This window comes from Streptomyces sp. cmx-18-6 (genome assembly GCF_046548915.1).
Classification (GTDB): Bacteria; Actinomycetota; Actinomycetes; order Streptomycetales; family Streptomycetaceae; genus Streptomyces.
On the sequence record NZ_JAEBEP010000004.1, the window covers coordinates 511,720 to 569,390 of the forward strand.

The following is a 57,671-nucleotide window of genomic DNA, read 5'->3' on the forward strand; positions in this document are numbered from 1 at the left end:
CGTTGAGGCTCGTCCTGGCCGTCCGCAGCAGGGCGGGCAGGGCGTCCCAGTCGACGGATTCCAGGTCGACCGGCTTGTCCCCGGACATGAGCGTGCCGCCCATGTCGTCGTTCTTCGCCCGCCCGTCCCGGTAGCTGAACCGGTCGTAGAGGCGGGAGTTGGACTTCAGCGGCGCCTGGGCGGAGGCGTGCTCGCCGTAGAGGGTGAAGTCGGTGACCTTCGTCCCGCCCATCAGCGGCTTCAGCGCCGCGATGGCCTGCCGTGCGCCTTCGGGGGTGAGGAGGTCGGTGGCCCCGGCGGGCTTCTCGTCGTCCACGACCGGCTGTCCGAGGCTCGGGGCGGGGTCGGAGGCGGATGGCGTCGTGCCCCGGCTGTTCGCGGGGGCGCTCGCCGTGGTGTCGGGGCGGTTGCCGCCCTTCGCTGCGTCGTTGCCATCGGCTCCGAAGCGCGACGGGTCCACCATCCAGAGGATCACGCCCGTCAGCACCGCCGCCGAGACGACGGACGAGGCGGTGACGAGTATCCGGGCGCGAGTCCGGGTCTGCGTCCGGGTCTGGGTCCGGCGCGGGTCGCGGCGGCCGTGTTCGTCGCCGGGGAGCGGGACGGGGAACGGCTGTGGAGGGCCGAAGCCCGTGGGCACCCGGTCCGCCGGGGTCAGGGTCGGCGGGTGGGGAGTGGGGTCAGAGGGCGCGGTTCCGGAGGGGATGCGGGGGTCGCGGACGGGCGGGGCTTCGTGTGCGCCTCGCGTGCCGTCCGTGCCCCACGTGCCGTGTGCGCTCCGCGTGCCCTGTGCGCCTCGCGAGCCGTCCGTCCCCCGCGTGCCGTCCGTGCCCCGCGCCGCTTCGGTCAGCATGCGGTCGAGGGTCCCGGCGTCCGGGCGGGACGGGATGTCCCTGGTGAGGAGCGCGGTCAGGACGGGGGCCAGCTGCCCTGCCCGTACCGGCGGGGGGATCTCCTCGTCGAGCACCGCGGCCAGGGTGGCGAGGGTGGTGGCCCTGCGCAGGGGGTGGCGGCCCTCGACCGCGACGTACAGCATCATGCCGAGCGACCAGAGGTCGGACGACGGGTCGCCCTCGGTGCCCCGGATGCGCTCGGGGGCTATGTAGTCGGGCGAGCCGATGAGCGCGCCCGTCATCGTGAGGCTGGTCGACTCGCGGATCGCGGCGATGCCGAAGTCGGTGAGGACCGGGCGGCCGTCCGTGCGCAGCAGGACGTTGGCGGGTTTGACGTCGCGGTGCTGGATGCCGCAGGCGTGGGCGGCGCGGAGAGCGGAGAGGATGCCGCGCCCCAGTTCGGCGGCCTCGGCGGGGTCCATGGGGCCGGCGGCGAGCCGGTCGTGGAGGGAGGAGCCGGCCACCAGCTCCATGACGATCCAGGGGTAGCCGTCCTCGCCGGGGTCGACGATGTGGTGGACGGTGACCACGTTGGGGTGGTCGAGGCGGGCCAGGGCGCGGGCCTCGCGCAGCACCCGGGCGCGCAGGGTGCGGGCGCCCTCCGGGTCGTACTCCGCGAGCGCCGGGTCCGGGGGCCGTACTTCCTTGAGGGCGACGTCCCGGTGCAGCGCCTCGTCGCGGGCCCGCCAGACCATGCCCATGCCACCGCTGCCGAGCCGCTCCACCAGCGTGAAGCGGCCGTCGATCACCCGTCCCGATGGGGCCTTAGCGCTCATGCGCCGTAGCGTACGGGTGGCCTACGACAGGCGGGAGCCGGGGGCGGGGGCGTTGCCACGGGTCAGGCCGAGGCTCGCTTGCGGGGGGAGGCCGTGGTCTTCTTGCTCCGGCCGCCGGACGACGACGTCTGCTTCTTCGCGGAGGACGTGGACGCTGGGGAAGAGGCGTGGGAAGAGGACGTCGACTTGGCCGCTGTCTTCTTCTGCGCCGTCTTCTTGGCCGTGGACGCCGTCGACTTCTTCGTACCGGTGGATTTGGGCGTGGACGTGGACGCGGACTTCTGCGGCGCGGACTTGTGTGCCGTCGACTTCTGCGCCGTGGACTTCTTTTGGGTCGCCCGCGTCGTCCGGGTCGCCTTCTTCGCCGTCCTCCCGGACGTCGTCTTCTTTATGGGGTGGACGTCCGCCAGGTCGCCGTCGCCCTCTCCCCGGGCCCCGCCCCCGTCCTCGCTCTCCTCTCCCTCCCCATCCCCCTCCCCCCGGGACTTCTTCGCCGCGCGGACGCTGTTCTCCAGGGCCGCGATCAGGTCGATGACCTTGCCGCCGCCGGAGTCCTCGGACCGGGTCGGCTCCACCGCCTCGCCGGACGCCTTCGCCGCGATGAGCTCCTCCACCGCCTCCCGGTAGTCGTCGTGGAGGCTGTCCATGTCGACCTCGCCGAGGGTGTCCATCAGGGCGTCCGCCAGGTCGAGTTCGGCGTCGCGGACCGTGACGTCGCCGTCCGGGGCGACGCCCTCCGGAGCCCGGATCTCGTCCGGCCACAGAAGGCCGTGCATGGCGATCACGTCGTCGACGACCCGCAGCATGCCGAGCCGTTCACGGCCGCGCAGGGCGTACTTGGCGACGGCGACCTTGTTGCTGCGCTTGAGGGCCTCGCGCAGCAGGGTGTACGGCTTGGCGGCCGGGACCCCGTTGGCGGAGAGGTAGTACGCCGCGTCCATCTGGAGCGGGTCGATCTCGTCGGCGGGCACGAAGGCGACGATCTCGATGGTCTTGGCGGTGGGCAGCGGCAGCTGGGCCAGGTCCTCGTCCGTGATCGGGATCATCGTGCCGTCCGCGTCCTCGTACGCCTTGCCGATATCGCCGCCGGCCACCTCTTCCTCATCCAGCTCACAGACCTTGCGGTACCGGATCCGGCCACCGTCGGCCAGATGGATCTGCCGGAAGTGGATCGCATGGTTCTCGGTGGCGTTGACCAGCTTGATCGGGATGCTGACCAGCCCGAAGGAGATCGCGCCGTTCCATATGGACCTCACCGTTCACCCCTTTTGACGCCAAGGACGTTAAGAACGCTTGGGTAGGTTTTCGGATGATTCGTGTGACTCTTATCGTATGACGCCGATCACGGAGGTGGAGGGGCGGCGCCTCTCGCTCAGCAATCTCGACAAGCTGCTGTATCCGGCCACCGGCACGACCAAGGGCGAGGTGCTGCACTACTACGCGGCCACGGCGGCGGGCGTGATCCTGCCGCATCTGCGCGGCCGTCCGGTCTCGTTCCTGCGGTATCCGGACGGGCCCGATGGGCAGCTCTTCTTCACCAAGAATCCGCCTCCCGGTACGCCCGACTGGGTGCGCACCACCCCCGTGCCGCGCGGCGAGGACCCGGCCGCCCGCCAGGTGATGGTCCAGGATCTGGCCTCCCTGATGTGGGCGGCCAACCTGGTGGTGGAGTTCCACACCCCGCAGTGGCGGGCCGAGACGCCCGAGAGAGCCGACCGGATGGTCTTCGACCTGGACCCCGGCTCCCCCGCCACGATCGTGGAGTGCTGCTCGGTCGCGCTCTGGCTGCGGGAGCGTCTGGCCTCGGACGGGCTGTTCGCGTACGGGAAGACGTCCGGGTCCAAGGGGCTGCATCTGCTGGTACCGGTGGAGCCGACGCCGGCCGCCGAGGTGTCCGCGTACGCGAAGCGGCTCGCCATGGAGGCGGAGAGCGCGCTGCCGGCCCTGGTCCTGCACCGGATGAAGCGGGCCCTGCGGCCGGGGAAGGTCTTCGTCGACTTCAGCCAGAACTCCGCGTCGAAGACCACCGCCACCCCCTACACCCTGCGGGCGAGGGCCGAGCCCACGGTGTCCGCCCCCGTCACCTGGGACGAGATCGCGGACTGCCGGACGCCGAAGGCGCTGGTGTTCCGGGCGGACGGCATGGCCGCGCGACTGGAGCGTCACGGCGATCTGCTCGGCCCGCTGCTCGACCCGGAACAGGCCCGTCCGCTGCCCGCCGGCCCGGGAGCGGGCGCGTAGCAGGACCGTTTCGCCCCGGCTTTCACCGGTGTCCCACAGGGGCCCTCGCACCCAGCTCGTCATGGCCAGGTCATGACCTGGTTACGGCCTGAGGAAAGGCCACAAGTGGCGGGTGGATTGTCGGATGCGTGGTGCACACTCTGCGCAGGCGCTTTCTTCGGGACGCGCCGCAGGGGCGTGGAGAACAGACGTGCCGGGCGTGAGTGCCGCTCGGGGCGTCGCCGTGACGTGGGGAGGGGATGGCGTGTTCTCGGGGATCGATGAGGTCGACTGGGCGTCGATGGAGCATGCCTACGGGCCCGCCGACGACGTGCCGGTGCTCCTTCGGGGGCTCGCCTCCGCCGATCCGGCGGAACGGGAGAGCGCGCTCGACGGCATGTACGGCGCCGTGCACCACCAGGGAGACGTGTACGCCTGCACCCTCGCGTGCATCCCCTTCCTCTTCGAGCTCGTCGTGGACCCGGCCGTCCAGGACCGGGGCAGCGTCGTCGAACTGCTCACCAGCATCGGCGGCTTCGATCTGGACGAGGACGACGAGGCGGAGATCGACGAGGACGAGATCGAGGGCGCCGCGAACTACGCGATGGCGGCGGCGGCCGTCACCGCCGGGGCCGGGGTGTTCTTCGAGCTGATCGCCGACGAGGACCGCGGGGTGCGGCTGGCGGCTCCGCTGGCGCTCGCCACGTTGCACCGGCAGCCCGTCCGGGTGCTGGAGCAGTTGCGGGAGCGGCTGCCGGTGGAGCCCGACGAGGAGGTGCGGCTCGCGCTCGTGGAGGCGGCCGGGCGCGTCGCCCTGCGGCACCGCCCGCTGGCCGGGCGGGTGGCGGACTGGCTGAGGCTGCTGGTGGACCGGGCCCACACGCCCGGACTGCGGCTCGCCGCCCTGGCCCAGCTGGCGCGCTGTTCGCCCGACGCGCTGCCCGGCGATGTGGTGCCGGTCGTGTCGGAGCTGCTGCACGAGCTGCGTACGGGCCCGGACACCCCGCCGGACCACGGGAACGAGCAGGGGAGCGACCAGGATCAGGAGCAGGAGCGCGAGAAGGACTGCGGGCCGGAGGCGGAGTGCGAGGCCGAGCCCGGCGGGTGCGGGGACGCCTCCGGGGCCGAGCAGGTCGCCGCGCCGACCCTGGTGGGGCAGTTGCGCGCCCTGTCCGCCCAGGAGAACGCCGGGCGCGGGGCCCCCTGGACCGCCGATCTGCTGCGCACCCTGCACGTCGGCCTGGACGACCGGGTGGGCGACCGCACGGCTCTCCTCATCGACCAGTTGCGCAGCCCCGACCGCTGGCAGCGCGTCGACGCCGTCCGGATGAGCGGCGGGCTGATGCGGGCCTGGCGCGGTTCGTACGGGGAGCTGGTGGCGCTCGTCGGCGATCAGCTCGCCGACCCGGAGTCCCGGCTGGCCGATGCCGCCTCGCACGTACTGGAGGAGCTGTTCTCGCTGGCCGCCCCCGCCGCGGACGCCCTGGCCGCCCGCCTGGCGGGCGATCCCGGCGGCTGGGTGAAGGAGTGGGCCAGCGGCCCGCCCGGACTCGGCTCCACGGTGAAGGCGCTGGCCCGGCTCGGCGACGCCCGTGCGCTGCCCGCCCTGGCGGCGGCCCTGGAGCTGCCGGAGGTGCCGCACGACCTGGGCGCGGCGGTCGTCGAGCTCGGGCCGGCCGCCCGACCCCTCGCCGGTGCGCTGCGGCGCAGGCTCGCCGGGGTGGCGCTGGACGAGGGGGCGTACGACCGGGCGAGCCCGCTGCTGGCCGGGCTGACGGGCCTGCGCGCGGGCGAGGCGACGCCGGAGGTGCTGCGGGTGCTGCGCGGCGCGCCGGAGTACCGGGGCGAGTGGCTGCGTACGGCGGCGCTGCGCGCGCTCGGGGCGTTCGGGCCCGCGGCGGAGGCCGCCGTGCCGGAGCTGCGGGCGCTGCTCCGCCGGCCCGGCTCGGCCACGGAGGCGGCCGAGGCGCTGTGGGCGGTCTCCGGGGACACGGACGCGGTGCTGCCCGTGCTGATGGAGGGCATCGGCTCCGACCAGGTGCACGACCGGCGGGCCGCCGCTGCGGCCCTGGGGGCGCTCGGGCCGTACGCCGCGGTGGCGGTCCCCCGTCTGCGCGGGCTGCTGGACCACGATGAGCTGTGGTTGCGGGTGGACGCCGCGATCGCGCTCCGGGAGGTGTCCGGCCGGCCGGAGGAGCCCATCGAGGTGCTGCTCGCCGCCTGGGACAAGAACCGTCATGTACGCGTCCGGGTGGCAGAATGCCTGGCGCGGATGGGACCGGTCGACGCGGGGTCGGCGGCGGCACAGGTGCTGCGGGCCGAGCTCTCCTCCGTACGCCGTCACAACGCGATGGACGGCGGGTACGGAAGCCATGACACGTACGAGGACGAAAGGCTCCTGACGCTGTGCCGCCAGGCACTCCGGGGGGCGGGGAAAGGGACCACGACATGATCATTTTCGGCACCAAGGGCTATCTGCACCAACTGGCCGTCCTGACGCTGGTGTGCGGCTGGTGCGGCAACCCGGCGGCGCACACCCTGCGCAAGCGGGTCACGAAGTTCACGCTGTTCTTCGTGCCGCTGTTCCCGTTCTCGTCGAAGTACGCCACGCAGTGCACGTTCTGCGGCGGGGAGCAGCAGGTCTCCAAGGAGCAGGCCGACCAGTTGCTCGCCCAGCACGCGGCGGGGCCGGACGGCGGTCTCGGCCAGGGCCCGGGGCAGGGTCAGCAGGCCGGGTTCACGCAGCCGGGGCAGAACCCCTACCAGCGCTGACGGCGTACGGGCGGGCCGGCGGGCGGCGGCACGGGCGGCCGGTCGCGTAAGGGTACGAAGTGGGCATTGCGCACGGTCCTGCGCTTAGGGTGTAGGCCCCTGTCGTCTACGAGGAGGGCGAGCCGTGCGCCCGGACCGCGCCCGTACCGCCCGGCTTGCCGTCGCCGCGCTCGCCGTGCCCGCCCTGCTCGCCGGGCTGTCCGGCTGCGGCTCGGCCGGGGGCCTGGAGAGCGCCGGCCGGGCCCCTTCGGCGGTCGAGCCCGCCCGTCTGTGGCCGGATCTGCCGCCCGCCTCAGCCGCCCCGTACGACTACGGGGAGGGCGAGACGGCCCGCATCCCCGGCATCAGGGCGCCCGGCGGCGATGTGCGCCGGCTGGACCCGGTGGCGGTGGTGCAGGCCGGGCTGAAGGCCAGGACCGACCGGGACAGCGGGCTGGACGAACTGCCCGACGCGACCGTGCGGCAGATCCGCGCGTGCCGGACGGCCCCGGACGACTGCCCGGTCCTGGACCCGTACTACTACGACCTGACCGGCGACGGCAGGGACGAACTGGTGGTCGGCATCCGCATGTCCGGCCGTCAGCTCGCCGTGCGCGCGTATCTGGCGGACCAGGGCGGCGAGCTGACCCGGATCATGTCCGCGTCGGACGCCGTGATCAGCGTGGAGCTGGCGGGCCGGGACCTGATCATGCGGGCCCCGTCCGCGATCTCCGGGTACGAGTACCGCACCGCGTGGTCCTGGGACGACCGGCAGCGCGCGATGCTGCCGACCCGGGACGAGATCCTGCGGGCGCCGGGGCGCGGCAAGGACGCGGACCGCCGGGACCCGAGCCCATCGGGGTCCGGTTCCGCTTCGGGCTCCCCGTCCGGGTCCGAGGCTGCTCCGGGCTCCCTGTCCGGGTCCGAGGCCGCTCCGGGCTCCCCCTCGACTTCCGGCGGCGCCCCCTCGGCGGAGCGCCCGTGAGACGGCGCGGATTCCGCTCCCCCGCCTGGACCGCGACCCTCACCTGGAAGTCCGCGGTCTTCCTCACCGTCATGTGCTGCACCCTGGCCGCCCTGCTCGGCGTCCTCGTGCACACGGCGGTCACCCGGCAGACGGTCTCCCACGCCCGCGAGAAGGCGCTGGCCCGGCTGGAGGTGGTCACCGACGCCTACGAGGCCGGGGAGCCGCTGCCGAGGGGTTCCGGCATCAACCCGCCGGGGCTGCCCGCCTCGCTGCGCGCCCTGGCGGCGGACGGCGAGCGGGGCACGATGGTCGCGGACGGACCCCGGCGGCCGGACGACCCGTACGGGCGGGGCGGCCCCGCCATGTGGGCGGCCGGCCCGGCGGACGGGCGGGCGCTGGCCACCTGGACGGACTACAGCCACGGCGCTGACACCATCGGCGGCCTGGACCGGGCGATCATCGGCTCCTCGCTGCTGGCCATCGCCGCCACGCTCGTCGTCGGCCTCTTCGCCGTGGGCCGGGTCACGCGCAGGCTGCACCAGACGGCCCGGGTGGCCCGCCGGATCAGCGCGGGCGACCTCGACGCCCGGGTCGGCGACCCCCGTACGGCACGTCCCGTGCGCGGCCAGGACGAGGTGGCGATCGTGGCGGGCGCGCTGGACACCATGGCCTCCACCCTCCAGCGCAAGCTCCAGACGGAGCAGCGGTTCACCGCCGATGTGGCGCACGAGCTGCGCACCCCGCTGACCGGCCTCTCGGCAGCGGCCGAGCTGCTGCCGCCGGGGCGGCCGTCGGAGCTGGTGCGGGACCGGGTGCGGGCGATGCGCGCGCTGACCGAGGACCTGCTGGAGATCTCGCGTCTGGACGCCCGTACGGAGCACGTCGACCTCGCCGTGCACGAACTCGCCCCGCTGGTGGAACGGGTGGTGCGGGCCTCCGGCACGGACACCGAGGTCCGGGTCTCGGATCCGGCCCGGGTCGAGACGGACCGGCGGCGGCTGGAGCGGGTGATCGGCAACCTGGTGGCCAACGCCCACCGGCACGGCTCCCCTCCGGTGGTGCTGAGCGTGGACGGCGCGGTGGTCTCCGTACGCGATCACGGGGCGGGCTTTCCGGCGTACCTCCTGGACACCGGCCCGCAGCGGTTCCGCACGGACGGCGCAGGCAAGGGCCACGGACTCGGGCTGACCATCGCGGTGGGCCAGGCGGCGGTGATCGGGGCCCGGCTGGAGTTCGCCAATCCCCCGGACGGCGGGGCGCTGGCCCGGCTGACGCTGCCGGAGTACGTACGCCTCGACGACGGGGAGTCCGGCGGGGACGCGGGCGGCCGGGGGGCCGGGACGGGAGATCCGGCCGCACCTCACCGACAGTGACGCGTTGCGGACCCTCCGTACCCGACCTAGCGTGAGTCGCGAGCCCAGGGCCGTGTCCCCATGGCCCTCTCTCACCCATGGCACCTTCCTTCCCCACGGCATTCCCTTCCCCTGGAGGCAGCATGTCCCCCCTCTCCCGCCCCTCGCGGTTCCGCCGGATCGGTCTCTGCGTCGCCACCGGCGCGCTCGCGGCGGTCACGGCCGCCGCCCCCGCCCTGGCGGCGGACCCCGAGCCCACCGGGCAGCGCACGGAGGCCACGGCCCCGAAGCCGTCGTCCGACGAGCTCTCCGCGTCGGCCCTCCAGCGCGAGTACGAGGCGCAGCAGAAGAAGGAGGCCCGCGAGGCGGCGAAGGCCCAGAACCAGGGCCGCGAGCAGGCACAGGGCCAGGAGCAGGGCCAGGGCCAGGCGAAGCCGAAGGCCCCGAAGCGCGACTACAAGGGCCGGGTCGTCGCCAAGCCGCACCTGCTGCTGCGCGACCGGCCGTACCGCAGCAGCCGGGTCGTGGGCTCGGTCAAGTACGGCACCGTGGTCTCCATCTTCTGCAAGACCAAGGGCGACAACATCGACGGCAACAACCGCTGGTACCTCCTCTCGGACGGCACCTGGGCGTGGGGCTCGGCCCGCTACATCGAGAACATCGGCGCGGCCCCGCACTGGTGCTGACCCCGCCCGAACCCGTTGACGCAACCCCGTTGACGTAAGCGTTGACACAACCGTCCGCCCGAGGAGCCCGGCCCCAAGCCATGGACTCCCCGGGCGGACGTGTGCCGCCCGGGTCCTCCCCGCACCGGGCCGCCACGACGGACGCGCCAGGAGACAGCGGCGGCGGACGCGCTATGACATAAGGGAAATACGGCGCGCCTCTTGCTACGTTGCGGTCCATGACCGCAACGACGGCGGACGCTCCCCCGCCCGAGCTCCGCCTGCCCAAACGGCGGGGGGTCGAGCTCTCGCTCCTCATCGGGGCCGTCATCGTCTCCGTCTACGGATACGCGGCTGTCGGCTTCGCCCGCAACGGGGCCGTGCCCCCCGACGTCGCCGGTTACGGAGCCGGGCTCGGCATGCTCGCGCTGCTCGCCCACCTCGCGGTCCGCTTCCGGGCCCCGTACGCCGATCCGCTGCTGCTGCCGATCGCCGTCCTGCTCAACGGCCTCGGCCTGGTGCTGATCTACCGGCTCGACCTGGAGACCCCGCGCGACCAGGCCGCGCCCACCCAGCTGATCTGGTCCACGCTCGGGGTCGCCCTGTTCACCGTGGTCGTCGTGCTGCTGCGCGATCACCGGGTGCTCCAGCGCTACGCCTACCTCTCGGTCGCCACCGCGCTCGTCCTGATGATCGTGCCGATCTTCTTCCCGGCGGTGAACGGTGCGAAGATCTGGATCCGGATCGGCGGACTCTCCTTCCAGCCGGGCGAGTTCGCCAAGATCCTGCTCGCGGTCTTCTTCGCCGCCTATCTCGCCGCCAACCGCAACGCGCTCGCGTACACCGGCCGCACCATCTGGAAGCTGCAACTGCCCACCGGCCGGGTGCTCGGCCCGATCGTGGCGATCTGGCTGCTCAGCGTCGGCGTGCTGGTGCTGGAGCGGGACCTCGGCACCTCGCTGCTCTTCTTCGGGCTCTTCGTCATCATGCTGTACGTGGCGACCGGCCGGACCGGCTGGATCGCGGTCGGGCTGCTGCTCGCGGCGGTGGGGGCGTTCGTCGTCGGCTCGTTCGAGCCGCATGTGCACAGCCGGGTGCAGGACTGGCTGGACCCGTTCGCCTCGATCGACGCCGGGCGCGGTCCCGGCCAGCTCGCCCAGTCGCTCTTCGCGTTCGCGGCCGGCGGCATGCTCGGGACCGGGCTCGGGGCCGGGCACTCCATCCTCATCGGCTTCGCCGCCAAGTCCGACTTCATCCTGGCGACGGCGGGCGAGGAGCTGGGCCTCAGCGGCCTCACCGCGATCTTCCTCCTGTACGCGCTCCTCGTGGCGCGCGGCTACCGGGCCGGGCTCGCCCTGCGCGACCCGTTCGGGCGGCTGCTGGCCATCGGCCTCGCCTCGATCCTGGCCCTCCAGGTGTTCGTGATCGCGGGCGGGGTGATGGGGCTGATCCCGCTGACCGGGATGGCGATGCCGTTCCTGGCGCAGGGCGGTTCCTCCGTCGTCACCAACTGGATCATCGTGGCGCTGCTGATCCGGGTCAGCGACCTCGCGCGCAGACCCGAGCCCGAACAGGTGGAGACCGGGGTCATCGCGAGCGCCGTAGGCCCCGGGGACACCGTGGACCCCCGGGAGGAGGACCGGTGATCCGCTACATCCGGCGCGCCGCCGCCCTCTGTCTGCTGCTGCTCGTGGCGCTGCTCGTCAACGCGGCCCGCGTCCAGCTCCTCGAGGCCGACGAGCTGAACGACAACCCGGCCAACCGCCGTAACACCATCGCCCGTTACGACCAGCCGCGCGGGAACATCCTGGTCGGCGACCGGGCCGTGACCGGCAACGACGAGACCGGCGAGCAGCTCAGCTTCGAGCGCACCTATCTGCACGGCCCGCTGTACGCGCCGGTGACCGGGTACGCCTCGCAGACGTACGGCACCACGCTTCTGGAGAACGCCGAGGACGACGTCCTTTCCGGTACGGACTCCCTGCTGGCCCCGCTCCCCTTCTGGAACGAGTTCACCCGGGGCCGGCAGCCGGGCGGCGACGTCGTCACGACCGTCAAGGAGTCGATGCAGCGCGCCGCGTACGACGGGCTGAGCGGCCGGCGGGGCGCGGTCGCCGCCCTGGAGCCGTCGACGGGCCGGATCCTGGCGCTGGTCTCGACCCCGTCGTACGACCCCGAGCGGCTGTCCGGGACCGGTTCGGCGGTCACCGACGCGTGGTCCCGGCTGAACGCGGCCAAGAGCCTGCCGATGCTCAACCGGGCCATCCGGCAGACGTATCCGCCGGGCTCCACGTTCAAGATCGTGACGGCCGCGGCGGCCCTGGACGCCCGGGTGGTGACCGACCCGGACGCGCCGACCGACACCCCGTCGCCGTACGTCCTGCCGGGCACGAGCACCACCCTGCCCGACGAGGCGCGCGGCTGCGAGAAGGCGTCGCTGGCCGACGCGATCCGCGTTTCCTGCAACACGGTGATGGCCCATCTGGGCGTGGAGGTCGGGCTGGAGGGGATGGCGGAGGCGGCGGGGAAGTTCGGCTTCAACGACACCGGGCTGCGCATCCCGTCCGGGGTGGCGAAGAGCAACTTCGACACCGATATGAGCGACGACCAGCTCGCCCAGTCCTCGATCGGCCAGTTCGACACGACCGCCACCCCGCTCCAGATGGCGATGGTCGCGGCGGCGGTGGCCAACGGCGGCGACCTCCGGTACCCGTATCTGGTCGAGCGGGTGACCACCCACGACGGGGACACGGTCCAGCAGCAGGGGCCGCGCTCCTACGAACGGGCGATGAGCCCGTCGACGGCGGTGCAGCTCCAGCGGATGATGGTCGACGTGGTGGAGAACGGCACCGGGTCGAACGCGGCGATCGACGGGGTGAGGGTCGGCGGCAAGACCGGCACCGCTCAGCACGGCGTCGACAACTCCGGCCTGCCGTATGCCTGGTTCATCTCCTGGGCCCAGCCCTCGGACTCCGGCCGCCCGGCCGTCGCGGTCGCCGTGGTGGTGGAGGACGCCTCGGCGGACCGGGACGACATCAGCGGCGGCGGCAGCGCGGCCCCGATCGCCCGGGCGGTGATGGAGGCGGCGCTGGAGGGGTGACGCTCGCCGTCCCGGGGGCCGCGGAGGGTGCCGCAGGTGGCCTGGGGGGAGACTGGGGCCATGACACGGACGCCTTCCGCCGTGGCGCGGGCCCTGGAGCGGATCGGCCGGCTGGACCCGGCGCTCAACGCCTTCATCGAGGTCTGGCCCGACGAGGCTCTCGCACGCGAGCCGGCCGCTCGGCAACTCCCGCTGCGGGGGCTGCCGTTCGCGGTGAAGGGCTCGGCCGGCATCCGCTCGTACGCGGCCCGCAGGCTCATCGCCGCCGGTGGCGTCCCGGTCGGCGCGACCTCCGTACCCGGCCCCGGCACGGTCTGGCAGACCTGGGGGCGGGGAGCGCACGGCCGTACGGTGAACCCGTGGCGGGCGGACCGGACGCCGGGCGGTTCGTCGGCGGGTTCGGCGGTCGCGGTGGCGGCGGGGATGGTGGAGCTGGCGACGGGCAGCGACGGGGCGGGGTCGGTCCGCATCCCGGCCGCCTGGTGCGGGGTCTTCGGGCTGAAGACGACGAACGGGCTGCTCCCCTCCCCCGACCGCTCGGGGCTCGCGGCGGCCGGGGTGCTGGCCCGCTCGGCGGCCGGTGCGGAGCGGTATCTGCGTCAGGTGCTGCCACCGCTGACGGGCCTGGCGACGCCGGTGCCACCGCTGACGGATCTGCCGACGCGCCTGCCGCTGCCGACGCCGTTGCCCGTCGTGTTCAGCCCCGACCTCGGGTACGCGGAGGTGGACCCGGAGGTGGCCGGCGTGGTCCGTGCGGCGGTGGACCGGCTCGTCGCGGCGGGCGTCGTCCGCCTGGTGGAGCGCGACTGCGCACTGCTCGACCCGGGGCGGGCCTGGCAGGCGATACGGGGCGGGTCGCCCACGGACCCGGAGGCGGTGGCGGTCCGGCGGGCGAACGACGAACGGCTGGATGACCTCTTCGCCGCCGCGCCCTTGTTGCTGACCCCGACCACGCCGAACCGGCCGCACGGCCACGAAGGCCCGGGTGAGCTCTACTCCACCGCGCTGACCTGGGCGTTCAACGTGAGCGGTCACCCGGCGGCGAGCCTGCCCGCCGGGTTCACCGGTGACGGCTGCCCGGTCGGGCTGCACCTGGTGGCGGCGCGCGGGGCGGATCTCCCGCTGCTCGGCATGGCCCGCGCGGTGGAGAGCGCTCTGCCCGCGGCCAAGGAGCCTCCGGTCGGGGGGTGAGGGCGGCCCGGCCCGCTTGCCCCGCGCCGGGTCGGCGAGCCGGTCAGCCGATCGGTTGGCGTACCTCGCCGCGCACCTTGGCGGTGTCCTCCGCGACCTTCGCCAGGTCGATGTCGGTGGCGTCCTTGAGCACGTACCCGGGACGGAACAGCGCGATCATCGCGGCCGTGTTGCTGTCGGCCCAGGCGCACATCGGCATGTTGACGAGGCCGCCGACGTCCTTCGACTGCACGACCTGGCACTCGATCGTGACGTCGTACCCGTCCGGGGTGAACTTCTTGACGGGCACGACCACCTTCGAGTCGCCCTCGTCCGCCGCGCCCTTCAGCATCATGCCGCGCATCAGCGACGGACTGGCCAGCCGCCCGTGTATCCCGGAAAGGACGAGGGCGTCGCCCTTGGTCGAGGAGTAGTGCGCGACGACCGCCTTGCCGTCCCGGACACTGGGGTCGGGGGTGTCCTCGATCTCCTTGCCCTCGGTGTCCGACATGTCCTGCTCCAAGGTGAACTCGTCGCCCAGCGGCTTCTTCACCACGACGAGCTTGTACTCGGCCTTGGGGAACGCCAGGTCGGCCCCCTTGTCGGCGAGCTGGGAGACTCCGTACACGACGCCTGTCGCGACGAGCACCGCACAGGCGACGATGCCGACGATCAGCCCGGTCCGCTTCTTGCGCGGCGGCTGCGGCCCCTGCGGCGGCCAGCCGGCCGCACCCGGGCCGCCGCCCGGCGCTCCGGGCCCGCCCCATCCGCCCTGGTGGGGCGGGGGCGGGGCCTGCTGCGGGTAGCCGTAGGGCTGTTGCTGCGGCACGGAACCCTGGACGGGCGGCGGGCCGTAAGGATTCGGTGACGGCGGGGGCGGGGGCGGAGTCGATCCGTACGGGCCCTGCGGCGGGTGTGGCGGGGTGGTCATGGGGTCACGGTACGACACGTTTGCGAACGGGATTTCGATGAGGGCGATATCGGTATCAGGTCGAGAGAATCGGCCCGCCGCGCTCCCGGGAGAGGGAGGGGCCACCGCTCTCCGGAGGCGTCGCCGGACCCCGTGGCGTACATCCATTATCGGCCCGGGGACCGTCGGATTCCATCGTTCCCGAGGACGATCTTGAGCCGGTTTCGGCGGCCTACCGTGGAGCACATGACAGCCCTTCATGTACGCGATCACGGCGGCGACGGCCCGCCCCTCCTTCTCCTGCACGGCGCGGGCCGCTCGTCGGCCGACTGGGCCGACGCCGCACCGCACCTGGCGCGGGGCCACCGGGTGCTCGCGGTGGACCTGCCGGGCCACGGCCGCAGCGCTCCCGCCTCCCCCTGGGACTTCGCGACGGTCTGCGCCGACCTGGACGACACCCTCGCGGCGACGGGCGGAGCCGGGGCGGGGGAAGTGGTCGTGGCGGGGCACTCGTTGGGTGGCATGGTCGCCGCGGAGTACGCCGCGACACGTCCGGAGCGGGTGGCCGCGGTGGTGAACCTGGACGGTTTCGGGTGGGGTCGGCCCGACCAGTACGTGGGCCTGGCCGAGGAGGAGGTCGCCCGCAGGCTCGCGGAGATCGGTGCGATGTCCCGGGCCTCGGCGGGGGCCCGGATGCCCGCCGGCTATGTGACGGGACAAGTGGCCTACAGCGTCGGCCTCGGCGTCCCGGAGGCCAGGGCGGAGGCGGCCTGCCGGGCGAGCGCACGTGAACTCCCGGACGGCGGTTGGCAGTTGCTGCCCGAGCGGCCGGGGGCGGTGGAGATGCTGGACGCGATGGACGGACTGGACGTGTTCGCGCTGTTCCGGCGCGTGCGCTGCCCGCTGCTGCTGGTCCGGGCCCAGGACAGGGTCGGACCGACGCCCGGCCTGGAGTGGCTGGAGGATCTGCTGGACGCGTACGGGCAGGGGCTCGGGCGGGATCTGGGGGAGCTGGCGGCCCGGCGGCCGAACGTGACCGTCGAGAGCGTCGCGGCCACCCACGCGATGCTGCTCCAGGCGCCGGAGCGGGTGGCCGGGCTGGTGGGGGACTTCATCGACCGGACAGCCGCACGGCGTTGAGCCGATACCCCCCTCAGGCCGTCTGCCTCCCCCAGACCGTCTCCCGGCCCTCAGGCCGTCTGCCCCACAGGCCGTCACGCCCTCGGGCCGCCTTCCGCCCGTCTGGCCGTCTCCCGACCCTCAGGCCGTCTGCCCCCCAGGCCGTCACGCCCTCGGGCCGCCTTCCGCCCGCCTGGCCGCCTTCCGCCCGCCTGGCCGCCTTCCGCCCGTCTGGCCGTCTCCCGGCCCTCAGGCCGCCTCCCGCCGCCCCTCCCCCTCCCCCTCCGCTATCGCCTCCGCGACCTCCGCCACCCGGGCCTCCTCCTCGGCGGCGAAGCGCTCGCGGTCCAGCTCCTCGGCTATCTCCTCGTCCTGGGACATGAGCAGGTCCAGGTTGGAGTCGCCGAGTTCCAGGACGCCCATGTCGACGTACGCCTTCTGGAGCCGTGGGCCCCACAGGCCGATGTCCTTGACGCACGGGACGATCCGGCTGAACAGCAGCTTGCGGAAGAGCTGGAGGAACTCGGAGTGCTCGGAGAGGTCCTTCGCCTCCTGCTTGCCGATGCCGAAGTTCTCCAGGACCTCGACACCGCTGAGGCGGTCGCGCATCAGGTAGCAGCCCTCGATGACGAACTCCTCGCGCTCGCGCAGTTCGGCGTCACTGAGCTGCTTGTAGTAGTCGCGCAGCGCCATCCGCCCGAAGGCCACGTGCCGGGCCTCGTCCTGCATGACGTACGCCAGGATCTGCTTGGGCAGGGGCTTGGTGGTGGTGTCGCGGATCATGCCGAAGGCGGCCAGCGCCAGGCCCTCGATCAGCACCTGCATCCCGAGGTAGGGCATGTCCCAGCGGGAGTCGCGCAGGGTGTCGCCCAGCAGCCCCTGGAGGTTGTCGTTGACCGGGTAGAGCATGCCGATCTTCTCGTGGAGGAAGCGGCCGTATATCTCCGCGTGCCGGGCCTCGTCCATGGTCTGGGTGGCGGAGTAGAACTTGGCGTCCAGATCGGGGACGGACTCCACGATCCGTGCCGCGCAGACCATCGCGCCCTGCTCGCCGTGCAGGAACTGGCTGAACTGCCAGGAGGTGTAATGCTTGCGCAGCTCGCCCCGGTCCTTCTCGGTCATCTTGGCCCAGTGCGGGGTGCCGTAGAGCGTCAGTGCCTCGTCGGGGGTGCCGAGCGGGTCGGTGGGGTCGACCTCCAGGGACCAGTCGATGCGCTTGTTGCCGTCCCACTGCTTGTCCTTGCCCTTCTGGTAGAGGGCGAGGAGGCGTTCGCGGCCGTCGTCGTAGTCCCAGCTGAACCGGGCCGCCCCGGTGGCGGGGACCTGCCACAGCGGCTCCGGCGGCGGGGTGGTGTAGAGGTCATGAGTGGACACGGACGTCTCCTTCGCCTCGACTGGCTCCATAAGTTCCGTGGCACCGAGGGCAGTTGAGCGCGCACGCCCGCCGCCTCCCCCGCAGGTTCACACGGTGGTAGACGGCGGGTCAACAAGTCGCGCACAAGGGATTGACGGTCTTGCTGACAGGGCGTCTCATAAGAGGTGACCGCCGGTAACACCTGTGCCCGGCAACTCCTGTGCCTGTGAGGTGCTCCCGCCATGACGACCGTGACGCCAGCGACCGATCACGATGCGACCGTGCTCCGCGACGCACTCGGACCGCTCCGCGACCGCGAGCAGATCGCCGCGCGCCTGCTGGAATCCTCGGCCAAGCACTCCTTCGACCCCGACACCGAACTCGATTGGGACTCGGCCGTCGAGGAGGGCAAGTGGTTCTGGCCGCCGGAGCTGCTGTCCCTCTACGACACCCCGATGTGGAACCGGATGTCGGAGGAACAGCGCCTGGACCTCTCCCGGCACGAGGGCGCGGCGCTCGCCTCGCTCGGCATCTGGTTCGAGATCATCCTGATGCAGCTGCTGGTCCGGCACGTCTACGACAAGCCCGTCACCAGCAACCACGTCCGGTACGCCCTCACGGAGATAGCCGACGAGTGCCGGCACTCGATGATGTTCGGCCGCATGATCGACTGGGGCGGCGCACCGACGTACGAGGTGCCGCGCGTCTACCACAACCTGGCGCGGGTCCTGAAGACCGTCTCCACCACCCCCGGTTCGTTCGCCGCGACCCTGCTCGGCGAGGAGATCCTCGACTGGATGCAGCGGCTGACGTTCCCGGACGAGCGGGTGCAGACCCTGGTGCGCGGCGTGACCCGTATCCATGTCATCGAGGAGGCCCGGCACGTCCGGTACGCCCGGGAGGAGCTGCGCCGCCAGATGGTGACCGCCCCGCGCTGGGAGCGCGAACTCACCAAGGTCAGCTGCGGCGAGGCGGCCCGGGTCTTCTCCATCTGCTTCGTCAACCCGCAGGTGTACGAGAACGTCGGCCTGGACCGCCGGGAGGCCGTGGCCCAGGTGAAGGCGAGCGGTCACCGCGCGGAGGTGATGCAGAGCGGCTCGAAGCGGCTGACGGACTTCTTCGACGACATCGGGCTGCTGAACGGGGTCAGCCGCAGGCTGTGGCGCAGCTCCGGACTGCTGGCCTGAAGCCGTGCGGGCCGGAGGCTTTAGGGTCAAAGGCATGACGTCCACCGCCGCAGCCCCGCCGCCGCCTCGCGCGTACCGCAGGCTCAGTGTCGAGGAGCGCCGCGCCCAGCTCCTGGTCGCGGCGCTCGGCCTCTTCGCCCACCGGGCCCCCGACGAGGTCTCGCTCGACGAGGTGGCGGTGGCGGCCGGGGTGTCCCGGCCGCTGGTCTACCGCTACTTCCCGGGCGGGCGGCAGCAGTTGTACGAAGCCGCGCTCGGGTCGGCGGCCGACGCGCTGACGCTCTGCTTCAGCGAGCCGCCGCAGGGCCCGCCCACCGAGCGCGTCGCCCGCGTCCTGGACCGCTACCTCCGCTTCGTCGACGAGCACGACACCGGGTTCAGCGCCCTGCTGCGCGGCGGCAGCGTCGTGGAGACCTCCCGGACGACGAGCATCGTGGACGGCGTACGGCGGGCGGCGGCAGAGGAGATCCTGAGCCACCTCGGGCGGATCGCCGGGGACGTGGGCGCGGAGTCCGGGGCCCGGAGCGCCGGGGACGGGAGCGCCGGGGACGGGAGCGCCGGGAACGGGAACGCCGGACCCGGAGCCCTGGCCGCCGGGTCCGGGGCCGTGGGCGCGGGGTCCGGAGCCCTGGCCATCGGGTCCGGGGCCGTGGGCGCGGGGGACGGAAGCGCCGGGCGTGGAAGCGGAGTCGGGGGCGCCGGCGCGCGGGCCGCCGGGCCGAGGCTGCGGATGATGGTGCGGAGCTGGATCGCGGCCGTGGAGGCGGCGTCGCTGATCTGGCTGGACGAGGGCAAGCAGCCGCCCGCCGCCGAGCTGCGCGGCTGGCTGGTCGACCATTTCATCGCCCTCCTCACGGCGACCGCCGCCACGGACGAGGAGACCGCGTCGGTGGTGAGCGACCTGCTCGCCCTGGAGACCTCCGACGGACCGGCCGGCCGGCTGGCGGAGCTGGTGATCCCGGTCGTCGTGGAGGCGGCACACCTGCTGCCGCACGCCCCTGCGTCAGACTGACCCGGTGAAGAGCGAGAACACCCCCTTCAAGGGCGGCCCCCTGGACGGCCGGGTCCTGCCGGTCCTGGTCGGCCCCACCGGCCACCCCCCGAAGTGGTACGAGGTCCCCGTGCCGTCCCCCGAGGGCGGCCCGCCCACCGTGTACGCCTACCAGCGCGTCCCGGCCGGCTTCAGCAAGCGGCTCGGGCTGCAACGCGGTTGGGTGTACGAGTACGCCCCCGGCGGACGCGAGCGCCGCGCCCTCAAGTGGCCGTGGTCGAAGCCCGCGAGCGGCGGCTAGGGTGTGCCCGGCGGATCAGGACCGGATAGGCCGCGGCGTCCGGTGCGGTGCGTCGCAAGGCGCTGGAACGTCCTCGTCGCGGAGCGATTCGGGCGTCTCGGCAACGCCGCGAGGGATGGGGTCCCCCCTGCTCGAACGAGGCCGAGAGCTCGGGGAAGGCCCAGGCGTCGCGGACCCGGTCAAGATCCGCCGGACACGCCCTAGGACGTCCCGTACGTCCAGGCCCTAAGATCGACGGTCAGGTGCGGGGGGAACGGGTTGCCCGCGCGCCGAAGAACGGTCACCAGGGGGCCGAGGAACGGTAACAAGGGGGTGCGCCGTGGAGGCGCTGCGTCAGGACGATCCACGCCGCTTCGGCCGCTTCACCGTACTGGCGCGCTTCCGGGAGGCCGCGAGCTCCGTGCAGTACGTGGCGCGGGACGCCGGCACCGGCGAGGTGGCCGTGATCACCGCCGCGCGCCCGGCCCTCGCCGCCGTACCGGCCTTCCGGCCCCGCTTCCGGGCGGAGGCCCGCACCGCCGAACGCCTGGCGGGCGGCTGGGTGACCCCGCCCCTGGACACCGGCGAGGGTGCGGACGAGGACCCGGAACCCCTGTGGACGGCGACGCGTTACGTGCCCGCGCTGTCGCTGGCCGAGGCCGTCCGGATCGCCGGTCCGCTGCCGGAGCGCGCCCTGCGGATACTGGGCGCGGGCATCGCGGAGATCCTCGCCCGGGTGCACGCCGCCGGTTCCGTGCTCCAGGGGCTCGCCCCGGGCACGGTGCTGCTGGCCGAGGACGGGCCCCGGCTCACCGCGTTCGGCCCGCTGGGCGCGGCGGCGGTGGCCGAGGCGAAGCCGGGCGGGCAGCTCTCGGTTCGGCTGGGCTTCCTGACGCCGGAGCAGGTCGAGGGCAAGAAGGTCGGTGCGGCGTCCGACCTGTTCGTGCTGGGGCTGCTGCTGGCGTACGCGGCCACGGGGACGACCCCGTTCATGGAGGGCCCGCCGGAGGAGGCCGCCCGCCGGATCGCGGAGGCCGAACCCGAACTGGACGCCGTACCGGCGGAGTTGCGCGAGCTGGTCGCCGGCTGCCTGGCGAAGGACCCGGCCGAGCGGCCCACCGCCGGCACGGTCGCCGCCGAACTGGCGCTGGAGGGCGCGGCGGGCCTCGCCCGGGGCGGCTGGCTGCCCGAGGGGATCGCGGCCGCGGTGGCGGCGCAGGAGGCCGGAGTGCGGGCGCTGGGGACGCCGGAGGAGGAGCCGCAGGACGCCCGGCCCGCCGATGTGCAGACCGAAGACGCCCGGCCGGTGGGCGTTGCACCGGTGGACGACGCGGAGAGCGAAGGCGCACAGCCCGCCGACGCGGGGGCCGCAGACGCCCGGCCCGCCGATGTGGAGACCGAAGATGCCCGGCCGGTGGACGACGCACCGGTGGACGACGCGGAGAGCGAAGGCGTACGGCCCGCAGACGCCCGGCCCGCCGATGTGCAGACCGAAGACGCCCGGCCGGTGGACGACGCACCGGTCCTGTCGAAGCCGGTCGACCCCCGGATTCCCATGGCCCCCGCCGGCACAGCCGTCGCCACCGGCCCGGGCGGTGACGGCGACCGGCCCCATGACGGCACCGGCAACGGCGACATCGGGGAGGACCCGGGCACCACCCGGTTCCTCAACACCGGCCGCACCCCTTCCCGGACGGACCGCGCGACGGCCCAGCTCGCCCTGCCCCACGAACTCTCGCCGCCCCCCGCCCCGAACCGGAACCTGGACTCGCCTCCCGCCGCGCTACCGCCGACCCCAGCCCCGGCCCCGGCCCCGGGGAACGCTCCCGCCGCCCCCGCCGCACTGCCCCCGGCCGCGCTGCCGCCCGCCGCCCTGCATCCCGCCCACGCCTCCGCCCCGCCCGCTCCACCGCAGGCCCCCCTCCACCACGCCCACGGCGGCCCGACCCCGTACGCGGCCTCGGCACTGCCGGGCTCCACCGGCCCAGGCGACCAGCCCGGCCCAGGCGGTCAGCTCGGCCCGGGCGGTCAGCCCGGCCCAGGCGGCCCCACCGGCCCGGGCGGCCCGGCCAGCCCGGCCGTTCAAGCCGGCCCCAGCGGCCCCATCAGCCCCAGCGGCCCCATCAGCCCCGGCGCGGGCCAAGGCGGCGGCCCCATGGTGGCGCTGCCGCTGCCCGCCACGCCCATCCCCGCGCCCGGTCCCGCCACCAACCGCCGTGCCCTGCTGGCGATCGCGGGCGCGGCGCTCGGCGGGCTCGTCGTCGGCGGCGGCGCGGTCGCCGCGCTCGTCCCCCGGGAGAGCGTGGCCGCCCCCACGGACGACAAGCCCGCGCCGAAGCCCCGCCGTACGCTCCCGGGCCAGCCCCCCGAGCCGCAGTGGACGTACTCCCACCCGGCCTCCGAGTCGTCCCCGCTGACCACCGCACTGTGGCGGGACCGGCTGCTGGTGGTGACCAGCGAGAGCCAGGCCAGCGCCGTCGACCTGCGCACCGGCAAGCGGATCTGGCAGCGCGCGGACGCCGCCAAGGGCCAGGCGGCGCTGGCGGCGGGCGACGACCTGTGCTTCGTGGCGAGCCCGACCGAGTTTCTGTGGCTGGCGTCGAAGGACGGCGCGGTGGTGCACCGCGTGCGGTACGCGGACGGGTTCACCGACCTGCCGGACCTCCGGATCGGGCGGCTGGCGGGGCAGTCCGGTTCCGTCGTCTGGTTCACCGGCTCGCACACGGTCACCGTGAAGGCCCCGAAGCCGAAGAAGGGCAAGAAGAAGGGCAAGGACAAGGAAGTCGTCCAGGCGTACCTCTTCGCGTACGACGTCGAACAGCGCAAAGAGCTGTGGCGTACGTCGGTACCGGCGGGCCGCGCTCCGGGCACGCCCGCCCACCGGATCGTCGCGGAGCGCTCCGGCGACCTGCTGGTCCGGCAGGATGCGGCGACCCTGACGGCGGCGCAGGCCAAGGCGGCCAAGGGGAAGGGCTCCGTCCGCGCCTTCGACCGGGAGACCGGCAAGCTGCTGTGGACCAAGCAGTACGGCAAGGTCTCGCCGGTCGCGGGCATCGCGGGCGACGAGGACGGGACGCTGTACGCGGCGGTCGGCAAGGACCTCCAGGCGTTCGAGGCGGACACGGCCAAGCCGCTGTGGCGGGCCGAGGGCACCGGGGACTCGTTCTTCGGCACCCCGGTGGCGGCCGGACCCGTGGTCCACACCACCGAACGCAGCCAGCAGGTGGGCGCGGTGGACCGGGAGAGCGGGCGTTTCACCTGGCGGCGCTCGACGGAGGCGCCGGTCGGCCGGAACGCCCCGTCCCTCACCCTGAGCAGCAGCGGGAAGACGCTGTTCGCCGCCGACGCCACCCAGGTCACCGCCTTCTCGGCGGCTGACGGGGAGCGCCTGTGGAAGTTCCAGGACATCGGGGCGGCGGAACCGAAGGGGGCGGCGGTGACCGCCTCGTACCGGACGTTCACCGCCGGGGGGAGCGTCATCGTCCAGCGCGGCAAGACCTTCTACGCCTTCCCGGCGACCTGAGCCCAGGGCGCGTCCCCTCAAGCCTCCTCCCGGGGCCCGAGCCCGTCTCGGGCCGCCGCTGCCGCAGGCTGCCGCCGTCCGGGGAGTCTCCCGGACGGCACGCCGTGCGGTGCTTGCATCACCTGACACCGAGTGAGCGGATTAATCAGATTCGCCCACTTATGGACGAGCCCAGGCCACGGGTTCCGTCTCCGTCACGGAGGTGATGTCGTGTCAGGCAGACTCCTGCGCGCGGTCTGCACGGCCGCGCTCACCACGGCGCTCACGGTCTCCCCGGCAACCGCAACCGCAAGTGCAACCGCCACCGCCACCGCTGCCCCGGCCGAGCCCACCCCCGTACCTTCCGAAGAAGGAGGGGCGGAGGCGCCCTCCGCCCCCTCCCCCGAGCCGGACGAGGCCGAGGTCGATGCCGGGACCGCCCTCGCAGCACCCGAAGCCGGGGCGCCCAAGAGCGTCGCGACCCTGCTGCGGGAGCTTCAGACGCGCTACCAGGAGGCGGAGGAGGCGAGCGAGACCTACAACGCCACCGCAGAGAAGCTGAAGCAGCGCACCGCGCAGGCGAAGAAGGTGAGCTCCGACCTGGCGAAGGCCCGGGCCGCTCTGGAACTCAGCCGGGGGGACGCCGGGCGGCTGGCGAGGGAGCAGTACCAGGGGCGCACCGAGTTCTCCGCGTACCTCCAGCTGCTGCTGGCCCGCGACCCCCTGCGCGCCCTGGACCAGAGCCATGTGATCGAACGGGTGGCGGCGGGCCGCGCGGCCACGGTGGAGCGGCTGACCGGCGACGCCCGCCGCGCCGACGCCCTGGCCGCCGCGTCGCGCAAGGCGGTCGACCAGCAGAAGAAGCTGGTCGCGCGGCAGAAGAAGCAGCGCGACGCCGTGCGCGGCAAGCTGAAGGAGGTGGAGACGCTGCTGGCCACGCTCTCCGCCGAGCAACTGGCCCAACTGGCCGGGCTGGAGCAGCGGGGTGTGGAGGCGGCCCAGAGCGAACTGGTCGCCTCCGGGGCGCTCAGCTCGACCCGGCCGCCGTCGCGGCAGGGCGGTGACGCCATCACGTACGCGATCCGGCAGATCGGCAAGCCGTACGTGTGGGGGGCCGAGGGCCCCGGCTCCTTCGACTGCTCCGGGCTGACGTCCCAGGCGTGGGCGGCGGCGGGGCGGCCGATCCCCCGCACCTCGCAGGAGCAGTGGAAGCAGCTCCCGAAGGTCCCGGTCTCCTCGCTGCGCCCCGGCGACCTGGTGGTCTACTTCCCGAAGGCGACCCATGTGGCGCTCTACATCGGCGACGGCATGGTGGTGCAGGCCCCCCGCCCCGGCACGAAGGTGAAGGTCTCCCCGGTGGCCTCCAACCCGCTGCTGGGGGCCGTCCGCCCCGACCCCGGCGGCGTACCGCTGTCCACGTACACGCGCCCGGAACTGCCCGAGGGCGCGAAGGACGGCTTGGACACGGGCTACAGCGCGGAGACGGCTCCGGACAGCCGTTGACTCAGAGGGCCGGATTCTGGGCGAGCCACTGTTGAAGTTCACGATGGCGGAATTGATAACTGGGTCCGTTGTAGCGAAGAAGTCCCGCACCGACAGCCCAGTCGAGGAAGACGACGAGACGGAAGGGCAGCTTACCGCGTGAACACAGCAGGAAAACCAAATATCTGCGAGCTGCGGGGGCGAAGCCGTTCATCAGTCCGGCCAGGACGGCGGTCAGGGATCCCACCACGATGGCGAAAATGGCGTTTTGCGCCCAGAACACCATGCTGGCCACACCCACCAGACCGGCCAGGAGCACACCGGACAGTACGGAGACCAAGTCGTTGCGGATGAATTCCCGAGGCGTGACGACCACGATCGACGCCTCTCGGGGGCTCTGCATGAATCCGCCCACGATTCCGCCCACGATAGAGCATGCGAGAACGGCCCGAAGAGCCATTGCATAATGCTCGTACGGAAAAAATAGGAAGTTCCGACCACCGATGGACACCGAATCCGGTTCAGGGAATCCGTGCACGATGGCGAACACGATGATAATTGCGGATGACGCAAGGAAGCATCTGGCGAACCACCTCTTGAATCCCGCTGCGATCTCCCTTCCCAGCCCGCCCATTAAACCACTCGCCACACCGGCAGAGAGTCCGTAGATCACCGCGCCTCTGAAGCCGTTTTCGAGGGAATCCCGCACGTCATTCGGATTCGCGAATAGGTACAGAAAGCCGGAAGTGAATCCGATCGTGCCACCGATCACGAATCCCATGACCAACCACCTGATGAACTTGCCGCGCGACCCCGTCAGCGTCAGGCGGAGCCGAATGGGCCGGGGAGTCGGACGGAAGGTCAGGCCGGCGAGCATCAGGGCGGACAGAAGATTGAAGAGAAGGAAGGGGAACGGGAGAGGCTTCCCTCCCAGGACCGAAATGACCACCACGGCTGCGGCGGGGGCGAGGGCCGCGGCGAGGACGAGAAAGGCGTCGGCAGCACGGACGCGGGCAGTGCCGGCAAGCGGCCACAGGCGGTGGAGAGTCAGATCGGCGACCTGGGTGTCCGCCGTCCTGCCGTTCAGGTGCGAGGCGAGGTGCCGGAGCCAGCGGTCCACGTCGTCGGCTCCGTACTTCTGAGGGTTCTTGGTGTGCTGGGTGACGGAGGGGACGTAGCGGGCCAGGAGATGCCGGTCGATCTCTTGTGCGCTGCCCAGGGCCAGGAGCTCCGAAGGATTCCCCTCATTCCGATAGGCAGTGGCCGTCAGGCACAACCGCCAGGGCGTGGACAAGGCCACAGCGAGCGGTCCGGCGGGCTGGGAACGGAGACGGGCCAGCAACGGCTGCCAACGAGGCCGATCCGGGGTCCGCTTTTCGAGGTACCCAAGAGCTCGGTCGACGGAGACGGGCTCGATGGTGACGCGAGCGACGTCGAGCAGCGGGGCACGGGACGCCAGGGCGTCGTAGTGCTCGGTACGGCAGGTCAGCACGAAGGGGCCCGGCTCCCCGCCGTCCCGGTAGGCGTTGAGAGCCTCCAGGGCGGCGCGAGCACGAGGGGCGTCGGGGTCCGGGGCGCCGTCGGTTCTCAGGGGGTCCATCTCGTCCAGTCCGTCCAGGACCGGCAGCACCAGGTGACGATCGACCAGTGCGGCGGCCTCGCCGCGGGAACAGCCTTGGACGTCGACCAAATGCCGCTTCAGCAGGGCTTCGAGGGACTGACCCACGTCCCACTGGGTCAGCGATACCCGGACCGGAACAGGGTCTTTCTCGCCGCGCCCCTCTATCAGGGCAAGAATGAGCTCAAGAGCCAGGACGGTTTTCCCCGCTCCTGCGGCCCCCGTGACGACCAGACGGCGAGGGCGGGTGGAACGGAAGTAATCCAGGATCCTGGAGCTGGCGACGTCAAAGGTCTGTCCACTCGCAGGAGATGTCGCGATTCGCCCTCGCACAGTATCGAGAGAAGAATAAGTGAGATTGATGCGGTAGGTATCCGCCAGCAGTTGACTGCGGAGGTCGCTTTCGCCTTTCCTGACCCTATCAGCAAGTTCTTGGGCGCGCCGCAGAATATCCTTGTTCTCGGCTTCGATCGCCTTACGATACGCCAGAACGCCGAAAATGATGGCGATCACAATTCCCATTACTCCGATGGGAACGCCAAGGAGGGTCGCCATATCAGTGTTCTTCATTTTTCTATCGGCTTCAATCGCCTTGACGAAAAATAAGATACTGAAGATCGCCCCGACTGAGCAAGGGACGTACAGGATCAGCGCCGGGTACCAGGCGCCGCGTTCTCTTGACTTCGTCACCCTTCCATCCTGTCGCCTCCGCGGACACCCCGGGGGCGACTTCGCTCAACTTCCCCACATCCGGGGGCTGATGCAGGTCGCGGTGATCACACGGGGCATCGGACACTGGACAAAATTTCGCAGTGTCACGAGTGCGGTGATCGACAAGCGGGAGAAGCACCGGGCGATGCGCCGGGGGTGCTCCTCCCGCTGATGGGCCGGAAGCGGAACGCCTACGACCGGCGGAAGCGGTGCGGCAGAGCGACTTCGGGAGCTCCCGGCCACGCCCCGGCCAGGGATGTTCTCGCCCCCCTCACGACGCGCACCGCGCCACGACGTCCCGGTCGACGTGCGGGGTGCACGCACCCGCGGAGCGAGCTGCCGAGGTTCGTGCGGCTCGCCGCTCGCCGGGTCAGGCGGCTCCGGAGACCGACGCCAGGTACGCGTTCGTCCTCTCCGGCTCGTAGAAGAAGTTCTCGAAGTCCGCCGGGTCGTCGAACCCGTTGGCGAAGCGGTCCGCGACCGGCTGGAGCCGGCCGCCCGCGCCGAGCAGGTTCAGGACGTGCTCCGGCGGGGGGCCGAGCATCGCGTTGGTCCACTTCACGACGTGCTGGGCGGTGTCCCAGTAGCGGTCGAAGGCCGACTGCATCCAGGTCGCGTCGAACTCCTTCTCGCCGTGCTCGATGATCGAGTCCAGGTAGGAGTCCGCGCACTTGGACGCCGAGTTGGAACCCTGGCCGGTGACCGGGTCGTTGGCCACCACGACGTCCGCGACGCCGAGGACCAGGCCGCCGCCGGGCAGCCGGCCGATCGGCTGGCGGACGGTGGGGGCGTAACGGCCGGCGAGCGTGCCGTTGGCGTCGGTCAGCTCGACCTTGGTGGCGCGCGCGTACTCCCACGGCGTGAACCTCTCCATGAGCTCCAGCGTCTTCGCCAGGTGCTCGGAGGGGTCCTTGATGCCCTGGAACGCGTCCAGCGGGCCGCCCGGGACGCCCTCCCAGAAGAGGATGTCGGCCCGGCCGGAGGTGGTCAGGGTCGGCATCACGAACAACTCGCCGACGCCCGGCACCACGTTGCAGCGCACCGCGTCGAACTCCGGGTGCTCGGGGCGCGGACCCAGGCCGTGGACGTACGCGACGGCCAGCGCTCGCTGCGGGGCGTCGAACGGCGAACGGGCCGCGTCCCGGCCGAACATCGAGACCAGCTCGCCCTTGCCCGCCGAGACCAGCACCAGGTCGTAGGTGCGGGAGAAGTAGTCCAGGTCGGAGACGGCCGCCCCGTGGATGACGAGCTGGCCGCCGCGCTGGGCGAAGGTCTCCATCCAGCCCGCCATCTTCACGCGCTGGTCGACGGACTGGGCGTACGCGTCCAGCTTTCCGACCCAGTCGATGGCGCGGGAGGAGTCGGGGGCGGCGACGGAGACGCCGACGCCCTCGATCCTCGGGGCCTGGGACTCCCAGAAGTTCAGCTGGTAGTCCCGCTCGTGCTGGAGCGCGGTGTGGAACATGCACTGCGTGGACATGACCCGGCCGGTGCGGATCTCGTCGGCGGTGCGGTTGGACATGAGGGTGACTTCGTAGCCCCTGGACTGGAGCCCCAGGGCCAGCTGGAGCCCGGACTGACCGGCTCCGACTATGAGTATCTTCCGCATCGCGGCTCTCCGTTGTCTCTGATTCGAGGCGGGCTGTGCAATCTAGGGCGTGACGTCGAGCGCGTGGCCGACCAGCGCCAGCAGCGACTCGACGACGGTGATCCTGTTGCGCGCGTCCATGATCACTATCGGCACGTGCGGCGGTACGGTCAGGGCCTCCCTGACATCCGCAGCCTCGTAACCGGGCGTCCCCTCGAAGTGGTTGACCGCCACGATGTACGGCAGCCCGCAGCTCTCGAAGTAGTCGAGCGCGGGGAAGCAGTCCGCGAGCCGGCGGGTGTCGGCGAGGACGACCGCGCCGATCGCCCCGCGCACCAGGTCGTCCCACATGAACCAGAAGCGCTGCTGGCCGGGTGTGCCGAAGACGTACAGGACGAGGTCGTCGTCGAGGGTGAGCCGGCCGAAGTCCATCGCCACGGTCGTGGTGGTCTTCTCGGGCGTCGCGGAGAGGTCGTCGATCTCCTCGCTGGCCTGGGTCATCAGCGCTTCGGTCTGCAACGGCTTGATCTCGGAGACCGAGCCGACGAACGTCGTCTTGCCGACGCCGAACCCGCCCGCCACCACGATCTTGGTCGCGGTGGGCGCGCGGGTGTGGTCGAGCTGCCAAGCCTGGAGGGATTCCTCGGCCTGGTCCTGGGGCCGTGACGGCTCGTCCCGGGGCCCCGGCCGGCGCGGGGCGAAGAGCGGCGCCTCAGAGACGGCGGAGTCCATTGAGCACCCTTTCGAGCAGTGCGCGGTCGGGCTGGCCGGCGCCGTGACCGGTCCCGTACACGCGGATCTTCCCTTGGTCGGCCAGATCGCTGAGCAGCACCCGGACGACTCCGAGCGGCATCCGCAACAGGGCCGAGATCTCCGCGACCGTACGCATCCGGCGGCAGATTTCGACGATGGCCTGGAGCTCCGGCATGACGCGCGAGGCGAGGTTGCCGTTGGTGAGCTCGCGGCGCTCCTCGGGTGCTTCGAGGGCGGCGACGAACGTCTCGACGAGCAGGACGTGTCCGAACCGGGTGCGGCCTCCGGTGAGGGAGTACGGGCGGACCCGGGCGGGGCGCTTGTCGGCCCCCCGGACGGGGAGACGCGGGGCGGGTTCGGCTGCGGCGGCGGTCGTCACTGGGCGCTCTCCATCGATGTGCGCAGTTCCCTGCGGAGTTCGGGGGTGAGTACGTGTCCGGCCCGGCCGACGAAGAGGGCCATGTGGTAGGCGACGACGCCCATGTCGCAGTCGGGGGCGGCGTGGACGCCGAGGAGGGAGCCGTCGCTGATCGACATGACGAAGACGCTGCCCTCGTCCATCGCGACCATCGTCTGTTTGACGCCGCCGCCGTCCATCAGCTTCGCGGCTCCGACCGTGAGGGAGCCGATGCCCGAGACGATGGTGGCCAGGTCGGCGCTGGAGCCCTTGGGGCCGTCCGAGGGCCCTGCCGCCTTCACTTCGTGATGGCCGGGGTCGGAGGAGAGCAGCATCAGCCCGTCCGACGAGACGACGGTGACCGAGTGGACCCCTGGCACCTCCTCCACGAGATTGCTCAGCAACCAGTGAAGGTTCCGGGCCTCGGTACTCAGCCCGAACGTGCTGGGCGCAGTCAACTGCGTGCCTCCTCGACTGTGTCCCCCGTCTCTTCGTTCCGGCCGTTCATACGGCCGCCGGTCTGCTCGGTGCGTGCGGTGTGCGCGGTGCGGTCGGTGGCTGTGGTGTGGCTGGTGCCTGTGGTGTGGGCGGTGGCTGCGGTGGGGCCGGTGTGCGTGGTGCCCGTGGTGTGGGCGGTGGGGACGGCCGACTCGGCGATCTCGGCCTCGACGTCGCGCCGGCCCTCCTTCGCCGCCTGGTGGAAACTGCCCAGCCTGCGGCGCAGGTCGTCCCTGTCCAGGCTGCCGGTGCGCCCGGTGGCAGGAGCGTCCTCGGGCTGGACCACCTTGGGGGTGCGCTTGGGCAGGCCCTTGTCGGTGACCCGATCGGCCTGCGGCCGCCGGGGGCCGGGCACCATGTCGGAGACGGCCTCGGCGTGCGGCGCGGGGCGGAACGCGGGCCCGTCCGGGTCCTCGTCACCCGGGGCGCTCTCGGCCGGGCGCTCGTGGCGGTCGGGGCCGATGGCGTACGGGTCGGCCGGCGGGGCCTCGGGGGGGCTCGGGTCCGCCGGGGGCTTCGGCAGCCGGACCTGCAAGGTGATCTCGGAGTCGGACTCGGCCGCCGTGATCTCGGAGTCGGGCTCGGCCGCCGTGTCTGCGTCCGCACCCGTGTCCGTACCGGTACGCGCGTCCGCGTCCGTTTCCGCGTTCGCATCAGACCTCTGCTGCGGTACGGCGGTGGCCTCGGGGTCCTTGGCGGGGGCGGGCTCCGGGACTCCGGCCTCGCGGAGCGCTCGCTCGGCTGCGGCGATCATCGGGTCGACGGCGGGCTCGGCGGCGGACGCGGACTCGGGCTGGGACTCAAGCGCGGACGGCTCAAGCGCGGACGGCTCGGACTCGGACGGCTCAAGCGCGGACGGCTCGGACTCGGGCCGGGACTCAGGTGTCGGCTCGGCGGTCAGCTCCGGCTGCGGCTCCGGCTGCGACTCCAGCTCCGGCGACGCATCCGGCGCATCCGGCCCGGCGGGCGCGGCCGGCTGCACGGGCGCTACCGGCTGCGCGGGCGCCACCGATTGGGCGGGCGCGACCGGCGTACGGCTCGGCAGTGCGTTGGAGTTGGCCTCGGCGACGGAGCCCGGCAGATTGAGCGTCGGCGCGTCACCGGGCAGTTGGACCGAGGGCGGCGACGAGGCGGGCAGGGAGTTGGGCAGCAGGGTCTGCGGCAGGACGACGACGGCCGTCACTCCACTCCCCTTCTGCTCGCGCAGCTGGACCCGGACGCCGTGCCGGGCGGCCAGCAACGAGGTGACCTGGAGGCCGAGTCCGGCCCCGTCCGCACTCTGCTCCCCCGCCTCGAACGAGGCCGGGTCGGCCAGCCTCGCATTGAGCTCGCCCATCCGGACCGTCGACATGCCGATGCCCGCGTCCTGCACGGAGAGCATCACCTCGCCGGACTCCAGCAGCCAGCCGGAGAGCTCGACATGGGAGTCCGGCGGGGAGAAGGAGGTGGCGTTCTCCAGGAGTTCGGCGAGGAGATGGCTGAGGTCGTCGGCGGCGAACCCGGCGATCTGGGCGTGCGGGGGCAGGGACTGGATGGTGACCCGCTCGTACCGCTCGATCTCGCTGACCGCCGCGCGGGCGACGTCCACCAGCGGGATCGGGCCGGCGTGGCTGTGGCCGTGCTCGGCGCCCGCGAGGACGAGCATGTTCTCGCTGTGGCGGCGCATGACCGTGGCCATGTGGTCCAGCTTGAAGAGGGTGGCGAGGCGCTCCGGGTCCTGCTCGCGCTCCTCCAGGCCCTCGATGACGCCGAGCTGTCGCTCGACGAGGCCCAGGTTGCGCAGCGAGAGGTTGACGAAGGTGTGGTGGACGGTGTTCTTCAGGCGTTCGAGCTGGGCGGTGAGCTCGGTGGCCTCGGCCTGGAGTTCGGCGCGCTGGAGAGTGAGGGCCTCGCGCTCCGCGACCAGTCCGGCGCGCTCGCCGTCGACGTTCTCGAAGCGGTCGGTGAACTCCTGCTGGAGCCCGGTCAGCTTGGAGTGGAGGGTGTTCATCGACCGGACGACCTGGGCGAACTCGTCGTTGCGGCCGGTATAGCGGACCGGTTCGGCGCTCGCGGGCTCCTCCGCGAGGCGGGCCGCGCCGATCCGCAGCACGGCGAGCGGCTGGGTCAGGGTGCGGGCGACGGCGGTGGAGACGCCGACCGCGAGCAGGAAGCAGCCGCCGAGCAGGGCGATGCTCAGCTCCAGGGCGGTGACGTCGTCGTCGCGGAACCCTTCGAGGCGCTGGACCTGCTGGGTGCCGAGGGCGGACTCGACGCTGCGCATCCGGTCGATGCGGGCGGAGAGCGCGGCCTCCAGGTTCTTGGGGTTGGTCCGCTGTTCGTTCTCGGAGAGCTCGGGGCGGTCGGTGAGGCGGGTGAGGTACTTCTCCGCGTTGTTGACCTCGGGGCCGGTGACGGTGGCGGAGAGCTTGTCGCGGGCGACGGGGTTCGCCGCCTGGTCGAACTCGGCGAGCGAGGCCAGTTCGCGGACCCGGGCCTGCTGGGCGGCGGTGCTGAGCCCGTCCCGGGCGCGGCCGGCCCGGGCGCTCTCCTCGTCCTGGGTCTGCACGGGCAGGCCGGTGAAGGGGTCGATCTGCGGGGCGGTGGGCTCGGGGCGCGGTACGGCGAGGGCGGCGAGGAGGAGCGCGCGGGTGGCGGACGCCTGCTCGACGGCCGCGCCGAGTGCGAGCGGGGCGCGGGTGGCGTCGGCGGCGCGCGGCGGGGTCTTCTCGGCCAGCTCGGCGGAGACGCCGTGCAGCTTGGCGATGACTTCGGAGTACGCCTGGTGGGCCTCCAGCGCCGAGCCCTTGCCGGTCAGCGCCGTGCGGCGCAGGGAGGGCACGGTGGAGAGGTCGCGACGCAGGGCGGCGGGGGCCGCTTCGTGGATCTCGTCGATCCGCTGGTCGACGCGGGTGGCGCGGATGCGGCGGTTCTCGGCGCCGGTCTTGCCGTCATCGGCCCGGCCGCCCGCGATGTACGCGGTGACGGCGTCCCGCTCGTCGGCCAGGGAGTGCGCGAGGGTGACGGCCTGTTGGTTGAGCTCGGCGAGGGTGACCAGCCGCTGGGACTCGGCCAGATCGGTGGACGCGCCGAGCGCCGCGGGGGCGCCCGCCGCGAGGACGATGACCCCGACGACGGCGACACCGGCGACCAGCCGACGACGGACCCGTACGGTCCGCTTCTCCGCGCCCGGCTTCTCCGCACCCGATGCCGGTGGCGTCGCCCCGGAACCGTCGCGCGTGCTGCCCTTGCTCCGCGGCCGCTTCTTCTGCACCGGTGCTCGCAATCTTGACTCGTCCACCCTTGAAGCAGAGGTGACGCTCGGTCACATAGAAGGGCGCCCCGTTCCTGGTACGGCTTCCGACCATTCCAGTGCTTTTCGGAAGGGGACGCGCATCAACCGCTCCGCCACTCCAACGAGTGAACATCACTCTTGAGTTGGCGAACAAGTCTCCCCAGGCCCGTCCGCGACCATGCGTGGACCGCCAGGTGGAACTTCGGCTCAGGCTTTGGCAGGATGCCCGCCCGCACCCGGTTCGGAGCCCTTCCCTCCGTTCGGCGGTGGTGCGTTGACCTGCGTGGACGTGCTGGTACAGGCCAAAACCCGCCCCCTGCGGGTCCGGTGGGGGGCTCATGCAGACTGACGCCATGCGCATCGAACTCGCCACCGCCCCCGGCAGTCCCGAACGCCCCAACGAGGACTGGGTCTCCACAGCCCTTCCGGCGTCCGGCCAGGGGGGCTCCCTGGTCCTGCTCGACGGCGTCACGCCGCCGCTCGCCGACCACGGCTGCGTGCACTCGGTTCCGTGGTTCACCGCGCGTCTGGGCGGGGCGCTGGTGGAACTGTCCGGTTCCCGACCGGACCTGGACCTGGCCGGGGTGCTGGCCGAGGCCATCTCCCGTACCGCTGACGCCCATCGGGCCACCTGTGACCTTTCTCACGCGCGTACGCCTCAGGCGACGGTGGCCCTGGCGCGTTGGGACGAACAGGCGATCGAATACCTGGTGCTCTCGGACTCGGTGCTTCTGCTGGAGGCCCCGGACGGCACGGTCCAGGCGGTCCTCGACGACCGTCTGGACCGGCTCCCGCCGGGCTCCCTGGCCTCGGCGGCCATCGTCGACGCCCGGCTGCGCAACAAGGAGGGCGGCTTCTTCACGGCGGCCGCCGACCCCGCGGTCGCCTCACGCGCGGTGACCGGCACCGTCCCGGCGGCCGGGGTCCGGACCCTAGCCGCACTGACGGACGGGGCGAGCCGCTGGACGGAGGTGTTCCGCGAGGGCGACTGGACGGCCGCGCTGGACCTGCTGCGCAAGGCGGGGCCCCAGGGGCTGATCGACCGGGTACGGGAGCTGGAGGAGGCCGACGCGGCCGCCGGGCGCGTACGGCTGCTGGGCAGCAAGACGCACGACGACGCGACGGCGGTGCTGGTGGAGCTGTAGGCCGGGCTCAGGACGAGGAGCGGTCCGCGCGGCGGGAGCGGGTGCGGCGCCGCAGGCAAGGGCCCCGCGGTGTCGGATCGTCCCGGCTTACGCCCAAGGCGCCCCGAACTGGCCGAAAGACCGACAGCGCGGGGAGGTCGGCCCGGCCAGGACCACTGTGCGTCACGCGACTACAGGTGGAACGGGGGGCGGGTCATTGCGGAGCCAGTGGGTGAGTGAGTCTCCCGCGTCAGCGGAGAACGGACCGGTCGATTCGATCCCCAGGCGTTCCGCGAGTTCGCGGGCGTGGAGCCGGGTGGCGGCTGTCAGCAAGAGGGAATAGGTGTCGGCATACTCGCGACCACGCCGCCATCCCGCCACCGTGAGACCGGCCGAGATCAGCACAGCGGGCCACCACAAGCCGCCCACCAGTAGATAGAGGGTCGCCCAGGCCAGGAGATCGGCGGAGCGGGCGAGGTTCTCGCGAGCCGCTGAGATCTCGCCCCGCACGGTCTCCGGCAGGATCAGCCACAGGTAGGGCCAGACCACGTCCAGGCCGAGGCCGCTTTCTCGTTCCAGTCGTATGGTCACCGCGTGAAGCTGGTCACCGCTCCAGGTGGGACGTCCCGGGTACTCGGGTGCGATGCCGACCATCTTGCGGCGGGCCAGGCGCCGGTCGGCCGGGTCGGCCCGCCGGCCTTCGGCGCGAGCGCGAGCGGCGCGGTCGCGGTGCCCGTGCCAGTCCAGGGCCGCTGCCCTCCAACGCCGCTGTCGGCGGGTCACCAACCGAGCCGCCGAACGACGCAGCGGCAAGGGCCAGCTCTCCCAGTCGGCTGCGAGGCGGAGCCGCTCGATGACTGAGCCGATAGCCTGGGCCGCGAGGCCCACGGCCGAAGCGCCCGCCAGAACGGCGGCGAGCAGGATGATCTGCCCGGGCACGGTCGTCACCGCGGGTCTGCGGGCCCACTGCGCGATCTGGTCAGTGAGCCGTGCGACGTCGAGCGCGTGAACGTGCCCCAGGGAGTGAGCGGTCACCACGACCGCCAGAAACAGGGCTCCCGGCAGAACCAGCAAGGAGAACCACTTCTCGGCGATCTTCTTGCCGAGCTCTGAGATCAGTCCGCCCATTGCTCACAACCGGTCTCGGACAAGAGCCTGCCCTTTGACGACGCAGCTGGGGACCAAGGTCTCCTCACGAAGCCACGAGTACCGCGAGCACCGGTTCAGGGGACACAGGTAGACGATGTCGTCCGAGTGGTCACGGCCGGTGCCGACCGCGCGAGGACTGCGGGTCAGCCCTCCGCCTCCCGCATACCCGTACACCCCTTGAGCATCCCCGCCCGCCTGGAGGGTCGCGTGCAGGGCGTCGAGTGCGCAGGCCACGCCCTGCCCCTCGCGGGCGGCCGCCAGGACCCTCTCCAGTGCGGCGTCGTCTCCCTCAGACCCCAGGAGATCGGCGCGAATGTCTGCCGCGTTCGTGCAGACGATCGCCATTCTCTCTCTTGTGCGATCAGGCGTCGCGCCGCCTGTGTCGTCAGCCATGGACCCCTCCCCGTGCCCGGCCCCTGGGCTCCCTCGACCACTCCGCACAGCCGCGGAACCGGCCCGAGGGAAGCCACGGCGAGCATATCCACGGAAGTCCCCTATGACCCCACAATCCCGTGACTACCATCAGACGGTATGGGCAAGCGCCGGGAATCCGATGCACGCGGCAGGCAACTGGCGGCAGGACGCGCGCTCATACAGCGGGTCGCCGCCGAGGACGACCCTTCCGCCGGCCTGAGTCCGGAGGTGCTGAACCAGGCGGTGCGGCTCACTGAGCTCGTCCGGAAGAACCCGAGGGACCTTGACGTCCGCCTCGCCGCCGGTTGGCTCCACTGGCTCCGGCATCAGGCACTTCCTGTCGGCGAACGTCAAGCCGACTTCAGCGCCGCGGTCATGATGCTCATCCCTTGCTTCATCGAGGGAGTCGGTCCCCTGCCCGAACCCCTGACGCCGGTGCTGGCAGACGCTTGCGCCCCGCACGCCGCCGAGCTGGTCCAACAGGCCCTCGTCTCCACCGACCCCGATCCGGGCGTCGTCCAGGGCATCCTGGAGCTGTGGCGCCGCATCGCTGACGGAGTGCCTGCGGCTCACCGCCACCGCACGATGTATCTGTCCAATCTGAGCGGTGCGTTGATGCTGCGGTTCAGCCGCACTTCCTCAGTCGCGGACCTCGACGAAGCCATCGCGGTCGGCCGCAGGGCGGCCGGCTCCCGTCAGACAGCGGATCACCCGGACCGCGCCATGGCTCTTTCCAACCTGGGCAACGCGCTGTGCTCCCGCTTCGAGGTCACTGGTTCGAAACAAGACCTGGACGCCGCGATCGAGGCGGGTCGAGCAGCGGTGGCGACTGTCCCCCGGCGGCACCCCAGCCGATCGGACTACCTGGGAAATCTGGGACGAGCACTTTTGGTCAGATTCGAGCACTGCGGCAGGTTCGCAGACCTTGACGCGGCCGTCAGCACGATGGATGAAGCGGCCAGGACCGCGCCCCACGATCACCCCGGCAAAGCGTTGTTCCTATCCAATCTGGTGCGCGTTCTGCGACTGCGATTTGAGCACACCAAGAGTGCGGCAGACCTTGACGCAGCGATCCGCGCCACTCGAAACGCGGTCCGCATCACACCGACCGGCCATTCCGAACAGGGATGGCAGCTCTCATCCCTGGCTCAGCTCCTTCGAATGAGGTTTGATCATTCGGGCGATGTCAAGGATTTGAATGCGGCGATCAATGCCGCCCGTGACGCGACTGAAGCATCGCGTTCCAGCCCCTCTCCGGTCCGCGCGGGCCGCCTGTGCGACCTGGGCAACGCGCTCGTCGCCCGTTACCAGAGAGAAAACAGAGCCGAAGACCTGACCACGGCGATTCACACCCTGAAAGAGGCCATGGGAATCTCACCCACCCATGACCCGAATCGTGCGCTGTACATGACCAGTCTCGGCGGTGCTCTCGGACTGAGTTTCGAACGCACTAATTCGACGGACGATCTGAACGCAGCCATCGCCTTTCACGAGAAGGCCGCGGAATTTTTATCCCCCACCCATCCGGACTACGGCATGCAGCAATGCAACCTGGGGGACGCGTTGCGCCTCAGGTTCGAGCACTCGGGCAACCCGGCGGACCTCGACGGGGCGATCACATCGGGGCGGAATGCCGTCCTATCCGTCGCCGCCTCCGGGAAAATCCCGGCCGTTTCACAGTCCAATCTAGGAATTGCGTTGCGATTGCGGTTCGAGCACGGAGGCGACATCGCCGACCTCGACGCAGCCATCAGCACCTGCCGGAGCGCAGTCGAGAGCACACCGGTCCAGCATCCGGAATACGGTACCTATCTCACCAACCTTGGAATAGCCCAGCGATGTCATTACCAGGCGACGGGATCACGTCGGCTGCTTGATGCAGCAGTCGAGTCGTTGGAAAATGCGGTCGAGGCCATCCCGCCCCACCACGCGAACCGTGCAGGATACCTGATCAATTTGGCCGGGGTGTTGCAGGAGCGCTATGAGAGCACGGGCACAACGGTAGATCTCCATGATGCGATCCTTGCCATCCGGGCAGCTTTGACAGAAACCTCCCACGAGAGCCCGTATCGGGCGCGATATCTTCACAATCTATCCGGCGCGTTGCAGCTCAGGTTCCGTCGAACAGGACTCAAGGAGGATATAGATTTCGCTATCGAATCAGCTCGCGAGGTTGCTGGAACATCCCCTCATGATCATTTCATGCAGGTGTTCAGTCTGAATACTCTGGGGGTCTCCCTAAAGGTTCGGTACGAGCACTCCGGGGAACTCTCGGATATCAATGCAGCAGTTCGCGCGCATCGCCGAGCTTTGAAACTATCTGACTCTGATCATCCGAATCACCCAATGTTTCTGTCCAACCTCAGCGACTGTCTGCGGCTCCGATTCGAGAACACCCGGCGCGTGCTTGACCTCGACGAGGCGGTCGATGTCTCCCAGCTGGCTGTTCACACCACCCCGGCCGACCATCCGGGGCGAGCGGACCGACTTTGTGGTCTGGGCGCTGCGCTGTACGAACGGTCGGACCATGTCGGCGACGTGAGCGACTCCGCATCGGCGGAGGCGGCTTATCTGGAGGCTGCGCGCTCCGAGGCCGCGACACCTGGCGTGCGGATCCGAGCCGCCCGCGAAGCGGCTCGGATCCTGGCCCGCCATGACACCGCCCGAGCGTCGGACGTACTGGAGGACGCAGTCCTTCTGCTACCTCAGCTGGCCCCCCGCGACCTGGACCGATCCGACCAGCAACGTCATCTCGGCCTACATTTCGGCTTGGCCAGTGAGGCCGCCTCACTCGCCCTGTCCGATGAGCGTGGTACGCCGGAGAGCCGGGCGGCCCGCGCACTGCGGCTCCTTGAAGCCGGGCGAGGTGTACTGCTTGCCCAGACCTTGGACATCCGTACTGATCTGAGAGAACTCCAGCAGCGAAACCCCGGGGTGGCGCAGCGTTACATGGAGCTGAAAGACCGGCTCGAGCACAGTGCCGGCACGACGATCGCGGAGGGTACGGGCGTGAACGCCCAAGCCTTCGGTGCTGCGCGGCAGAGCAAAGCCACCACGAATCGCAGGCGTCTTGTCCATGATCTGGAGAGGGTCCTGGAAGAAATTCGCTCCATGAGCGGATTCGCTTCCTTCGGGCTCCCCCCTGACCTGGACGAACTCCTCGCAGTGACACATGCGGGACCCGTTGCGATCTTCAACGTCAGCCCTCATCGCAGCGACGTTCTGCTGTTGGCACAGGGCGAGGTATCAAGTATTCGTCTGGCAGAATTTGGCTATGATGCCGTCATCGCTGCCATCGATTCCTTCCAAGAGGCTCTACGCAATTCTGCTTCCGGGAGATCCAGGGCATTGCGGAAAGATGCCCAAGCTGAACTGGTGAAGATCCTTGAGTGGCTGTGGGACAGCGCGGCGCAGCCGGTGCTGGATGCTCTCGGCTTCCGCCACTCCCTCACGGACGAGGATGAATGGCCTCGTATGTGGTGGGTGCCCGGAGGCATTCTCGGCTTGCTGCCTATTCATGCAGCCGGTTATCACACCGACCCCTTGGGCAATCCTGCTCGACGCAGCGTGATCGACCGAGTCGTTTCCGGCTACGCTCCTACTGTGCGGGCCTTGCTGCACTCATTGCGGCAGGTTGACGGACGTGTCGCGAAGACCGATCCGTTCCGGGCGCTGATTGTTTCCATGCCTACAACACCGGGTCTGGCCGATGAGGGAACTCTGCACCACATCGAGCACGAAGTCTCGCTGGTGCAGAAACAGTTCCCGCGGCATGCACTGCTCCAGGGAAGCGGAGCGTCTACGGAGCGCCCTCATCGCACTCCGCCTCTGGAGGCGACGAAAGTCAATGTCCTTGCGCATCTGCCGGAGTGCCAGATCGCTCACTTCGCATGCCATGGAGCCAGCCACCCGACAGACCCGTCAAAAAGCCTGCTCCTGCTTCAGGACTACCAGCACGAACCCTTCGACGTGGCAAGCCTCTCGGCTATCAGCCTCAAGGGCGTGGAACTTGCTTACCTCTCGGCATGCCGAACCGCTGCGATCGATGCAGTCGAATTGCTCGACGAGGCGGTGCAGCTCTCGGTAGCTTTTCAGTTGGCCGGATTCCCTCATGTCATCGGCACGCTGTGGGCGATTGATGACGAGTGCGCTGCCGTAGTCGCGGACAGCTTCTACAGCCAATTGAAGACCGGGCCGGACTTCATGGATGTACGGCGCGCCCCATTCGCATGGCACGCTGCCGTACGACAGGTACGCGACAGGCTCCCCCGCACTCCGTCCTTGTGGGCTTCCTACATGTACGCCGGTGCGTAGACGCTCACCGGTTCGAGTGATCAACTACGAGGCATCGTTCGGCCCCCGGAGTTGAAGGTCGAGTCGGGTCACTCCTCGGCGCGTGCGTTGAGCTGGCGCAGCAGCCGGGCCAGCTCCGCCACCTCGGCCCGGTCCCAGCCGGCCAGCTTGCGGACGTACCGGCCGCGGCGGGCGTCGCGGACGCTGCGGAAGCGGGCGAGGCCCTCGTCGGTCAGCCGGACGAGCCAGGCGCGGCCGTCCGCCGGGTCGGGCTCGCGGGCGACCAGCCCGAGGTCCTCCAGGGCCCGCAGCTGCCGGCTCATGGTGGCCTTGCCGACGCCGAAGTAGGCGGCCAGCTCCGTGGCCCGCTGCCGGCCCGCCGACTCCAGGCGGACGAGCAGGCCGTAGGCGGCGGGTTCCAGCTCGGGGTGGACCTCGCGGGCCATCTCCCCGGAGCTGGCCCGCGCCCGGCGCAGGAAGACGGCCAATTCGCGTTCCAGCGCCAGGAATTCGTGGTCCACACCAGTTCCGCCGGCCGCGCCCGGTTCCTCCGCGCTTCCGCTCCCGTGCACGTCACTCCCCCTCGTACGGTTTCCTGCCGATGAAAGTTTCTTCCACGGCCGGACAACGCCGCAGCTCGGCCAGTATTTCGCAGGCGTAGACCAACGGCGGCGACCAGTCCCCCTTCCGCACCCCGGGTCTACGTGCGTAGCGTCACCTGCGAGCACATGACATGGACACACCAGACCATCACCCGGAGCGCCCGCACGCGCGCCGGCACCAGCATCGCGTCCAGCACTCCGGCCCGGCCCAGCACTCCAGCACCTCCCAGCACCGCGGCTCGCCGCCGGTAATCCCGCCCACGTCTCGGAGGCACACCCATGTCCCTGCACCGACACAGATCCGGCACAGCCCGCTCCCCGCGCCTCGCCGCCGCGGGAGCCCTCCTCGCCACCCTCGCCCTCCTGCTCACCGCACCCGGAGCGGCCACCGCCGCCGACGACGGGACCACCGCCACCGCCCCGCCCGCCCGCGGCACCGCCAGGATGGGCCAGGGCGTCATCGAGCACGACGGGCAGGGCGGGCTGCCGCGCGACTCCCGCGTCGTCCAGACCGAGGGCGTGGACGTCAGCAGCCACCAGGCCAACGTCGCCTGGGCGAACTTGTGGAACAGCGGCGTCAAGTGGGCCTATGTGAAGGCCACCGAGGGGACTTACTACAAGAACCCCTACTTCGCGCAGCAGTACAACGGCTCGTACAACGTGGGCATGATCCGCGGCGCGTACCATTTCGCCACCCCGAACACCACGAGCGGCGCCGCGCAGGCGAACTACTTCGTGGACAACGGCGGCGGCTGGTCCCGGGACGGGAGGACCCTGCCGGGCGTGCTCGACATCGAGTGGAACCCGTACGGCGCCCAGTGCTACGGGCTCAGCCAGGCGGGGATGGTGAACTGGATCCGGGACTTCACCCGCACCTACCGGGCGCGCACCGGCCGGGACGCGGTCATCTACACCGCGACCAGCTGGTGGAAGGACTGCACCGGCAACAACGCGAGCTTCGGGGCTACCAACCCGCTCTGGGTGGCCCGGTACAACACGACGGTCGGCGAGCTGCCGGCCGGCTGGCCCGTCCAGACGATGTGGCAGTACACCTCGACGGGCCCGATCGTCGGCGACCACAACCGCTTCAACGGCGCGCTGGACCGCGTACGGGCGCTGGCCAACGGCTGAGCCTCTGTGAGGAACAGGTCCCGGCGGCCGCGCACCCCAGGCGGCCGGGACCCCGGTCGCCGCCTACCCTCCCCCACTATGCACTCCATGTATACGCGCTATGTATAGTCCTCCGCGTACCGCACGCCTGTGCGGATTTCCCGCGCAGAGGAGTGATGTGTCGTGCCCGAGAAGATGCGACTGTCCGGCAAGAGGTTGACCGCGACGCTGGTGACCGCGCTCACACTGGCGTTGAGCGGCTGCTCGATGGACACGACGGCTCCGGGCTCGGCCCGGCAGGACGCGGCGTCCGACGCCAAGGGCTCCTTCGGGCCGGTGGACTGCCGCAAGGCGAAGTGCATCGCCCTCACGTTCGACGCGGGGCCGGGCAAGGACACCCCGGAGCTGCTGGACATCCTGAAGGAGAGAAAGGTCCACGCGACCTTCTTCCTGCTGGGCAAGCACCATGTGCTCAAGTACCCGGAGACCGTCCAGCGCATCGAGGACGAGGGGCACGAGGTGGCCAACCACACCTGGACGCACAAGATCCTCACCGACGAGAAGCCGGACGGGATACGGGCCGAGCTGGAGAAGACCCAGACGGCGATCGAGAGGGTCACCGGCAAGAAGCCCCGGCTGATGCGCCCGCCGCAGGGCCGCACCGACGACCAGGTCTCAAAGATCAGCAAGGAACTCGGGCTGTCCCAGGTGCTGTGGAGCGCCACCGCCAAGGACTACTCGACGAACGACTCCGCGCTGATCACGAAGCGGATCGTGGACCAGGCGAGCAAGGACGGCGTCATCCTGCTCCACGACATCTACAAGGGCACCGTGCCCGCCGTGCCCGGGATCGTCGACGCGCTCCAGAAGGACGGCTACACCTTCGTGACCGTCCCCGAGCTGATGGCCCCGGCCGTGCCGGAGCCGGGCACGATCTACCGCCCCTGAGGCCCTGACGCGACCCCGCGGAACGGCCCGCCCGCCACTGCGTGCGAAACGGCCCGCCCCCGTTGACTCGGGAAGCGGGCCGTCCGTACCGGCCGCGTACCTGATACCGCGCCCGTCACTGCGTGGCGGTCAGGCCGCGGCCGGGATCCTCTCCTGCGCCCTGGCCGAAGCCGGGGCGAGGGCGATCTCCAGTACCTGGCGGACGTCGGTGACCGGGTGGACGTCCAGCGTGTCCAGCACCTCGGCCGGGACGTCGTCCAGGTCGGCTTCGTTGCGCTGGGGGATCACCACGGTGGTGATGCCCGCGCGGTGGGCGGCCAGCAGCTTCTGCTTCAGGCCGCCGATCGGCAGCACCCGCCCGGTGAGCGAGACCTCGCCGGTCATCGCCACATCCGTACGGACGAGCCGTCCGGAGAGCAGCGAGGCCAGGGCGGTCGTCAGGGTGATGCCCGCACTCGGGCCGTCCTTGGGAACCGCGCCCGCCGGGAAGTGGATGTGCACACCCCGGTCCTTGAGGTCCGCGACCGGCAGCTCCAGCTCCGCGCCGTGCGACCGCAGGAAGCTCAGCGCGATCTGCGCCGACTCCTTCATGACGTCCCCGAGCTGACCGGTCAGGGTCAGTCCGGACGCCCCGGTCTCCGGGTCCGCGAGCGACGCCTCGACGAAGAGGACGTCACCGCCCGCCCCGGTCACCGCGAGCCCGGTGGCCACGCCCGGCACGGCGGTGCGGCGCTCGGCCGGGTCCTGGGCCGACTCGGGCACATGGTGCGGGCGTCCGATGAGGCCGCGCAGGTCGGCGTCGGTCACCGTGAACGGCAGCTCGCGGTCGCCCAGTTCGTGCTGGGCGGCGACCTTGCGGAGCAGCCGGGCGATCGCCCGCTCCAGGTTCCGTACGCCCGCCTCGCGGGTGTACTCGCCGGCCAGCCTGCGCAGCGCCGACTCCTCCAGGGCCACTTCGTCCTTCTCCAGACCGGCCCGCTCCAGCTGACGCGGCAGCAGGTGGTCCCGGGCGATGACGACCTTCTCGTCCTCGGTGTAGCCGTCGAGCCGGACCAGCTCCATACGGTCGAGCAGGGCCTCGGGGATGGCTTCGAGCACATTGGCGGTGGCCAGGAACACGACGTCGCTGAGGTCGAGTTCGACTTCCAGGTAGTGGTCGCGGAAGGTGTGGTTCTGCGCGGGGTCGAGGACTTCGAGGAGGGCGGCGGCCGGGTCGCCCCGGAAGTCGGAGCCGACCTTGTCGATCTCGTCGAGCAGGACGACCGGGTTCATCGAACCGGCCTCCTTGATGGCCCGCACGATACGTCCGGGAAGCGCGCCCACGTACGTACGCCGATGGCCCCGGATCTCCGCCTCGTCCCGGACCCCGCCGAGCGCGACCCGGACGAACTCACGGCCCATGGCGTGCGCGACCGACTCCCCGAGCGAGGTCTTGCCGACGCCGGGCGGGCCCACCAGGGCGAGCACGGCGCCGCCACGGCGGCCGCCCACCACGCCCAGACCCCGGTCGGCACGCCGCTTGCGCACCGCGAGGTACTCGGTGATGCGCTCCTTCACGTCCGCGAGGCCGGCGTGCTCGGCGTCCAGGACCTCCTGGGCGCCGCGGATGTCGTAGGCGTCCTCGGTGCGCTCGGTCCAGGGCAGTTCGAGGACGGTGTCCAGCCAAGTGCGGATCCAGGAGCCCTCGGGCGACTGGTCGCTGGACCGCTCAAGCTTCTCGACCTCCTTGAGCGCGGCCGTACGGACGTGCTCGGGCAGGTCGGCGGCCTCGACGCGGGCCCGGTAGTCGTCGGACTCGTCCTCCGGGTCGCCGTTGAGCTCGGAGAGCTCCTTGCGTACGGCGTCCAGCTGACGGCGCAGCAGGAACTCCCGCTGCTGCTTGTCGACCCCCTCCTGGACGTCCTTCGCGATGGACTCGGCCACATCCTGCTCGGCGAGGTGCTCGCTGAGCCACTGGATGGCGAGCTTCAGCCGCGCGACGGGGTCCACGGTCTCCAGCAGCTGGACCTTCTGGGCAGTGGTGAGGAACGGCGAGTATCCGGAGTTGTCCGCGAGCGCGGAGAGGTCCTCGATCTGCTGGACCCGGTCCACGACCTGCCAGGCGCCGCGCTTCTTCAGCCAGCTGGTGGCGAGCGCCTTGTACTCCTTGACGAGCTCGGCGGCGGAGCCGGGAAGGGGGTCGGGCACGACGACGTCGAGCACGGTCCCCTCGACCCAGAGCGCCCGCCCGGGGCCACTGGTCCCGGCCCCGATGCGGACCCGGTCGCGGGCCCGGATGAGCGCCCCCGGGTCACCGTCCGACAGGCGTCCGACCTGCTCGACGGTGCCGAGGACCCCGGTCCCCGTGTACGTGCCGTCGATGCGCGGGACCAACAGCACCTCGGGCTTGCCGCCTCCGGGACGGGCGGCGGCCTGCGCGGCCTCGACGGCGGCGCGCACCTCGGTGTCGGACAGGTCCAGCGGCACCACCATGCCGGGCAGGACGACCTCGTCGTCGAGCGGCAGCACGGGCAGGTCGATCGGTGTGAACGCCTTGGACTCGGTAGTCATGATCTCCCCTTCGGCAGGCAAGTTGAGCTATGTGGACTCAATGCTTGTGAGCCGCCGAATGTTCCCCGGGCGCTGTTCGCTGTGAGCGATCAAGGCCCGGAAGCCTGGTGATCCCTCCGTCCACGGGAGCGTCGGGCGCGGAACGGCTATTCCCCGGGCCGCTCTCCCTCCTCGGTGAACCTCCCGGTGAACCGGATACGGTCCGGCGGGCGATAGGGAGGGTGTGAGGCTGTTGCGCCCTACGGGGGAGGACCGGGATGAGCGGGATGACGGTATGGGGACGGACCAGGACGACGCGGCGTTGCTGCGCGCCGTCGCGGGCGGGGACGCGGAGGCGCTCGGCGCGCTCTACGACCGGCACGCCGGGTGGCTGCACGCCCGGCTCGCCCGGCGGTGCGCGGATGCGGAGACCGTGCGCGAAGTGCTCCAGGACACCTTCGTGACCGTGTGGCGTTCCGCCGCCTCGCACCGGGGGTCCCAGGCCGGCGGGTGGCTGTGGGTGATCGCCTCCCGCCGCCTGGTCGACGCGCTGCGGGCGGGGGCGCGCGCGGACCGCCTCCCCGGGACCGCCCCGGAGGCCGCCGCGCCCTCCGCCGAGGACCGGGTGCTGGCCGGGCTGGAGTACGGGGACGTGGGCACCGCCCTGGAGGGGATCTCGCCGGAACTGCGCCAGGTGCTGCGCGCCACGGTCGTGGACGGGCTCTCCACCCGGGAGGCCGCCGCGCTCCTCGGCATCCCCGAGGGCACGGTCAAGACCCGGGCGATGCGGGCGCGGCGCGAGCTGCGGGCCGCCCTGGAACGGCTGGCCCCGGACGGCGGAGCGGCCCTGGGGGGTATGGCATGAGGCGCGAGAAGCCCGGCGGGCCGGTCTGGCACGTGGGCGGGGAGCTGGCCGCGCGCTATGCGGCCGGTACGGCCGCCGAGAGCGACGCCTGGTCCCTGGAGAAGCACGTCGAGGTGTGCGGCCGCTGCGCGGCCCTGGTCTCCTCGGCGGTCCGGGCGGGTACGGAGACGGGCCCGCTGCTGGCCGACGTCCGGGCGGCCGTGCTGGCGACGGCGGTCCCGCAGGCGCACAGGAGCGTCGCCTCCCAGGCGTACGCCCAAGGCCCGGAAACCCACCCGGCCGCCGCACCACCCCCGTACGCCGAACACCCCGCATCCCACCCGGCCGTCGCCTCCCGGGCGTACGCCGAACACCCGGAATCCCACCCGGCCGTCGCCCCACCCCCGTACGCCGGGAGAAGCACGGGGAGCCCGAGAAGCCCGGGGAGCACGGGGAGCGCGGTGCCGATCCCGCGTACGCCCCGCGCGGTCAGGCTCCTGTGGGCCGCCGGGCCCGCCCTGCGCGGGGCGTGGCTGCTGGCGCTCGCGGTCGTCGTCCTCGGGGCCGTATCCCTGTCGTACGGGGCCGGGCTCGGGGCCTCCGTACGGCCGTTGCTGCTGGTGACCGCGCCGGTGCTGCCGTTCGCCGGGGTCGCCCTGTCCTACGGGCGGCACACCGATCCGCTGTACGAGATCGTCGCCTCGACCCCGTCCGGCGGGCTGCGGCTGCTGCTGACCCGGACCGCCGCCGTCCTCGCGGTGAGCGTTCCGGCGCTGACCCTCGCCGGGGCGGTGCTGCCGTCCTCGGCGGGCGGTCCGGGGGCCGCCGCCTGGCTGCTGCCGGGGCTGGCGCTGACGCTGGCGACGCTCGCGCTGGGCAGTTTCGTCGGCTGCCGCCGGGGGGCGGCAGCGGTCGGCACCGCCTGGCTGGCCCTCGTCGTCGCGCCCTCCGCCGGAGCCTCCCCCTCCGGAGAGGCGCTGATGGCCGGGGCCGCCCCGTACTTCACCGGGCCCGCCGCCCAGAGCTCCTGGGCGGCCGGGGCCCTGGCCTGCGCGCTGCTGCTCGCCGCCCGCCGCCGTTCCTTCGACCATCTGGAGACACCATGAGCGCCAAGGTCACCGGGCTGACCGTCCGGCACCGCAAGAAGACCGCACTGGACGCCGTGGACCTGGACTTCGCACCGGGCGTGCACGGCCTCCTCGGGCCCAACGGGGCGGGCAAGACCTCGCTGATCCGGGTGCTGGCCACGGTCTCGGCCCCGGACGGGGGCCGGGTCGAGCTGCTGGGGAACGAGGTCGGCCGGCCCTCCGACCACCGCGAGCGGGCCGCCGTACGGCGTCGGCTCGGCTATCTGCCGCAGGAGTTCGGCTACTACCCGGGGTTCACCGTGCGCGAGTTCGTCGGCTACGTCGCCTGGCTCAAGGAGATGGACGGAGCGGGGGTCGCGGCGGCGGTGGAGCGGGCCGTGGACCGGGTCGGGCTGGGCGACCGGATCGACGCCAAGGTCAAGACCCTCTCCGGGGGCATGGTCCGGCGGGTCGGCATCGCCCAGGCGATCGTCAACGAGCCCGCCCTCCTGCTGCTGGACGAGCCGACCGCCGGTCTCGACCCGGAGCAGCGCGTCGAGTTCCGGGCCCTGCTGCGGGAGCTGGGCGGCTCCTCCACCGTGATCGTCTCCACGCATCTGGTCGAGGACGTCGCCGCCGCCTGCACCGAGGTGACCCTCATCGAGGCGGGCCGGATCGCCCACCGGGGCACGACCGCCGGCCTGGTCGCCCTGGGCGACGCGTCGGACGAGCTCGGCGGCAACCCCATCGAGCGCGGCTACACCGCCGCCCTGCGCACGCACCGTACGGCGGTGGGGGCATGACGGACACGCTGAGTCCGCCGGAGTCCGCCGCCCCCGAGGCCCCCCGCCGGCGCGGCGGCCACCCGGCGCGCGCCGCGTTCCGGGCCGAGCTGAGGCGCGGGATCGCCCCCTGGACCGCCCCGGCCGTCGCTCTCACCATCGCGGTGACGATGCTCGGCAAGTCCGGTCAGTGGCAGGGCGGCTGGGCCGATACGCAGGAGCTGCTGCACGCGTCCGCCACGCTGCTGGGCGGGCCGCTGGTCGCGGCCGCCGGGTGCTGGCAGGGCGGCCGCGACCACCGGCGGCGGACCGCCGGGCTGTGGCTCTCGGTGCCCCGGGGCCGTCCGGCGCGGCTGGTGATGGCCGCCGCGCCGGTGGCGGTGTGGGCGGTCGTCGGCCATCTGCTCGCCGCGGCGGGGGTGCTGGCCGCCACCTGGCCGTACGCGGGCGCGGGCGGGCCCTCGGCCGAGCTGATCGCCGTGGACGCCTGGTTCCTGGTGTGCGCGGCGTTCACCGGGTTCGTGGTCGGCCGGGTGTGGCGGTGGCGGCTGGCCGCGCCGGTCCTCGCGGCGGCCGGGTACCTCTTCCTGGGCGTGCCCACGTACTTCGCCTCCGACCTCCGTCTCCTGAACCCGGCCGAGCAGTACTACCTGGGGGACCAGGTCCCGGTGGGGTGGTTCGCGCCCGTCATGGTCCTGTGGGTCGGCGCTCCGGTGCTCGCCCTGGTGATCGGGTACGCGGCGCGCCGCCGGTTGTTCGCCGTCGTGCCGCTGGCGGTGGCCGCCGCCCTCGCTCCCCTGATCGTGAGCAGCGGCGAGGACCTGTTCCGGGACGACCCGGTGGCCTGGCAGCTGATCTGCACGGACGAGGCTCCGCAGGTCTGCGTGGGCGGGCGGGAGGGGCCGCTGCTGCCCCAGGTGTCCGACGCGCTGGCCGGGCTGCGCTCCCGCCTGGACGGAGTGCCCGGCGCACCGCTGCGGTACGTCTCCGTACCCGTCTCCGGCGGTGGAAGGACTCCGGCCGGCGCGTCCCGGCTGCCGGGGCCGACCCTCGGCTGGACCGTCGTACGCGGCCGACTGGTCGACCCCGTCGCGTACGCCTCCGAGACGGCGCGGCAACTCTCCGAGCGCGACTGCCCGGACTCCGCATCGGCCGAGGACGAGTCCGTGGCGGAGGGGGACGCGTCCGCGGCGGCGGAGGCCGAGGAGGACGCCCACATACGCGTGATGCAGATCGACGACGCCGTGGTGCACTGGCTGGCCCCTTCCAACGCCACGGCGCCGGCCCGCGACTGGTCCGGCCCGTATCTGGACCGGCTCACCGCGATGGACGACGCCGAGCGCCGGGCATGGCTCGGCCGCTACCTCGCCACCCGCGACAGCTGCGACCCGAAGGAGGTGCCGGCCCTGTGACGACCGGCCGAGGGGCGACGCTCGTACGCGCCCCGCTGACCGTCCTGTACCTGCGCTCCCGCGCACTCCCGGCGACGCTGGCCGCGCTGGCGGGCATCGCCCTGTTCGCCGGGTGGGCCGCCGACTGGCTCCAGGACCAGCCGGGCTTCGACCACACCGCCCGCGTCCCGGTGCTGGCGCTCGCCCCGCCGCTCGCCGCCGCCGCGATCGGCGCGGGGCTCCACTCGCACACCGAGGAGCTGGACCGCACGGCCGCGCGCCCCTGGTGGCCGAGGCGCCTGGCGTATCTGCTGCTGCTCACCGCGCTGGCGGCCGGGGCCCTGGCCCTGGCGGTGCCGGGGCACCCGGAGCGGTTCGGCGCGCCGGCCATGGTGCGCAACGTTCTCGGTGCGACGGGGGTGACGGCAGCGGCGGCGGCCCTGCTGGGGGCCCGGGCGAGCTGGCTGCCGATGACGGTGTACGGGGGCGCGGTCTACATGGCCGCGCCCAGGACCCCGGGCGGGGCGGCGGCGTACTGGGCATGGCCGATGCAGCCGGGGCCACAGGCGGCGGCCTGGGCGATGGCGGGGGCGGCGTACGCGGTGGGGGCGGCGCTGCTGGTGGTGCGCGGGCCACGCCCGGACCGCTGACGGTCGCCCGCGCGCCCGCGACGGCGTGGCGGCGGGGAACGCGGATCTCGGGGTCGCGACGGTCGCCCGCGCCCCCGCGACGGCGTCGAGGGAGGGGGCGAGGATCGACATACCCGGGGCCGGGCCCCGTCGCCCTCCTAGAATCCGGGCCATGGAGCCCGACACCCAGCCCCACGCCTACGCCCTGGCCACCCCCGCCCGCGCCCTCGCACCCTCCCCCGTCACCCTGGACCGCCGCGACGGCCCCTTCGGGGAGGTCGTGCTGCGGGAGCGCGGGGAGCACTTCGAGATCATCGCCAACGGCTGCTTCCTGATGGACACCTCGGACGGGCGCTCGGAGCGGCTGCTGATCGACGCGGCGCTGGCCGCCCTGCCCGCCGGGCGCACGGACCCCTCCGTGCTGATCGGCGGGCTCGGCGTCGGCTTCTCGCTGGTGCGGGCCGCCGAGGAGGAGCGCTGGGGGCGGATCGTGGTCGTGGAGCGGGAGCAGGCGATCGTGGACTGGCACCGGCGGGGGCCGCTGGAGAGGGTCTCGGGGGCGGCGCTGGCCGATCCCCGGACCGAGGTCGTGCACACGGACCTGGTGGCTCACCTCCGTACCGCCACGGAGCGTTACGACGCCCTGTGCCTGGACATCGACAACGGGCCCGACTGGACCGTCACGGAGGACAACGGGAGCCTCTACTCCCCCACCGGACTCGCGCACTGCCACGACCGGCTGACCTCGGGCGGGGTGCTCGCGGTGTGGTCCGCGCAGCCGTCGCCGGCCTTCGAGCAGGCGTTGCGGAATGCCGGGTTCAGCGGGGTTGCGACCGAAGAAGTGGCCGTTGCCCGAGGTGTGCCGGACGTGGTCCATCTCGCACTGCGGACGGACTGAACCCCCTCCCGGTATGCGCGGCCCGTGGTGGACCGGGCCACCCGGCGCGAAGGAGGCGATCCGCCGCGCCGCCGGGCCCGACTTGGTACCGGCGGGACAACACCCTGCGTAGCCGGGAGCCCCTCGCTGCCTTTACGCTGCTGACCGGCACACAGGGATCACCGACGAAATCCACGAGCGAAGACCGTGCCTCGCGGGGGTTGGCCCTCCGCGAGAACGGGCAGGGGCGGGGCGATGGAACAGACACACACCACCCACAACGGAGTCGCGGCCACCCCAGGGGCTCAACGCCGGGTGCTGGTGGTCGAGGACGACGCCACGATCGTCGACGCCATCTCCGCCCGGCTGCGGGCGGAGGGCTTCCTGGTGCAGACCGCGCTGGACGGCCCGGCGGCCGTGGACGCGGCCGAGGCGTGGCAGCCGGATCTGATGGTGCTCGACATCATGCTCCCCGGCTTCGACGGCCTGGAGGTCTGCCGCCGGGTGCAGGCACAGCGCCCGGTGCCGGTGCTGATGCTCACCGCGCGCGACGACGAGACCGACATGCTGGTCGGGCTCGGGGTCGGCGCGGACGACTACATGACCAAGCCGTTCTCCATGCGGGAGCTGGCCGCCCGGGTGCACGTCCTGCTGCGCCGGGTGGAGCGGGCCGCGCTGGCCGCCGTCACGCCGCGCAGCGGGATACTGCGCCTCGGCGAGCTGGAGATCGACCACGCGCAGCGCCGGGTGCGGGTGCGCGCCGAGGACGTCCACCTCACGCCGACCGAGTTCGACCTCCTGGTCTGCCTGGCCAACACCCCGCGCGCCGTGCTCTCCCGGGAGCAGTTGCTCGCCGAGGTCTGGGACTGGGCGGACGCCTCGGGCACCCGTACGGTCGACAGCCACATCAAGGCGCTGCGCCGCAAGATCGGCGCGGAGCGGATCCGCACGGTGCACGGCGTCGGTTACGCCCTGGAGACCCCGGCCCCATGACCTGGCCAGGGTCGGGAATGCGGCCCTTCTCCATCAAGGCCAAGCTGGGCACGCTCGTCGTGGTCTCGGTGTTCATCACGACGGGGCTGCTGATCGTGGCCCTGCGGACCCGGACCGAGTTCCAGTTCATCACGGTGTTCTCGGTGATCGCGACGCTGCTGATCACCCAGTTCGTGGCGCACGGCCTGACCGCGCCGCTGGACGAGATGCGGGCCGTGGCCCGGTCGATCTCGCACGGCGACTACACGCGCCGGGTGAGCGGGGCGGGGCGGCGGGACGAGCTGGGCGACCTGGCCCAGACGATCAACCGCATGGCCGACGACCTGGAGGCGGAGGACCGGCACCGCAAGGAGCTGGTCGCCAATGTCTCGCACGAGCTGCGCACGCCCATCGCGGCGCTGCGGGCCGTGCTGGAGAACGTGGTGGACGGGGTGTCGGCCGCCGACCCGGAGACGATGCGCACGGCACTGAAGCAGACGGAGCGGCTGGGCCGGCTGGTGGAGACGCTGCTCGATCTGTCGCGGCTGGACAACGGGGTGGTGGCGCTGAAGGCGCGCCGCTTCGAGGTGTGGCCGTATCTCTCGGGCGTACTGAAAGAAGCCAATCTCGCCGCGTCCCAGCGCCGTCTGTCGTCGGGGTCGGGCAATCACTCCCGTACGGACGTCCATCTGCATCTGGACGTCTCGCCGCCGGAGCTGACCGCGCACGCGGACGCGGAGCGCCTGCACCAGGTGGTGGCGAACCTCGTCGACAACGCGGTCAAGCACAGCCCGCCGCACGGCCGGGTGACGGTCCTGGCGCGGCGCGGGGCGTACCCGGAGTCGCTGGAGCTGGAGGTCGTGGACGAGGGCCCCGGCATTCCGGAGGCGGAGCGCCACCGGGTCTTCGAGCGGTTCAACCGGGGCCAGGCGCCCTCCCCGCACGGTCCGGGCAGCGACGGCGGCACGGGGCTGGGCCTCGCGATCGCCCGCTGGGCGGTGGATCTGCACGGCGGCCGGATCGGCGTGGCCGAATCTGCTCGGGGCTGCCGTATCCAGGTCACCCTGCCGGGGCTGTCCGAGCGGCGCGGTTGACGATGCGGTTGACATAGGGTTCGAACAAGGAGGGCACGTTCTCCGTGTCCTCCCTGTAGGGGATCTCAAGGGGATACGGTCAGATGACCGTATCCACGGTCCTGCGTACCCGAAGTGCAGTGGAACCTCGCTTGTTTCCCGCCATTTCCTGCGCCGAAACCCGCGTTGCGATGTGATGTGCACGACGAAGCACCGGCCCGGTCTGCAAGGAACGGTTTGGGGGGCGTAGCCTTGATTTCCGCTGTCCATCACCTTGTGAAGCGGAAGAGGGCGGTTGCCGCCGTGTCGTCTCAGTCCCCCAGTAACTCGAGCATCTCGACCGACCAAGCCAGCCCGGGCACCAACCCGGCCGCCGCTTTCGGCGCCAATGAGTGGCTCGTCGACGAGATCTACCAGCAGTACCTCCAGGATCCCAGTTCGGTCGATCGCGCCTGGTGGGACTTCTTCGCCGACTACAAGCCGGGTTCCTCCGGCACGGCGGACAAGCCCGTTCCCGGCGCCGCAGCCTCGGGGGCTGCGGCGACCGAGGCCCCGGCCGCCACCACCCCGGCGCAGTCCGCGGCCCCGGCCGCCGAGGCGAAGGCCCCGGCGAAGCCCGCCGCCGCTCCGGCGGAGGCGAAGGCCGCACCGGCCGGGTCGAAGCCCGCCGAGGCGAAGGCCGCACCGGCTGCCGCCCCCGCGAAGCCGGCGGCGAAGCCCGCGGCCGTGCCCGCGAAGGCGAAGGCCGACGCCACGGCGCAGGAGCCCGCCGAGGCCCCGGCCGGCCCCGAGTACGTGACGCTGCGCGGCCCCTCGGCCGCCGTCGCGAAGAACATGAACGCCTCGCTGGAGCTGCCGACGGCCACGTCCGTCCGCGCGGTCCCGGTGAAGCTGCTCTTCGACAACCGCATCGTCATCAACAACCACCTCAAGCGCGCCCGCGGCGGGAAGATCTCCTTCACGCACCTCATCGGGTACGCGATGGTGCAGGCCCTCAAGGCCATGCCGTCGATGAACTACTCCTTCGCGGTGAAGGACGGCAAGCCGACCCTGGTCAAGCCGGAGCACGTCAACCTCGGTCTCGCCATCGACCTGGTGAAGCCGAACGGCGACCGCCAGCTGGTCGTCGCGGCCATCAAGAAGGCCGAGACGCTCAACTTCTTCGAGTTCTGGCAGGCGTACGAGGACATCGTCCGGCGCGCCCGCATCGGCAAGCTCGGCATGGACGACTTCTCCGGCGTCACCGCCTCGCTGACCAACCCCGGCGGGATCGGCACCGTCCACTCGGTGCCCCGCCTGATGCCCGGACAGGGCCTCATCATGGGCGTCGGCGCGATGGACTACCCGGCGGAGTTCCAGGGCACCTCCCAGGACACCCTGAACAAGCTCGGCATCTCGAAGGTCATGACGCTCACGTCGACCTACGACCACCGGGTCATCCAGGGCGCGGCCTCCGGCGAGTTCCTGCGGGTGCTCAGCCAGCTGCTGCTGGGCCAGAACGACTTCTACGACGAGATCTTCAAGGCCCTGCGCATCCCGTACGAGCCGGTGCGCTGGCTCACGGACATCGACGCGTCGCACGACAACGACGTGACGAAGGCCGCGCGGGTCTTCGAGCTGATCCACTCCTACCGGGTGCGCGGCCACGTCATGGCCGACACCGACCCGCTGGAGTACCGCCAGCGCAAGCACCCCGACCTCGACATCACCGAGCACGGCCTCACCCTGTGGGACCTGGAGCGGGACTTCGCGGTCGGCGGGTTCGCCGGCCAGTCGATGATGAAGCTCCGCGACATCCTCGGCGTGCTGCGCGAGTCGTACTGCCGCACCACCGGCATCGAGTTCATGCACATCCAGGACCCGAAGCAGCGCAAGTGGCTCCAGGACCGGGTGGAGCGGCCCCGCGCCCAGCAGCCCGAGCGCGAGGAGCAGCTCCGCATCCTGCGCCGGCTGAACGCGGCCGAGGCGTTCGAGACGTTCCTCCAGACGAAGTACGTCGGTCAGAAGCGGTTCTCGCTGGAGGGCGGCGAGTCCGTCATCCCGCTGCTCGACGCGGTCATCGACTCCGCCGCCGAGGCCCGCCTCGACGAGGTCGTCATCGGCATGGCCCACCGCGGCCGGCTGAACGTGCTGGCGAACATCGTCGGCAAGTCGTACGCGCAGATCTTCCGCGAGTTCGAGGGCAACCTCGACCCGCGCTCGATGCACGGCTCCGGCGACGTCAAGTACCACCTGGGCGCCGAGGGCACCTTCACCGGTCTGGACGGCGAGCAGATCAAGGTCTCGCTGGCCGCCAACCCCTCGCACCTGGAGGCGGTCGACCCGGTCCTGGAGGGCATCGCCCGCGCCAAGCAGGACATCATCAACAAGGGCGGCACGGACTTCACGGTCCTGCCGATCGCGCTCCACGGCGACGCGGCCTTCGCGGGCCAGGGCGTCGTCGCCGAGACGCTCAACATGTCGCAGCTGCGCGGCTACCGCACCGGCGGCACCGTGCACGTGGTGATCAACAACCAGGTCGGCTTCACCGCCGCCCCGGAGTCCTCGCGCTCCTCGATGTACGCCACCGACGTGGCGCGCATGATCGAGGCGCCGATCATCCACGTCAACGGCGACGACCCGGAGGCCGTGGTCCGCGTCGCGCGGCTCGCCTTCGAGTTCCGGCAGGCGTTCAACAAGGACGTCGTGATCGACCTCATCTGCTACCGGCGCCGCGGTCACAACGAGACCGACAACCCGGAGTTCACCAACCCGCAGATGTACACGCTGGTCGACAAGAAGCGCTCGGTGCGCAAGCTCTACACCGAGTCCCTCATCGGCCGCGGCGACATCACGCTGGAAGAGGCGGAGCAGGCGCTCCAGGACTTCCAGGGTCAGCTGGAGAAGGTCTTCGCGGAGGTCAGGGAGGCCACCTCGCAGCCGGCCGCCCCGCACGTCCCGGAGCCGCAGGCCGCCTTCCCGGTGGCCGTCGACACGGCGGTCTCGGCGGAGATCGTCAAGCGGATCGCCGAGTCCCAGGTCAACATCCCCGAGTCGATCACCGTCCACCCCCGTCTGATGCCGCAGATGCAGCGTCGCGCGGCCTCGGTGGAGAACGGCACGATCGACTGGGGCATGGGCGAGACCCTGGCCATCGGTTCGCTGCTGATGGAGGGCACCCCGGTCCGGCTCGCCGGCCAGGACACCCGCCGCGGCACGTTCGGCCAGCGCCACGCGGTGCTGGTGGACCAGGTCACCGGCGAGGACTACACCCCGCTGCTGTACCTCACCGAGGAGCAGGCCCGCTACAACGTCTACGACTCGCTGCTCAGCGAGTACGCGGCGATGGGCTTCGAGTACGGCTACTCGCTGGCCCGCCCGGAGTCGCTGGTCATCTGGGAGGCCCAGTTCGGTGACTTCGTCAACGGCGCGCAGACCGTCGTGGACGAGTTCATCTCCTCGGCCGAGCAGAAGTGGGGCCAGACCTCCGGCGTCACGCTGCTGCTGCCGCACGGCTACGAGGGCCAGGGCCCGGACCACTCCTCCGCCCGCCCGGAGCGCTTCCTCCAGATGTGCGCGCAGGACAACATGACGGTCGCGATGCCGACCCTGCCGTCGAACTACTTCCACCTGCTGCGCTGGCAGGTGCACAACCCGCACCACAAGCCGCTCATCGTCTTCACCCCGAAGTCGATGCTGCGCCTGAAGGCCGCGGCCTCGAAGATCGAGGAGTTCACCACCGGCGGCTTCCGTCCGGTGATCGGCGACGAGTCGGTCAAGGCGGAGGACGTCCGCAAGGTCGTCTTCTGCGCGGGCAAGCTGTACTACGACCTGGACGCCGAGCGGGTCAAGCGCGGCGACACGGAGACCGCGATCATCCGGCTGGAGCGCCTGTACCCGCTGCCGGGTGCGGAGATCCAGGCCGAGATCGCCAAGTACCCGAACGCCGAGAAGTACCTCTGGGCCCAGGAGGAGCCGGCCAACCAGGGTGCGTGGCCGTTCATCGCGCTCAACCTGATCGACCACCTGGACCTGGCCGTGGGCGCGGACGTGCCGCACGGCGAGCGCCTGCGCCGCATCTCGCGGCCGCACGGCTCGTCCCCGGCGGTCGGCTCGGCCAAGCGCCACCAGGCGGAGCAGACGCAGCTGGTCGACGAGGTCTTCGAAGCCTGAGGACCGCGTACAGCGGTACGACACCGGGACCCGGTTCCGCGCTCGGCGCGGGGCCGGGTCCCCGGCGTTCCCGGGCTCGATATTCTGTGCGCATGTACTTCACGGACCGTGGCATCGAGGAACTGGAGAAGCGGCGCGGCGAGGAGGAGGTCACCTT

At 71.8% G+C, this 57,671-nt stretch carries 43 protein-coding genes (2 of these 43 only partly in view); 29 read left to right on the forward strand and 14 right to left on the reverse strand.

All coding sequences use genetic code 11. The features are described 5' to 3' along the window. A protein-coding gene (locus ACLJPL_RS12965; protein ID WP_411080921.1) for a serine/threonine-protein kinase crosses the window boundary here: on the reverse strand, positions 1-1,669 show its 5' portion. The gene continues 164 nt to the left of window position 1, outside the view; 1,669 of the gene's 1,833 nt are visible here — the first part of the coding sequence; it begins with the start codon at positions 1,667-1,669; its stop codon lies beyond the left edge, outside the window. A gap of 62 nt (positions 1,670-1,731) precedes the next feature. Continuing rightward, a complete protein-coding gene (locus ACLJPL_RS12970) occupies positions 1,732-2,925 on the reverse strand; it encodes a Ku protein (RefSeq protein ID WP_411080922.1) in 1,194 nt (397 codons plus the stop codon). Positions 2,926-3,001: 76 nt separating this feature from the next. Between ACLJPL_RS12970 and ligD the strand changes: the two genes are divergently transcribed. From ligD to ACLJPL_RS13015, 9 genes are all read left to right on the forward strand, one after another. Then, positions 3,002-3,910: a non-homologous end-joining DNA ligase gene (gene ligD, locus ACLJPL_RS12975; RefSeq protein WP_411080923.1), complete on the forward strand. Its 909-nt coding sequence runs from the start codon at positions 3,002-3,004 to the stop codon at positions 3,908-3,910. A 244-nt stretch (positions 3,911-4,154) separates the two neighbouring features. Then, a complete protein-coding gene (locus ACLJPL_RS12980) occupies positions 4,155-6,341 on the forward strand; it encodes a HEAT repeat domain-containing protein (RefSeq protein ID WP_411080924.1) in 2,187 nt (728 codons plus the stop codon). Continuing rightward, positions 6,338-6,661, forward strand: coding sequence for a zinc-ribbon domain-containing protein (locus ACLJPL_RS12985; RefSeq protein WP_411080925.1), 324 nt, complete (start codon positions 6,338-6,340; stop codon positions 6,659-6,661). The genes ACLJPL_RS12980 and ACLJPL_RS12985 overlap by 4 nt, the downstream gene beginning before the upstream one ends. A gap of 124 nt (positions 6,662-6,785) precedes the next feature. Then, positions 6,786-7,625, forward strand: a complete 840-nt coding sequence (locus ACLJPL_RS12990; RefSeq protein ID WP_411080926.1) for a hypothetical protein — start codon at positions 6,786-6,788, stop codon at positions 7,623-7,625. Then, entirely contained in the window at positions 7,622-8,980 is a 1,359-nt protein-coding gene (locus ACLJPL_RS12995; protein WP_411080927.1) for an ATP-binding protein, read from the forward strand. The genes ACLJPL_RS12990 and ACLJPL_RS12995 overlap by 4 nt, the downstream gene beginning before the upstream one ends. 122 nt (positions 8,981-9,102) lie before the next feature. Continuing rightward, positions 9,103-9,645: an SH3 domain-containing protein gene (locus tag ACLJPL_RS13000; RefSeq protein WP_411080928.1), complete on the forward strand. Its 543-nt coding sequence runs from the start codon at positions 9,103-9,105 to the stop codon at positions 9,643-9,645. Positions 9,646-9,863: 218 nt separating this feature from the next. Further along, on the forward strand, positions 9,864-11,270 hold the full coding sequence (locus ACLJPL_RS13005; protein WP_411080929.1) for an FtsW/RodA/SpoVE family cell cycle protein: 1,407 nt from the start codon (positions 9,864-9,866) through the stop codon (positions 11,268-11,270). Next, on the forward strand, positions 11,267-12,724 hold the full coding sequence (locus ACLJPL_RS13010; protein WP_411080930.1) for a penicillin-binding transpeptidase domain-containing protein: 1,458 nt from the start codon (positions 11,267-11,269) through the stop codon (positions 12,722-12,724). The genes ACLJPL_RS13005 and ACLJPL_RS13010 overlap by 4 nt, the downstream gene beginning before the upstream one ends. A 60-nt stretch (positions 12,725-12,784) precedes the next feature. Further along, positions 12,785-13,915 (forward strand): amidase, encoded by a 1,131-nt coding sequence (locus tag ACLJPL_RS13015; protein ID WP_411080931.1) that lies wholly within the window; start codon positions 12,785-12,787, stop codon positions 13,913-13,915. A 43-nt stretch (positions 13,916-13,958) separates the two neighbouring features. Here the strand turns inward: ACLJPL_RS13015 and ACLJPL_RS13020 are convergent, their stop codons facing one another. Then, positions 13,959-14,825 (reverse strand): hypothetical protein, encoded by an 867-nt coding sequence (locus tag ACLJPL_RS13020; RefSeq protein ID WP_411080932.1) that lies wholly within the window; start codon positions 14,823-14,825, stop codon positions 13,959-13,961. A gap of 225 nt (positions 14,826-15,050) precedes the next feature. On the opposite strand from ACLJPL_RS13020, the gene ACLJPL_RS13025 reads away from it, so the two are divergent. After that, the gene (locus ACLJPL_RS13025; protein ID WP_411080933.1) at positions 15,051-15,944 is read left to right on the forward strand and encodes an alpha/beta fold hydrolase; all 894 of its coding nucleotides are present in this window, start codon (positions 15,051-15,053) and stop codon (positions 15,942-15,944) included. Between the two features lie 228 nt (positions 15,945-16,172). Here the strand turns inward: ACLJPL_RS13025 and ACLJPL_RS13030 are convergent, their stop codons facing one another. Further along, a complete protein-coding gene (locus ACLJPL_RS13030; protein WP_411080934.1) occupies positions 16,173-17,297 on the reverse strand; it encodes a ferritin-like domain-containing protein in 1,125 nt (374 codons plus the stop codon). Positions 17,298-17,519: 222 nt separating this feature from the next. On the opposite strand from ACLJPL_RS13030, the gene ACLJPL_RS13035 reads away from it, so the two are divergent. The 5 genes from ACLJPL_RS13035 to ACLJPL_RS13055 all read left to right on the forward strand — a co-directional run bounded on the left by ACLJPL_RS13035 (position 17,520) and on the right by ACLJPL_RS13055 (position 24,740). Further along, on the forward strand, positions 17,520-18,464 hold the full coding sequence (locus ACLJPL_RS13035) for an AurF N-oxygenase family protein (RefSeq protein WP_411080935.1): 945 nt from the start codon (positions 17,520-17,522) through the stop codon (positions 18,462-18,464). Positions 18,465-18,498: 34 nt separating this feature from the next. Further along, positions 18,499-19,476, forward strand: coding sequence for a TetR/AcrR family transcriptional regulator (locus tag ACLJPL_RS13040; protein WP_411080936.1), 978 nt, complete (start codon positions 18,499-18,501; stop codon positions 19,474-19,476). Between the two features lie 4 nt (positions 19,477-19,480). After that, a complete protein-coding gene (locus tag ACLJPL_RS13045; protein WP_411080937.1) occupies positions 19,481-19,756 on the forward strand; it encodes a hypothetical protein in 276 nt (91 codons plus the stop codon). A gap of 319 nt (positions 19,757-20,075) precedes the next feature. Beyond that, on the forward strand, positions 20,076-23,258 hold the full coding sequence (locus ACLJPL_RS13050; protein WP_411080938.1) for a PQQ-binding-like beta-propeller repeat protein: 3,183 nt from the start codon (positions 20,076-20,078) through the stop codon (positions 23,256-23,258). 210 nt (positions 23,259-23,468) lie between these two features. Beyond that, on the forward strand, positions 23,469-24,740 hold the full coding sequence (locus ACLJPL_RS13055) for an NlpC/P60 family protein (protein WP_411080939.1): 1,272 nt from the start codon (positions 23,469-23,471) through the stop codon (positions 24,738-24,740). A 1-nt stretch (position 24,741) separates the two neighbouring features. Here the strand turns inward: ACLJPL_RS13055 and ACLJPL_RS13060 are convergent, their stop codons facing one another. The 6 genes from ACLJPL_RS13060 to ACLJPL_RS13085 all read right to left on the reverse strand — a co-directional run bounded on the left by ACLJPL_RS13060 (position 24,742) and on the right by ACLJPL_RS13085 (position 33,537). Then, positions 24,742-27,027 (reverse strand): NACHT domain-containing protein, encoded by a 2,286-nt coding sequence (locus ACLJPL_RS13060; RefSeq protein WP_411080940.1) that lies wholly within the window; start codon positions 27,025-27,027, stop codon positions 24,742-24,744. Between the two features lie 391 nt (positions 27,028-27,418). Then, entirely contained in the window at positions 27,419-28,657 is a 1,239-nt protein-coding gene (locus ACLJPL_RS13065; protein ID WP_411080941.1) for a styrene monooxygenase/indole monooxygenase family protein, read from the reverse strand. 42 nt (positions 28,658-28,699) lie between these two features. Continuing rightward, the gene (locus tag ACLJPL_RS13070; protein ID WP_411080942.1) at positions 28,700-29,368 is read right to left on the reverse strand and encodes a GTP-binding protein; all 669 of its coding nucleotides are present in this window, start codon (positions 29,366-29,368) and stop codon (positions 28,700-28,702) included. Then, positions 29,349-29,768, reverse strand: coding sequence for a DUF742 domain-containing protein (locus ACLJPL_RS13075; protein WP_411080943.1), 420 nt, complete (start codon positions 29,766-29,768; stop codon positions 29,349-29,351). Before ACLJPL_RS13075 ends, ACLJPL_RS13070 begins: the two co-directional genes overlap by 20 nt. After that, entirely contained in the window at positions 29,765-30,244 is a 480-nt protein-coding gene (locus ACLJPL_RS13080; RefSeq protein ID WP_411080944.1) for a roadblock/LC7 domain-containing protein, read from the reverse strand. Before ACLJPL_RS13080 ends, ACLJPL_RS13075 begins: the two co-directional genes overlap by 4 nt. Then, positions 30,241-33,537: a nitrate- and nitrite sensing domain-containing protein gene (locus ACLJPL_RS13085; protein ID WP_411080945.1), complete on the reverse strand. Its 3,297-nt coding sequence runs from the start codon at positions 33,535-33,537 to the stop codon at positions 30,241-30,243. Before ACLJPL_RS13085 ends, ACLJPL_RS13080 begins: the two co-directional genes overlap by 4 nt. 374 nt (positions 33,538-33,911) lie before the next feature. On the opposite strand from ACLJPL_RS13085, the gene ACLJPL_RS13090 reads away from it, so the two are divergent. Further along, the gene (locus ACLJPL_RS13090) at positions 33,912-34,703 is read left to right on the forward strand and encodes a hypothetical protein (protein WP_411080989.1); all 792 of its coding nucleotides are present in this window, start codon (positions 33,912-33,914) and stop codon (positions 34,701-34,703) included. Between the two features lie 162 nt (positions 34,704-34,865). Here the strand turns inward: ACLJPL_RS13090 and ACLJPL_RS13095 are convergent, their stop codons facing one another. Together ACLJPL_RS13095 and ACLJPL_RS13100 are read right to left on the reverse strand one after the other, a co-directional pair. Beyond that, entirely contained in the window at positions 34,866-35,810 is a 945-nt protein-coding gene (locus ACLJPL_RS13095) for a hypothetical protein (protein ID WP_411080946.1), read from the reverse strand. 3 nt (positions 35,811-35,813) lie between these two features. After that, complete coding sequence (locus tag ACLJPL_RS13100; RefSeq protein WP_411080947.1) at positions 35,814-36,224, reverse strand: hypothetical protein; 411 nt, start codon at positions 36,222-36,224, stop codon at positions 35,814-35,816. Between the two features lie 138 nt (positions 36,225-36,362). On the opposite strand from ACLJPL_RS13100, the gene ACLJPL_RS13105 reads away from it, so the two are divergent. Next, complete coding sequence (locus tag ACLJPL_RS13105) at positions 36,363-40,559, forward strand: CHAT domain-containing protein (RefSeq protein ID WP_411080948.1); 4,197 nt, start codon at positions 36,363-36,365, stop codon at positions 40,557-40,559. Between the two features lie 68 nt (positions 40,560-40,627). On the opposite strand, the gene ACLJPL_RS13110 is transcribed toward ACLJPL_RS13105, so the two are convergent. Then, complete coding sequence (locus ACLJPL_RS13110; RefSeq protein ID WP_411080949.1) at positions 40,628-41,110, reverse strand: MarR family winged helix-turn-helix transcriptional regulator; 483 nt, start codon at positions 41,108-41,110, stop codon at positions 40,628-40,630. A gap of 309 nt (positions 41,111-41,419) precedes the next feature. Between ACLJPL_RS13110 and ACLJPL_RS13115 the strand changes: the two genes are divergently transcribed. Both ACLJPL_RS13115 and ACLJPL_RS13120 read left to right on the forward strand, forming a co-directional pair. Next, on the forward strand, positions 41,420-42,271 hold the full coding sequence (locus ACLJPL_RS13115; RefSeq protein ID WP_411080950.1) for a lysozyme: 852 nt from the start codon (positions 41,420-41,422) through the stop codon (positions 42,269-42,271). Between the two features lie 162 nt (positions 42,272-42,433). Next, positions 42,434-43,198, forward strand: a complete 765-nt coding sequence (locus ACLJPL_RS13120; RefSeq protein WP_411080951.1) for a polysaccharide deacetylase family protein — start codon at positions 42,434-42,436, stop codon at positions 43,196-43,198. 129 nt (positions 43,199-43,327) lie between these two features. Here ACLJPL_RS13120 and lon read toward each other — a convergent pair whose 3' ends face one another. Next, positions 43,328-45,748, reverse strand: a complete 2,421-nt coding sequence (lon, locus tag ACLJPL_RS13125) for an endopeptidase La (RefSeq protein ID WP_411080952.1) — start codon at positions 45,746-45,748, stop codon at positions 43,328-43,330. A gap of 274 nt (positions 45,749-46,022) precedes the next feature. Between lon and ACLJPL_RS13130 the strand changes: the two genes are divergently transcribed. The 10 genes from ACLJPL_RS13130 to ACLJPL_RS13175 form a co-directional block, all read left to right on the forward strand. Beyond that, complete coding sequence (locus ACLJPL_RS13130; RefSeq protein ID WP_411080953.1) at positions 46,023-46,592, forward strand: RNA polymerase sigma factor; 570 nt, start codon at positions 46,023-46,025, stop codon at positions 46,590-46,592. Beyond that, a complete protein-coding gene (locus ACLJPL_RS13135) occupies positions 46,589-47,677 on the forward strand; it encodes a zf-HC2 domain-containing protein (RefSeq protein ID WP_411080954.1) in 1,089 nt (362 codons plus the stop codon). The genes ACLJPL_RS13130 and ACLJPL_RS13135 overlap by 4 nt, the downstream gene beginning before the upstream one ends. Then, positions 47,674-48,441, forward strand: coding sequence for an ABC transporter ATP-binding protein (locus tag ACLJPL_RS13140; protein WP_411080955.1), 768 nt, complete (start codon positions 47,674-47,676; stop codon positions 48,439-48,441). The genes ACLJPL_RS13135 and ACLJPL_RS13140 overlap by 4 nt, the downstream gene beginning before the upstream one ends. Next, entirely contained in the window at positions 48,438-49,832 is a 1,395-nt protein-coding gene (locus tag ACLJPL_RS13145) for a hypothetical protein (RefSeq protein ID WP_411080956.1), read from the forward strand. The genes ACLJPL_RS13140 and ACLJPL_RS13145 overlap by 4 nt, the downstream gene beginning before the upstream one ends. After that, the gene (locus ACLJPL_RS13150; RefSeq protein WP_411080957.1) at positions 49,829-50,461 is read left to right on the forward strand and encodes a hypothetical protein; all 633 of its coding nucleotides are present in this window, start codon (positions 49,829-49,831) and stop codon (positions 50,459-50,461) included. The genes ACLJPL_RS13145 and ACLJPL_RS13150 overlap by 4 nt, the downstream gene beginning before the upstream one ends. A gap of 151 nt (positions 50,462-50,612) precedes the next feature. Next, positions 50,613-51,338 carry a spermidine synthase gene (locus ACLJPL_RS13155; RefSeq protein WP_411080958.1) on the forward strand — a complete coding sequence of 242 codons (726 nt, stop codon included), beginning with the start codon at positions 50,613-50,615 and terminating at the stop codon, positions 51,336-51,338. A gap of 234 nt (positions 51,339-51,572) precedes the next feature. Continuing rightward, complete coding sequence (locus ACLJPL_RS13160) at positions 51,573-52,310, forward strand: response regulator transcription factor (protein WP_030079431.1); 738 nt, start codon at positions 51,573-51,575, stop codon at positions 52,308-52,310. Beyond that, the gene (locus tag ACLJPL_RS13165; protein ID WP_411080959.1) at positions 52,307-53,383 is read left to right on the forward strand and encodes an ATP-binding protein; all 1,077 of its coding nucleotides are present in this window, start codon (positions 52,307-52,309) and stop codon (positions 53,381-53,383) included. The genes ACLJPL_RS13160 and ACLJPL_RS13165 overlap by 4 nt, the downstream gene beginning before the upstream one ends. A 282-nt stretch (positions 53,384-53,665) precedes the next feature. Then, complete coding sequence (locus tag ACLJPL_RS13170) at positions 53,666-57,514, forward strand: multifunctional oxoglutarate decarboxylase/oxoglutarate dehydrogenase thiamine pyrophosphate-binding subunit/dihydrolipoyllysine-residue succinyltransferase subunit (protein WP_411080960.1); 3,849 nt, start codon at positions 53,666-53,668, stop codon at positions 57,512-57,514. 92 nt (positions 57,515-57,606) lie between these two features. Then, positions 57,607-57,671 carry the beginning of a DUF6104 family protein gene (locus ACLJPL_RS13175; protein ID WP_003966321.1) on the forward strand. The gene runs 121 nt beyond the window's last position, so 65 of the gene's 186 nt are visible here — the first part of the coding sequence; the start codon lies at positions 57,607-57,609; the stop codon falls past the right edge of the window.

Coding starts and splice junctions, on each gene's coding strand:
- ligD (WP_411080923.1), top strand. CDS start 3,002: ATGACGCCGATCACGGAGGTGGAGGGGCGGCGCCTCTCGCTCAGCAAT.
- ACLJPL_RS12985 (WP_411080925.1), top strand. CDS start 6,338: ATGATCATTTTCGGCACCAAGGGCTATCTGCACCAACTGGCCGTCCTG.
- ACLJPL_RS13000 (WP_411080928.1), top strand. CDS start 9,103: ATGTCCCCCCTCTCCCGCCCCTCGCGGTTCCGCCGGATCGGTCTCTGC.
- ACLJPL_RS13005 (WP_411080929.1), top strand. CDS start 9,864: ATGACCGCAACGACGGCGGACGCTCCCCCGCCCGAGCTCCGCCTGCCC.
- ACLJPL_RS13015 (WP_411080931.1), top strand. CDS start 12,785: ATGACACGGACGCCTTCCGCCGTGGCGCGGGCCCTGGAGCGGATCGGC.
- ACLJPL_RS13020 (WP_411080932.1), bottom strand. CDS start 14,825: ATGACCACCCCGCCACACCCGCCGCAGGGCCCGTACGGATCGACTCCG.
- ACLJPL_RS13025 (WP_411080933.1), top strand. CDS start 15,051: ATGACAGCCCTTCATGTACGCGATCACGGCGGCGACGGCCCGCCCCTC.
- ACLJPL_RS13035 (WP_411080935.1), top strand. CDS start 17,520: ATGACGACCGTGACGCCAGCGACCGATCACGATGCGACCGTGCTCCGC.
- ACLJPL_RS13040 (WP_411080936.1), top strand. CDS start 18,499: ATGACGTCCACCGCCGCAGCCCCGCCGCCGCCTCGCGCGTACCGCAGG.
- ACLJPL_RS13065 (WP_411080941.1), bottom strand. CDS start 28,657: ATGCGGAAGATACTCATAGTCGGAGCCGGTCAGTCCGGGCTCCAGCTG.
- ACLJPL_RS13070 (WP_411080942.1), bottom strand. CDS start 29,368: ATGGACTCCGCCGTCTCTGAGGCGCCGCTCTTCGCCCCGCGCCGGCCG.
- ACLJPL_RS13090 (WP_411080989.1), top strand. CDS start 33,912: ATGCGCATCGAACTCGCCACCGCCCCCGGCAGTCCCGAACGCCCCAAC.
- ACLJPL_RS13095 (WP_411080946.1), bottom strand. CDS start 35,810: ATGGGCGGACTGATCTCAGAGCTCGGCAAGAAGATCGCCGAGAAGTGG.
- ACLJPL_RS13100 (WP_411080947.1), bottom strand. CDS start 36,224: ATGGCTGACGACACAGGCGGCGCGACGCCTGATCGCACAAGAGAGAGA.
- ACLJPL_RS13105 (WP_411080948.1), top strand. CDS start 36,363: ATGGGCAAGCGCCGGGAATCCGATGCACGCGGCAGGCAACTGGCGGCA.
- ACLJPL_RS13115 (WP_411080950.1), top strand. CDS start 41,420: ATGTCCCTGCACCGACACAGATCCGGCACAGCCCGCTCCCCGCGCCTC.
- lon (WP_411080952.1), bottom strand. CDS start 45,748: ATGACTACCGAGTCCAAGGCGTTCACACCGATCGACCTGCCCGTGCTG.
- ACLJPL_RS13130 (WP_411080953.1), top strand. CDS start 46,023: ATGGGGACGGACCAGGACGACGCGGCGTTGCTGCGCGCCGTCGCGGGC.
- ACLJPL_RS13135 (WP_411080954.1), top strand. CDS start 46,589: ATGAGGCGCGAGAAGCCCGGCGGGCCGGTCTGGCACGTGGGCGGGGAG.
- ACLJPL_RS13140 (WP_411080955.1), top strand. CDS start 47,674: ATGAGCGCCAAGGTCACCGGGCTGACCGTCCGGCACCGCAAGAAGACC.
- ACLJPL_RS13145 (WP_411080956.1), top strand. CDS start 48,438: ATGACGGACACGCTGAGTCCGCCGGAGTCCGCCGCCCCCGAGGCCCCC.
- ACLJPL_RS13155 (WP_411080958.1), top strand. CDS start 50,613: ATGGAGCCCGACACCCAGCCCCACGCCTACGCCCTGGCCACCCCCGCC.
- ACLJPL_RS13160 (WP_030079431.1), top strand. CDS start 51,573: ATGGAACAGACACACACCACCCACAACGGAGTCGCGGCCACCCCAGGG.
- ACLJPL_RS13165 (WP_411080959.1), top strand. CDS start 52,307: ATGACCTGGCCAGGGTCGGGAATGCGGCCCTTCTCCATCAAGGCCAAG.